We start from the raw sequence: 57,671 nt of genomic DNA, 5'->3' as shown, positions 1-57,671 counted from the left end.
GGCATTTAATTGAACTGCCTTCTTAAAATTTTCAAGACTTTCTTCAAATAGTTTAATATCATTTTTTACTTGTGCAAAGCTATATAAGACTATTCCAAAATTATAATGAATACTTTCATTTTCCGAAAATACTTTCAATGCATTTCTAAATATTGTTATGCTTTGCTCATAAAGGCTTTCATCACCATCTTGGATTGCTAAATCTTTTAATGCTAAACCTAGATTGTTTGAAATCTCTACAGTTTGTTCATTAGACATTAAAGCTTTTTTGTACATTGAAATACTTTCGATTAATACGTTTTTATCATTATTAATTTTTGATAAAATCTCTAAACAATAAGCCCAATTATAATAAATCTCAGTAAAAAAGGGATTTAATTTTAATACTTTATTAAATTTGGATATGCTATCCTTTAAATACATTGTGTTTTTGGTAATATCGCCAATATGTGTTAGTACCATCCCCCAATTACTGTAAATTATATAATCCGTTTTTAAATGAGTTGCTTTTTCAAATAAGCTTAACACCTCCTCAAAAAAGTATGGCTCACCACATAATATAATAGAATCACATAAAATAAGTGCTAGATTGGAATAAATAAAAGGATTTGTAGGATTAAATTTTAAAGCATTTCTTAAATTCTTAATTGCATTCTTTAAATCTTCTTCGCTCTTATTAAGCCTAAACTTTTGTGCATACTGATTACCCCATTCTCCATAATAATTTCCTAAAGTTTTTAATGCATTATTATATTTATTTTTTTCAATTTCAGCTTCAAAAATAATTGCATCCTTTATCGAAAAATCATGTTTAATTGCTTTCTCAATAATTCGTTGTATTAATTGCTCTTCACTTTCTTTATTTTCAATAATATCTATTGCTTCTAATACTTGCTTTTTGCTAATTTCCATCCTCTCTTGAATTCCTTCAAATAAACTTTTATGTTCACTATTTTTATCAATTTGAATATCTCGAACTGTGTCCAGCATCGTTTTCAAAAAAGAAAATGGTTTATTAAAGATTTCTGGCGTTTGCATCCCTAATTCTGAATGTAGTTTTAAAAAGAATGAATCAGAATCATGTCCTTTTATATGATAAGCATTTGTTCGAGGATTAGTAAATAACTTTTCTTGTACCTTATTTGAAACAGCATTATCATTATACCCAATCCAATAAAGTTCATTTTCAAAACTTCCTACATTAGCAATTTCATCTAAAATCTCATCTTCTCCACTGTAACCAATAACAATCCAAGTTCTATTATGACAAATTCTTTCAAAAATCTTTGGTATAGACAGTTTTATCTTGGTCAGTTCACCTACTGCATTCAAAAGCCATTGTCCATGATGCTGACCATGAAGATATGTGATTGATTTTTCCAAAAATGTTGTGGTTGTAAAATCATTTAGTATAGATACGTCATAAACAGGAGGAATAAAATTAAACATTGCGCAAGCTTTCAACATTAAGTCATCGAAATTAACAGTAAGCACATAATCAATTAACCCTTCTTTCAACATTTGAGCTAAATAAATGTGTGTGACATTTAGCTTTACTTTTTCATTATTGATATAATTATAGAAAAGACTTCTTCTTTCTTGTGCAGATAGAGTTGACATGAGTTTATAATAATCTATTCTATGCTCATCCGTTAACCTTTTAATTGAAGGTTTATGTTTGTGTAATTCCAGAATATCTTTAATAATTTCACTTGCCAAGGGGATTCCTGCAGATGCAGATGCTCCCGCTCCTAAAATTATTATCGGTTTACTTTCTGATTTTTTTATTAAGTAAGCGATATCTTCTATTGTTCTGTTATTTTCCATCAAAATGTCTTGCCTAGTTATTCAAAATCGTAAACATATACTTCCACATTATTCTTCAACAATGTACTTTCAATAATTGGCTCAATTTCTTCCCATTTTCCTCCCGCCAAACCGCAGCCAATTCTCGGCATATGTACACTTGCATTTAATTGTAAGGCTTCATCCGTTAATTTCTCTAAACATTTTTCAACAGCTTCATATCTAATTGGAGGAATTCCTTTTGAATTTGAGATTGTTTTATGTTGACCAATCATATTGCAAATCCAAATATCTTCTTCAACTTGAACTATTTGAATTTCACCAAGATTAAAATTTTCTCCGCTTTGAAACCATTTTCTATATTCAGTTTCGGGATTTTTCCAACGTTTAGAAATTGCCATTACAAAACCTTTTCCCCAACCTCCAATATCATTGCAAATATGAATGATGATTTTATTTCCTTTTGTTTGAGGGTTTGTTGCATCTCCTTTTAAATAATTTATAGTTTTCATGGTTAAATAATGTGTTTTTTATTTTCTTCTTTATGTTTTGGCTAAAGCCGTTGAAATTTATTCATCATTAAAATGGGCTAAAGCCCATTCCTATTGATTTAATGATATATAAAATTATTTTCTTTTAAAATTAATCAATATTATTATCAATTAATTCTTCTAAAATCCTTTGAATATGGAGAATAAGATCCATAAACCTCATCAAATTTCATATCAAGATTTTCTATTTTAAATTCTTCATCCAATTGATCTAAACACGTTACGACCAGATTTTTCTTATTGGCAAAAACATAAGCTTCATCCAATTTTAAAGCATAATTTAATAAGTCATAATCCAAATTACCAAAGCGAAGATCCTTTTGATATTCGTTAAAAATACAGGTTTCTTCTTCATTATTTTTTAGTTTTATTTCATTTTCATTACTCATCCATCCGCTTCCGTGACGGGTTGAATAACTTCTTGTCACATAAAACATTTCTATATTTTCAATCTTCAATAATTTACAAACTTCGTAAGCATTTTTTGAAGTTGTATAGGCAAAAGTAACATTCGGAAAAACGCCATGATCCATATCTAATAAAACTCCCTGACTTCCTTCAAAAATAAGATTGTTAAATGAATTCAGATAAGAATAGCCTTCAATTTTCCAATCAATTGTATCGATGGCTTCTAAAAAATCCTGTAATGCATTTTGGATTTCTTCTCCTTCATCAAAACCATAATAATGGGCAATTCCTTTTAATTTTTCAATCAACATTGATCTTGGGCTGATCAAATCAACAGCAAATAATTTAAATGGACTTTCATTTCTCTTCATCGTTGCGCCGACACCTTTTCCGCAAGTTCCGTGTTCTAAATTTTTGACATTTTTTCTATTGCTTAAAACATCAAAAGGTGTTGTTACTTTTGCCAACGGGTGGATATGCAACTCGATATTTCCGTTTTTCTTTTTTAATTCTTCCCTTTCATTGAATAAAAAAGTCGGATGAATTGTACAATGTTCCGTAAAATATGACGGCAAACCACGCAGCGCTCCACTTGCAAAACTAGAATGAATATGCTTTTTATCATCAATCATCACAGTGTGCGCCGCCTGTTGTCCGCCAGAAAACCTAATAACTACAGACTCAGGATTCTTCTGAGCAAGAAAATCTGTAGTGATTCCTTTTCCTTCATCACCAAAACCTAAGCCTATAATTATTTGTGCAGTTTTCATTTTTTAAAACATTTGAATATTATTAAATCCTCCTAAATCTACTGATCCTGAAGTTCCATTTTTAAATTTATCGCAGACAATTTCTTTAATCACATTTGGAACATCTCTGTAATCTTCTATCGATAAACAGTTTTGTCCTAGCAAATCTTTCCAACCTTTATCTGCTCTAACCGCTTGATCTGAATGCAAAACACTGATGTGAAAAACTTCATATTTTTTTTGAGCTTCTTTCAACAATTCAGTATGCGTAAAAGTCTGTTGACCCGTTCCCATAATTTCTCTGATCGCAGAAGCCGGAAGTGTTTTCAAGCATGGTTCATCGCCTACCGTAAACAATAGTCCTTTCTGATTTCTCTTTTCAAAAGCATCAGTTCTTGTGTGAAAAGCGGCAAAATACCAAGCCAATAAATAACTTTCACCTGCATTTCCTCCACCGCCTGATTCAATATAGGTTCTGGTCAACCACATATCTAATTCTTCATCTCCGGATTCAAACTGACCAACTTGCAAAGGATAACCATCACATTCGTGATCGCCTATTCCTAAGAATAAAAGTGCGGGATCAGGAACTCCGCCCTGGATGATTCCCCCCATTAATTTTGGTAGCCCTTCTTTGATTAATTCATGAGGAATATGTCCCATACTTCCCGTAACATCCAATCCTAAAATAATAGGAACCGAATTCGGGTGAACTGCAGAATCTCTTGATTCTCTAAAAGAAATACCGTTAGGATTCATTGATTCATGTGCCATTCTTTTTGCATTCTGAGTGAAAATTTCACTTGCAGATTTTGATGCATACCCTTCTTTTCTTGCTCTGTCATAACGAGCGTCCATGTCGTATCTTGTACTTCCCATAACTAAAATTTTTTACCAAATAAATATTCAAATCTTTTTGTTGAAACTTCCAGTTGAATATTTAAATTTCTGATTGTTAATGATAATTCTATGTCTTTCTGAACGAATGCTTCCGGCTGAAAATCTGCAAATGTCAAACTGTTTTTGTCTAACGGACTGATATCGATAAGACCTTCCTGTTCACGTTCCAGTCTTTTGATTTTCAGTTCAATGTCTTCAACTCGGCGTCTGTATATCAACTCTGAATCTTCCCCGATGGTTTGGGCTCGATCTTCTCTTATCTGATCATTATTTCTTTGTAATGATTCGATAAATCTTGGTTTTAAGTCTTCTTCCATGTTTTTAAATTTTTTATTTGTGTTAATATTACACTAATTAAAAACTGCATAGTTTTGCCTTAATTCTTTGCGAATTATTTCTATTCTTTTAATAAATCTCTTACTTCCATTAAAGCAAATCCCAACAAATTTTCACCATTCCATTGAAGTGGATTTTGTGCTTTCGGATCTGTTTCCAGCATTCCGATTCCCCAAATTGTATCGTATGGACTGGCTTCTACCAAAAATTTATCATTCGTCGATAAAAGAAAGTCTTTGAATTTTTGATTTTGTGAAAACTTTAAAAGATTTCCTCTTTTTACGATCTCATATTTTTGTTCGTTCCAAAGTTTAGGATCAAAGTTTTTTACTTTTCTACCTAAATTTTTTGCCTGATTTGGAGAGTCTGATTTTAAAATTTTTTCTAAAATTTCATTATCATTAAATAATTTAGCTTTCCCGGCCATCATATAATGTTCGGCAGTTTTATACTCAATCCCGTTTTCTTCGAATTGAAAAGGAAACCATTGACTGAAACAAGCTTTTGTAATCTCCTCTTTTACTGTATGTCCCCAGAAAAATAAGAATTCTATCCTTTCTTTTTTCTGAAATTTTTCTATTGTATTTTGTAGTGTGTATTTCATGATTGCGTTATTGTTACACAAATATAAAACAATATGGTTTTATTAGCCAAATTTATTTGTGTTTATTTTACACTAATTAAATTAAGTGATTGATTTTCAACCATAAAAACTTATTTCATTTAAACAGGAATGACGCAAATATTTTTCACAAATGACACAATTGATTATTTTATATTTAAGTTTTGGCTAAAGCCAATGGATCGTTAATTCATAAAAAAACGGGCTAAAGCCCGTTCCTATTGATGTATATAGTTTGTATTTTTTCTAAAATATTTCTATTAGCTTACATTAAAAATATTTGTAAAAATTAGTGCAAAACATTTGTGTTATTTGTGTTTAGACCTTATTTAATTTCAAAATAAAATCCTTGTTTTTCAAGCTCTTTATATTTCTCCTGATTGAAAGTAAACAATTTTCCCGGTCTGCCGCTGCCTTCTTTTTTAACGTTATTAGTTTCATTCAAAAGTCCGTAGCTCATGATTTTTTTGCGGAAATTTCTACGATCGATTTCCTGTCCGACGATTGTTTTGTATAGATTTTCAAGGTCTGAAAAAGGGAATTCTTCATTAAGAAGATTAAAGCCGATCGGCTGAAATTGAATTTTTGTACGAAGTCTTTTTAATGCGATATCTATAATTTTATCGTGATCAAAAGCAAGCTTAGGAAGTTTATTGACACTGAACCATTGTGCATCATCAGCGTCAGAATCTGCAAACAATTCATGATAGGAAGGGTTCACAAGCCCCAAATAAGCAATAGAAACCACTCTATTTCTAGGATCACGACCAACATTGCCAAAACTATAAAGTTGTTCCAGAAAATCGGGTTTTATACCCGCTTCTTCGTGCAACTCTCTTTTTACTGCGTCATCCAAATTTTCATCATCCAAAACGAGGCCTCCGGGAAGTGCCCAACCACCTTTGAAAGGCTCAATATTTCTTTTGATTAAAAGAAGTTGAAGATCTTTTTTGTCGAAATATCCGAAAATGACGGCATCAACGGCAACTTTTATATCCTGTAGTTTTTTTGGAGATTCCATAAATTAATTTGCGTTACGAATACACAAAGTTACAATTTAGAATCATCAATTTCAACATAAAAATAATAATTCTTTACACAAAAATTTTTATTAAATCTATAAACCATTTAAAATTAAACGATTATGAAAACTTATTATTTGCAGTTTTTGATAAAATAAAAGTGGATGTAAAAGATTCCGGCAATACCAATTTTAGAGAAAAAAAAGGAAATAAATTTGTCCGTAAATAACAAATAACCGCTTCAAATAAGGCGGTTTTTATTGAAATATGGTAAAATCACTGTAAACAAATAGTGATTTTACTTATTGATTTCCTGATAGTTATAATCAACTTTGGTTTATAAAAAGGAAGAAGCCGAAAACCTTACAAGAGTAGGCAAAAATCTAATACACCTAAACCATGAGTCACACTATTAAAGGAAATCTTTCTGCTTATTTATGCGGCAGAGATTGTTCAGAATACCTTAGTCAGGTAAAAGTACGCATTTACCTTCCCTTAGCGGATGTCAATATCGCAGCTGTTTCGTCTGCTGAGATTAAAGACACTTTTAGAGAAGTTACAGAAGAAGAAATTAAGTCTAAACAGGACAGACTTCTTGCAGAAGCAGAAGCAGATATGGAAGGGAATTTCACCATTAAAATTGATGAAAGATATTCCCGTTCTGCATTAGAAATAGACTTTTATTGCGGATCAGTTCCACGTCCTCCGTTGCCACCTAAAAAAGGAAAAGAGAGACAATTTCATATCACAACATTCGTTCCTCAATGGAAAACATCAGAAAATCAGGAAAACTGGATCGCTAATTTCGCTTACATCATTCCGGATAAATGGTGGTGTCTGATTAAAGGACGTTATTTCGATGTTTGGACAATTTGTGGAGTATTAACCGACTGCAAAACAGGAAAGCCCCTTGAAGGAGTCTCTGTAATTGCAATGGACGCCGATTTTATTACCGATGATGAATTGGGAAGAAATACCACAGACAGCAACGGACATTTTAAAATTTATTATACTTCTGTTGAATTTAAGAAAACTTTTCTTTCTCCAATAATTAATATAGAAACAGATGTTACGCTTCCGTTTGCGAGCGGTCCTGACGTCTATTTTCAACTGGAATACGGCGGACAACGGTTTGCATTAGAAACAAAAGCCGACCGACGCAATAATGTAGGCTATTGCTTATGTGTAAAACTTTGCTCAAAAGAACTTATTCCTGTAGATTCTTCTGTTCCACCTTCATTTACGCATTTTGGTCTTACTCAGCATATTCCGATTCAGGCTGGTATTAATTCTGCAACAGGAAAAACGTTGGGAAATTACGCTTTTTTCTCTTCAGTCAATCTGGTTGGTACAATAAGTAAGAAAATCAATGCTCAACCGATGGAATATCTTTTTGAATATCAGGAAGTTGCAAATCCAGCAGATGCTTTAAACCCATCAGGATGGAGTCCTGTCGTTCCCAATATGATTGATAAAACAGTAATCGGTTATCTATGGACATTTACAGGGGATCCTTCCAATCCGATTGCTTACGAACCCTATTTCATCAATGGAACAGGTACAGAAAAAACAGTTACTTTCAACGGAAACTGGATACAGGTGCCACAAGATTCTAATTTTGCCCCTCATGTAGACGCAGAAATATTAAAATTAAACACTGAAAAACTTACAGGAGTAACTTCAATAGATATGGCAATGCCAACCTCAGGAATAGGAAACGCTACGGTATCTGCGGCAAGACCTCATACCTCAAACAGGTATTTTGCCATCCGTATGAAACAAAGACAAGCTGGCGGTTCTGCCACAGTATCAGGAACTTCTAAACCTATCGCTGTTTATAATGTTTTATATCAAAATGTTAATAAATACGGAAGTTGGGCTCATACAACAGTTGACAATCAATATATCGCGTTGTCTGTAGATCTTGAAGAGATTATTTCCGGCAGCAGCGGATGCAGCAAAATAACAACAGATCTGCACATAAAATACGGTGCAAGAAATGAAAATCTCGGCAGCGTAAGTCTTTCCATTGTAGGACCTCACAAACCCGGACAGAGCTTTGGATTTGATACTGTTGCTCTTATGGCAGCACCAGAAACATTTGGGTCTACTCAACTGGTATTTACACCTCCAACTGATACAGTGGCAGATTTATTAGCCTGTGCTTATACTGTTTCCGTTTCAGCGACAGCATTGCTGACTACAGGAGACAGTAATCTTGGTTCATACTATGATTTTGTATCCTTCTGCAAAGTCTAAAAAATAGTAATGATGGGTATTTTATCCTCTTATATTCTATAAAACTGAACATAGGATTGTGATTTACCCATCTCTTGCTTAATAAAATAGTTTCAAACTAAAACAATAGGTAAAAGCCGAAAACCTTAAAAGTAGGCACAAAAACTAATTTATATCATCATGAAAACATTATTAAAAGCCATTATAGTAATCATCATTATTATTGGCGGAGTTTTGATCATCGTTGTCGGGAAAAAACCAATCCCAGAACCGGAATGTATCGTTTGCGGACCCAATCTCGTAAGAATTTTAGGAATTGCTGAAGTAATCCTCGGGCTCGGAGCATTAGTCATCCAGGGAAATCTGGTTGAGAAGCAAAGAAATCTTTGAAATTGTTGGAAAACGCAAAGGCGCAATATTTTTTCCTTTCGACAATTTGTTAAGACGCAAGGATTTTATCTACGATAAAATTTGTAGTAAATATTTTGCTGAAAATCTTTGATTTTCTTGCGCCTTAAAACATAGTTTAAATTAAACTTTGCGCCTTTGCGTTAATCCAACTTAAAAAAATAAAAGACCGATAAAAATTTATCGGTCTTTTTTATATTTAATCGTTTAGTTTTAAAACTGCCATGAACGCTGATTGCGGTACTTCTACTCTACCAATCTGCTTCATTTTTTTCTTACCTTCTTTCTGTTTCTCAAGAAGTTTTCTCTTTCTGGAAATATCTCCTCCGTAACATTTTGCGGTAACGTCTTTTCTTAATGCTTTAATGGTTTCTCTTGCGATAACTTTAGCTCCCAATGCTGCCTGAACTGCAATATCAAACTGCTGTCTAGGAATCAGTTCACGAAGTTTTTCACACATTTTTTTACCGATGTAATATGCATTAGAATCGTGAATTAATGATGATAAGGCATCAACCATATCTCCATTAATCAAGATGTCCATTTTTACTAATTTAGAAGAACGCATTCCGATTGGTGAATAATCGAATGATGCATATCCTTTAGAAATTGATTTCAACCTGTCATAAAAGTCGAAAACAACCTCAGCCAAAGGCATATTGAATGTTAATTCTACTCTATCTGCCGTTAAATAACTCTGGTTTACAATTTCCCCTCTTTTCTCGATACACAGCGTCATAACTGCACCTACGAAATCAGATTTAGTAATAATAGAAGCTTTTATATAAGGTTCTTCAACTCTATCTAAAAGATTGGGATCAATCATTTCAGATGGGTTATTGATCAAAATTGTAGTTTCAGGGTCTTTCTTTGAATATCCGTGATATGATACGTTGGGTACCGTGGTAATAACGTTCATATTAAACTCTCTTTCAAGACGTTCCTGAACGATTTCCATGTGAAGCATTCCTAAGAATCCGCAACGGAAACCGAAACCAAGTGCCGCTGAACTTTCCGGTTCGAAAACCAAAGAAGCATCATTTAGTCTTAATTTTTCAAGTGAAAATCTTAATTCTTCAAAATCTTCAGATTCAATAGGATAAATACCCGCAAAAACCATTGGTTTCACTTCTTCAAAACCATCAATTGCAGCCGCAGCCGGGTTTACGAAAGAGGTAATCGTATCTCCTACTTTTACTTCTCTTGCATCTTTAATCCCGGAAATAATGTAACCTACATCACCACAACTAATTGTTTTCTTTGGAACCTGCTTTAATTTTAAAGTACCTACTTCATCTGCTCCATACTCTTTTCCTGTTGCGAAAAATTTGATTTTTTCGTTTTTAGAAATACTTCCGTTTACCACTTTGAAATATGCTTCAATTCCTCTGAAAGGATTGTAAACAGAGTCAAAGATTAATGCCTGAAGTGGTGCATTGGGATCTCCAACCGGAGCCGGAATTCTATTCACAATCTGCTCAAGCAAATCGTGAACCCCTTCTCCTGTTTTTCCTGAAACTCTAAGGACGTCTTCATATTTACATCCTAAAAGTCCCATAATCTCGTCGGTAACCTCTTCCGGATTTGCAGATGGAAGATCTATTTTATTAAGAATTGGAATGATTTCAAGATCATTTTCTAACGCTAAATAAAGATTACTAATTGTTTGTGCCTGAATACTTTGTGCAGCATCAACAATAAGAAGCGCACCTTCACAGGCTGCAATAGAACGGGAAACCTCGTAAGAGAAATCTACGTGTCCCGGTGTATCAATTAGATTTAAAATATATTTTTCTCCTTTATATTCATAATCCATTTGGATGGCGTGAGACTTAATCGTGATCCCACGTTCTTTCTCCAAATCCATATCATCCAGTGTCTGAGACTGCAACTCTCTCTGAGTAACAGTATTGGTATATTCCAATAGCCTATCCGCCAAAGTACTTTTACCGTGGTCAATATGAGCGATTATGCAAAAATTTCGTATGTTTTTCATTTAAGAACCTTGTAATTTGCAAAGATAAAAAAAAGAGAGACAATGCGTCTCTCTTTTTTCTCATATTATTTAGCTTTATCAAAGCCTTCTGGTAAAATGTAATTTCCTGTAAGCTTATCAATTCCTACTCTATAATACAGAGCATTCTGTCTTCTGATTTTTGTGGCTGCAACATTTATTACACCTACTACAAGACCTCCAATAGCACCAGCTGCTCCTGCTCCTACGATAATCGGGGTACTGCTATACTGCGGAAAAATTTCTTCCTGAGATGCCATTATAAAAATTCCTTCATTGTCTTTTTCAATTTCAATGATACTTATAGGTGTCTTTTTATAAGCAACTCCGTTATCGATGATTGCAAAAACATCTTTACTTAGATTATCATAGCCATCAACTCTTTTAACCCCTTTAATCATCCCATCTTTATTCTTCTTTACTGTAAGTTCTTTATCCGGATTTTGTTCTGCAAATGACTTATAATCTCTATAAACTCCATCCGTAAAAGACTGGGAGGTGTAAATCGGTAGCTGTTCTGATATTACCTTTTCGTAATTTCCAAGATCAGTCTCAGAAACAGGTATATTCAACCCTACCTCAGTATATGAATCCTTTATAATATTAGCTAATTCTGATGATATTTTGGCTGCTATAGCTCTCGTGATATAAGCATGATCTTTCTGCGGATAATCCTTTGAAATTTTAATTTTTTTTAAAAAATAATATTTATCATTTCTTTTTAAAAAGGTAGAAATCTGCATTTCTAAATGTCCCATAACTGATCTTTCGGTAGGTATATCTTTAACCTTTAGATCTTCTAGCATAAGGAAATATTTAGTATTTCCCTGTACCTTATTATCTTCTAAAAACCAATCTGAAAATAATTTTTCCAGATCATCTTTTTCAAATTTAACCTCGTAAGGTTCTTTTCTGTGCGAAACTATCCCTATGGTTTTATCTTCTCGTCTGTCGATTAAAGTAATAGAGTTTGCAAGTTTATTTTTATCCTTTATACTTTGCCTAAGCTCTATAAACTGAGTTTTTTGAGCAAACAATGACCCTGAAAATAAAAGGAATAATAGAATTTGTTTCATCATTTTATATTTTCCGCAAAAGTAAGCATTAGTTTAAAATAAAAGACTCTCACAAAACGTAAGAGTCATTATTTTATTCATTCGAAAAATCATATTCTCCGGTTAAGGGATCAATATAAATCTCAAACATCTCTCCTTTTCTCTCCTTATTTTGCCTTAAACTTCGCTCAAAAATACCTACAAGTCCAATTGCAACACCACCATACATTCCTCCGCCAGCGCCACCACCAACACTCACAAAAACGGCTGAATTTCGAACAGGTAAAATGTATCCTCTGTTACTGACGATGTAAAATCCTTTTTCATTTTTATTTAATTCTAAAAATCCTGAGTATGTTTTCTTGTAAGCTTTTCCATTTTCTACATAAGCAAACATTTCATTCGCTGAAATCTTATCTTTTTTACCGTTTTCTTCTTTTATTGCTCTTAAAACATTTCCTTTGTCATTTTTCTCAAGAATATAATTTCCAATTTCCGGAGTTTGATTTAAGAATGCGGTGTTGTTTAGATAAACTCCATCCTTTAATTGTTCATTTTTATAAGCTTGAGAATTGTTTCTTACATACAATTCATAATCTGTAAGATCATTCATTGTAACAACATTTTCCGTAGGTTTCATCGTATATGTTTTCTTCATAAACATCGCAATTATAACCGGAATATTCTTTACAACAACATCTGATATATTTTTATTCTTAAAGCTGTAAACCGTATCTTTTTTATATAAAAATCTGTAGTTATCACCTTCTTTAAGGAAAGTTTGCGCCGAAAAATCAACATCAGCTTCTGTTTCTTTGCCTACCGTTTCTCCAAGTGTTGTTTTTAATCTTTTTAAAATTAAAACCATCTCGTGCTTTCCACCTTTATGATTACTATCTGTATACCATTGACTTAAATAACTATTAATCGTTGTCGGGAAAACAATTTCTTTCATTTCCTTATTATCACCAAAAGGCATCTCTCCTATCTTTTTATCTTCTCTCTGATCGATTACTTCAAGAGATTTGTAAATATTTCCTTTTGGATTTGATAAATTTCCTCTCTCTTTAATAATTTCCTGAGCCTGTGAAAAGCTGAGAATAGAAACGAAAATAAATGTGAACTGTAAGATTTTTTTCATGTGATAAAAGATTTACTCAAAAATATGAATTTGGTTTAAAAATTAAACGACTCTCACAAAAAAAGATTTGTAAGAGTCGTCCAACATTAAAAAAATAAACTATTATGGTGATTGCCTTTGGCCTCCAGCATTATTGTTTCCGTGAGGTTTTCTTTCATTCATTTTATCTCTCATCATACCCTCAGATTGAAACAGCTTCAAGACTTTCTGGCAAGGAATAACTTCCTGCATTTTATCTGCGTATTTTTTTCTATTATCTAATAATTTTTGCCCCACTTCAAAACTCTGCTGCAATTTCGCTTTTGCTTCATCATCAGATAAAGTTTCCGGGTTAAAATTGGAATTAAACTGGCTTTTTATCTGTTTCTGGTTGTCAAGATATTCATTGTAAAGCTGTGTAAATTCTGCTTTATCACTTGCTTCAATATTAAGATTATCCATCACCATATTATTCCTGAACTTAGCAAGAAGAGCTTTTCTTTCTTCTGGAGAAAGATTATTTATTACCTCTTTTCTTTGTTTAGGGTCCATTTTTTTCCAGTCATAATCCGTTTTTTGGGCATTTAAGCCAAAACCATAAATAATAAAAAGTGTAAATAATATCTTTTTCATCTTTCTTTAATTATATAAATCCAAATAAACATCCTGAGTCGAATTGCTTGCTAATTCTGAAATTTCAGAGTTAGAAAACGAATCTAAATATTCATTCATTTGAGTTTCAGTTTTCTTAGAAACCGGCTTTACTGCTGTTGGTGTAGGAACTTCTTTTGTTTCTATATCCTGTGAAACCAAGCTTCTACTATTTTGATTTACAACTGTTTGATTATTTTTTTCAACAGAAGTTAAATCTGATTTTAAAGTTTCATAAGCGATCTCGCTTTCTGACTTTGGTGCCTGAGTATCCGCAACATACTTTGCTCCGGAATTTCCAGCATCTTTTGCTGAATCATTACTTTGATTAAAAACAAAAGTAGCTCCAAAGATCAATGCTAACGATGCAGCTGCCGCATAAGCCCAATTCAGTTTAAAGATAGGTGCTTTTTTGGTAGCTTTTACATCATTCATTACTTTTTCCTGAATATTTTCAAACAAATTATCAGGAACCTTGTAAATGTTTTTACGTTCTAATTTTTCTATATCGAACTCTTTCATGTTTTGCGTCTCAAAAATTATTTCTCGTAATTTTCTTTTATATATTCTTCAATTTTCTGCTTGGCATAATGATAATTTGTTTTTAATGTCCCTACTGACATATCTACAATTTTAGATATTTCTTCATAAGGCAAATCATCATAATACCGCATCATAAATACCAGTTTCTGCTTTTCGGGCAGGCTTTGTATAGCGTTCTGTAACAATGTCTGTATCTCTTCTGCATCACTTGATACGTTGTCTGCAACAAGATTCTGCATATAATATTCCGGATCTTCATCAGTCTTCTGCATCTTCTTTAATTTGTTTATCTGCTGTAATGCTTCGTTGGTCGCGATTCTGTACAGCCAGGTGTACAACTGACTATCATTTTTGAACTGATGAAAATTCTGATAAGCTTTAATGAATGTTTCCTGCAAGGTATCCTGCGCAAGGTCACCATCCACAATGATCCTTCTTATATGCCAATACAATCTACTTTGATAAGCATCCATCAACGCGCGAACTCCTTTCTCTCGAGTTCGTGGGTTTTGCATCAGCGTAATAATTTCCGCGTCCTTAATCTTCATAAGATGCTTTCATTGTTTTGGATTACAAAAATAATGGAAAGTTAAATTACTTATTCAATTTTTGATCCAAATATTGAAATAATATCAGATCGTTATGCAATAAGTCTCATGCAGTAAGCAATAAGCGCATGTAAAAACTTCCATCTTCCCACATCCAACTTCCTTTCCAAAACTCACTACAAAATCTTATCTTTGTTTTATGCAAATTGTAATTATCGGTTCCGGAAATGTAGCCTATCATCTGGCAAAAGCTTTTGTTCTGAATAACATTCCATTAGCTCAGATTTTTGGAAGGAACGAAAAAGATTTAAATGAAATTTCTGAAGAATTAAATATTCCCTACTCTACAGAAAAACTGGAAGATGCAGATCTGTATATTATTTGTGTAAGTGACAGTTCTGTAGAAAATGTTTCTAAATTAATCACTAAAAAAGATTGTTTAGTTGTACATACTTCTGGTTCGTTACCCAAAGAAATTTTAGTCGGAGAGTACAGAAAATCAAGCTTTTATCCTTTACAGACTTTTTCCAAATCTAAAGAATTGGATTATGAAAAAATTCCTTTTTTCATAGAGACTGAAAATGAAGAGGACAAGAAAATACTTTTTGAAATCGCTTCAAAAATTTCCAAAAATGTGATGGAAAGTACTCATGAGAAAAGAAAATATATTCATCTAACGGCTGTTTTTGCTTGTAATTTTGTGAATCATCTTTTTTCAAGAGCCAAGGAAATTTCAGATTCTCAGGAGATTCCGTTTGATTATTTTTTACCAATAATTGAAGAAACAGTTCAGAAAATCCATGAAATTGAACCTAAATCAGCACAAACCGGACCAGCTGTAAGAAATGATGCACGTATTTTGCAATTGCATGAACAATTATTGAAAGACGAAAGTCTGGAGATCTATAAAACAATGAATCATTCTATTAAAAAAATGTATGAGTTATAAAGAGAAATTAAAAGATATAAAAGCATTTGTATTTGATGTAGACGGAGTTTTTACAGACGGAAGCGTTTATTTGATGCCGGGAGGAAATATGTCGAGAGTTATGAATGTTTTGGATGGTTATGCAGTCGTTAAAGCCTTAAAAAACAATTATTTAATAGGAGTAATTACGGGTGGAAATGATGAAATGGTAAAGCACAGAATCAATTATCTCGGAATTCAGAATTATTACCCAAAATCTCATGATAAAATGATTGATTTTGAAGATTTTAAATCAAAATACAATCTTAAAAACGAAGAAATTCTGACGATGGGAGACGATCTCCCGGATATTCATATGATGGAAACATCTGCTATTGCAACCTGTCCGGAAAATGCCGTTCCTGAAGTGAAAGGAATTTCCGATTATATTTCACCAAAACAGGGTGGAAGTGGAGCAGTACGCGATGTCATTGAGCAGGTAATGAAAGTTCAGGGAAATTGGCATGATGACAATACTCAATCTATTTAATTAATTGAAAATGAAATTATTATTAGCATCACAATCTCCTAGAAGAAAAGAACTTTTGTCAAGTTTAGGATTTGATTTCGAGGTTGTAAAAATAGATTGTGAAGAGATTTTGCCCGAAAATATTGAAATAGGAGAGGCTGCAGCCTATTTGTCTGAATTAAAGGCAAATGCATTCAGAAATCTTGTTGATGATGAAGTTTTATTGACATCTGATACGGTTGTAGCAATTGATAATCAAATCCTTGGAAAGCCGAAAGATGAAGCTGATGCGAAAAAAATGCTGCAGCAGTTATCAAGAACAACGCATCAGGTTTATACAGGAATTACCATTAAAACAATCGATAAAACAATTACAGAAACAGATGTTGCCGATGTAGAGCTTGATGAAATTTCGGATGAAGAAATAGATTTTTATATTAAAAATTACAAACCTTTCGATAAAGCAGGAAGCTACGGCATCCAAGAATGGCTTGGAATGGCGAAAATTAAAAAACTATCAGGCAGTTATTATACCATCATGGGACTTCCTACCCATTTGGTTTACAAAATTTTGAAAGAAATATAAATATTTTCAATATAAAATTTTATTATTTTTACAAAATCATCAATCTTTTGATAATAAAAAGTAAATTGGCTAGTTATATTGAATAATGAAAAAGAACATTTTATTCCTTTTAGTGGCTTGCATCGTTCTCTCTTGCGGATCAAAACCCAAGAGACCCGATCAGCGATCGAAGTTCATGAAAGGGTTTTCCACATATTACAATACACTATTTAATGCTAAAGACGCGTTAAACAGTGAATTTACGAGTAGAGATAAGGCTCATAAAGATAATTTTTATGCTCCGTACATTCCCATTCTTACCTACGAAGATCAACCTTTAGGAAGCGATCTTGGGCAATCTTCTGCCTTCGCTGAAAATACAATGAAAATTGCGGAAGTGAACAATTCTCCCAGTAGAAATGGAGCAGGAAGAGCGCCCGGAGCTCCTCCAGGTGCACCTCCGGGTATGCCAGGCGGACTTAATGGTGGGAATCCAAATAGTCAACTAGAACAAAGCGGTCAACCCGAAAATAAAGGAGCAACTGTTTTGGAAATTGCCGAAGCAAAAGCTTTAAAAGCGATCAACAAATATTCTGTGATCAAAAACGGAGAAGAAAAAAATAAGAAAATCTTTGATGCTTATATCATTCTTGCACAATCAAGAATTTATCAGAATAAATCTGTGGAAGCTTTAGATGCCTTGAACTACGTTTTCACTCATATGAAGGATGACAAAAGGATTCCTTTAGCTAAAACTTATCAGGCTGCAGCTTATGCTCAGTTAAAAGATTATCATAAAGCTCAGGAGATTTTCGCTCAATTGAAAACTGAAGACATTAGTAAAGATTATAAAAAAATATCAAGTATTTACTATGCTGAAGCTCTTTTAGATGCAGGAAAAAAAGAAGAAGCTGCCAAAGAACTTGATAATGCTTTTGAAGTGAATACCAACCGAAAACTGAAAAGTAGAATTGCTTTCCTGAGAGGTCAGGTCTTGGAAGGTTTAAATCAAAACGAAAAAGCGAGAGAAAGCTTCATGGCTGCCTACAAATATGCCAATGATTTTGAATTTGAAGTTAAATCTCAGATAGAAATCGCCAAAACTTTTAACGGAAAAGGTGATTATGAAGGTGCCAGAAAATATTTAGAAAATATCAGTGAAAAAGGAACTTATGGTTCCAGAAAGAATGAATTTTATTACGCTTTAGGTTTAATGGCTAACAAAGCAGGTAAAAAGAAAGAAGCTCAGGATCTTTTCAAGAAATCTTTAAAGGAAAAGGTTTCAGATCAGCAGGTTCGAGGCTTGGCTTACTATGAAATAGGGAAGGATTATCTTGATAAGAACGATTACATTGGAGCCGGAAGTTATTATGATTCTGCGCTTGTTGCAATGACTTATGAGCCTTCAAAAGTGCTTTTAAAGGAACAGTCTATCAACATCAAGAAAATATCGAAAAACTATTATTTAATTAAGAAAAATGACAGTATTCTTACTTTAGCTAAGATGTCTGATGCTCAGAAAACAGATTTTTTCTCTAAACATATCGCCAAATTAAAATTAAAAGAAGAGAAAGAAGAGCTGGAAAGAAGACGCGCAGAAAGAGCCAAAGGCTTTGATACAGGAGATTACAGTGCTAATTCTATATTCGCCAACAGTTCCAATTCTTTTGAAGATTTCGGTACGAGTTCAAAAGGTTTTTATTTCAGTAATACCGGAACTGTTTCGAAAGGTTCTTCAACATTTAAACAAGTTTGGGGAGACAGAGCTTTGGTAGATAACTGGCGTTATTCCAAGAAAATGTCAACGATTGATGATATGAAAAACGAGGCGTTGGGCGTTACATCAGCACCTAATCCAAGACGTTTTGAGCCATCTTTCTACATTGAACAGATTCCGACGGATGTTGCTAAATTAGACCAACTCAAAAAGGACAGAGACACCGCTTCTTTAGGCTTGGGGATCATGTACCAGAATTACTTTACCAATACACCTTTGGCCACAAAAACATTGTACGATCTTGTAGATGTAAAACCTGAAGAAAAAGTAATGTTACAGGCTTTATACGAGATCTTTAACATGAATTATGAGAAAAATCCTCAGATTGCAGAAAGAGCGAAATCAATTTTGTTAAAAGATTATCCTTACACTTCATATGCAGAATTTGCCAGAAATCCTAAAAACAGTTCATTCGTAAAATCTTCCGAAGATGTTCAGAATGAATACAAAAAAGCCTATGCTTTATTTGAAGCCGAGAAGTTTGCGGAAAGTAAGGCCGTCATAGATGCTGCAATTTTACAATATCCTAAAGATGCTTTAGTTCCTAAATTCTCTTTATTGAATGCATTTAATACCGGAAAATCCAGCGGAAAAGAGGTAATGATTCTACAATTGGAGCAAATTGCATTAAATTATGGTAAAACTCCAGAGGGAATCAAGGCTAAAGAAATGCTTAATTATTTGAAAAGTGATCTTTCTTTTCAGGAAACTGATAACAAAGGAAATACCCTTCAAAAACCGGGATCTACGCCTGTACAGCCAAACTCTCAGACATTTAATAATGATCCGGGATCAGTAAATAATCAGAATAATGGGCAAGCTCAAAAAGCTACACCAACGCAACCTTCTCCGGTTGCCAATTCTGCCGCGGTGCTTTTAGATGAAAGCACTCCGCCACCAACTCAACCAGGCAATACACCGGGCCAGAAACCAAAAACTCAAGCTCCTGCAAAACCAAAATAAAATAGAAAAGCGAAGATTACTCTTCGCTTTTTTTTATGTCGTTATTTATTACTTAATTAAATAGAATCAGGTGATTTCTTTTTCTTTACTCCATGAAAATCCTTCAAATAAAACGGCTCAAAATAAGCAATATCTTCAAACTCTTTATTCTCGATTTTCTCTAAAGTTTTCTTTACTAAATACTTTGCAGAAGGGTAGATGGTCTCGTTAAAATCAGCATTCGGAAGCTGTATAATTTCCTGTGCTTTTTTTGCTCCATCTCCTACAAAAAGTACTTTTTTATCTCTAAATTCTTCAAAAGAAGTTTCATCCAGAACTTTTGCTTCGGTTGGGGAGAGTTCTTTTCCGGTATTTCCGTCATAAACGGCCGTATAAACCTCCATTCTCCTCGCATCGATCAATGGAATGATATAATCGTAGTTTTGGTTTAAAAAAGGCTCTATCATTGTCTCAAGAGAATTGATGGCGACCAATGGAATCTTTAACCCATAACAAAACCCTTTTGCCGAGGAAGCTCCAATTCTTAATCCCGTGTAAGAACCCGGGCCTTTTCCTAAAGAAATCGCTTGGATCTCTTTCATTGAAATTCCAGCTCCTTCTAAAGCCCATTCTACAAAAGTGTGCAGACTTTCAGACTGCTTATAATTATCTGAAACTTCTTCGCAAACGCACAATAGTTTTTCGTTGTCTGAAATGGCTACAGAACAGTTTTTGGACGAGGTTTCTAGGTATAGAATTTTCATTTTTAATAATTAAATCTATCCATTATTTTATCTAAACTGACAAGGAAAAGTTGATTCTTATCAAGTGATAAAGTTTGGAATTATTTTTATTCAGCAAATTTATGGCTTTATTTCGATACTCTGACGGCTCCAGAGTTTCCAGACAGAATTCTTTTTCATCCAGATTTCCAGTAAAGCCAGTTTCATTTCAAAGCTTTGGTCTTTATATAAACCCGATACTTTTATTTTTCTTCTGATGCTCGCGAAATTCTTACGCTTCTTTACCTCAGAAATTTCAATCTGTTTGATCTCTTTATAAATTACTTTTTTGCTTGAAAAGTCTTTTTTAAAATCATCAAAATTCTGAGTCCAGCCGTTTGAATGACCGAAAGAAACATCAGAACACAAAATATCAATTATTTTATCATCATTATTCTGCATGTATTGATCCAAAAGCGAAATGCTTTCAAATAATTTTGCGTCTTTCTGGATTGATTTTAAACTTTGACAATTCCAAAAAGTAAAGCAAAAGAGTAATAATAAAAGTGATAATTTCTTCAAATTACTTTCTGTAAATAGTTCTCGGTTCAGCCTGAGCAGTAGGGTAGATCGTCATATCAGAAACACTAACATGTTTCGGAGCATTCACGCAATAAGCAATCGCATCGGCAATATCTTCAGCTTTTAAAGCCTCATATCCTGAATAAACTGTAGAAGCTTTTTCGCTGTCTCCTTTGAATCTAACTAAAGAAAAGTCAGTTTCTACAGCTCCTGGTTGAATATTGGTAACCTTAACTCCAAATTCAGTTAATTCTAAACGCATTCCTTCGGAAATTACATCAACTGCTTTTTTGGTGGCGCAATAAACAACTCCGTTGACATAGGTTTGTCTTGCAGCAACAGAACTTATGTTCACGATATGTCCGGAATTTCTTTCTTTCATTGCCGGAATAATCATTTTAGAAACATATAAAAGACCTTTTACATTTCCGTCGATCATAGAATCCCAATCGTTTGTATTGCCTGCCGAAAGAGGTTCTAAACCGTGAGCGTTTCCTGCATTATTAATGAGAACATCAATATTCTTCCATTCTTCCGGAAGAGAGTTGATAGCGTTCTCAACTTCTTCAAGATTTCTTACATCAAATTTTAAACTAAATATTTCGGTATATTGAGAAAGTTCAGTTTTTAGAGATTCTAAGACCTCAGTTCTTCTTCCGCAAATAATAATTCTGTTTCCTTGTTTAGCAAAAAGTTCTGCTGTGGATTTTCCTATTCCGGAGGTTGCTCCTGTGATGAGTATTGTTTTCATTTTAAATAATATAAAATTTTATGACTGAAACTATTTAGTTAGCATCAAATGCTTCAAAAGCATCTGTTATATGCTCTATAACCAGCTTTCCCTTTTCATCCGGAAGAACTGAAATGATATCAAATCTTACTTCCAGATTCTTATTAAATTCTTCCAGATAATGATTCGTAGCCGAAACTATTAATGATATTTTTCTTTTATTGACAGCTTCTTGTGGGAGATTAAAAGCGTCTGTTGAACGAGCTTTTACTTCGACAATAATTATTAAACTATCTTTTTCGGTGATAATATCAATCTCTGCTTTTTGGTAACGAAAGTTTCTTATCAGAATTTTGTAGCCATTCTTTTGTAGAAATTCTACAGCTAAATCTTCTGCTTTTTTCCCGAGGTCATTGTGGTTTGCCATTATTTTCTAAATTGATAAGCCCACCAAATTAATACAATCTGTAAAGGAAGTCTCAAAACTGTAAGCCAAAAATATTTATGATGAATCTGATAAAAGTTTTTTGCCATTTCTACATTGGCAGGAAATACCAAAAAGAACAACAAAATACTAAGATTTGCACCTAAATTTTGAGTCTGAGGAAAGATTAAAAGTAATCCGCACAAGATCTCAAAAAGCCCACTTATGTAAACCACCTGCAAATGAAATGGAATATATGAAGGCATTATTTTAATGAAAATCTGAGGCTTTACAAAATGCATAATTCCCGCAAATATCAATAAAAAAGAAAGTACAAACTTTGAGTATATCATTTTATCTATTGTGACTAATTGAAACCGTTTTCTCAATTTTCAGAGATACTTCGCTACCAATAATCAAAGGTCGATTATCTTTTATATGTCCATTCGGGAAACCGAAAGCAACAGGAAATTTATATTTTAAAAGTCTTTCCGAGATCAATTTATAAGCAAATTCATCGAAGCTATTGTTATATTGTGTATTCTCTTTTTCATCTCCCATATTGGTCATTCCTCCAACAATTAGTCCTGAAATTTTAGTAAAAACTCCGGCTAATTCCAAGCTCATGATCATTCGGTCTAGAGCATAAAAATTTTCACCGATATCTTCGATAAATAAAATTTTATCTTTAAAATCAAATGAACACTTGGTTCCTAGAAGGGCATAAATCAGAGCCAAATTCCCTCCAACCAATTCTCCTTTAGTATTTCCTTTTTTATTAAATTGATTCGGTTTTATGATGTATTTTGGAGCTTTTCCTTTTAAAACATCAAAGATCAAATCATAACTTTCGTCTGTAACCCCGAAACTTGAAGTTTTAATCGTCTGTCCATGAATGGAAGCAAAACCTTTCTTCAACAAATAACTTTGGATCACAGTATTATCAGAATACCCAATGTACCATTTCGGATTTTCTATAAATTTGTTAAGCTTCAAATGCTGAATAAGATGTTGACATCCATATCCACCTCTGGAAGCCCAGACTGCGGAAGTCTCTTTGTCATTTAAAGCCCAATTGATATCTTTTATTCTTTCCTTTTCTGTTCCGGCATAGTTGTAACCGTTTGAGAATTTACTATAAAGATGCTCGCCTAAAACAGGTACAAAACCTTTATTTTTAATCATTTTTATGCCTGCTTCTAGTTGAGATGCATCTACAGCTCCAGCAGGGGAAATAACAGCTATCTTATCGCCTTTTTTAAGAGATTTTGGAAAGATTATTTTTTTCATTTGTTTTTTTGATATTTTACTTCAGTTTTTTCTGCTTCTTCTAATCGCTTATCAAATTGATTGAATTTTTTAAAGCTCTGTAAAAAGATAAAGAAACTGAAAAGTATAAGAATTCCGCCAACGATTCGTCTGATCTGATTGGCTAATTTTTGTGTTAATTTATCGTGGAATTGCTTTGCCAAAAAGATTTTAGCAAGATCAATACATAAATATGTTCCAATCACTAGGCCGATGTAAAGAATAAAATTACCCGTATCCGGATATTCTTTTCTCACCGAAATTACGGTAACAAGCCAGAAAAGGATAACTCCAACATTTAAAAGATTGAAGAAAAACCCGTTCATAAAGGTTTTAAAATAATTCTGACTGATGATTTTTTCTTCACCCGGCATATGCATTTTGGTTTTCGTGACCATCATCACAATTCCGTATACGAAGATTAAAATAGAGGTGACCCTGTAAAATCCGGGATGCTTGTCTATTAAACTCACCAGGTCTGCACTCGCATAATATGCCGCAATAATGCACAACAAATCTGCTGTAATTACTCCTACATCTAAAGCCAAGGCATGTTTAGGACCTCTCGAGAAGCTGGTTTCTATTAATAAGAAAAATATTGGTCCGATAAAAACAAGACTCAACATGAATCCTAAAATAACAGCAGAAAGTACTAATTCAAACATTTAAAAATTGTTTCTCATCCAAATTTAAAAATTATATTTCTATTTGTCGATAAAATCCGATTCTTTTAGGTTTTGAAACTCAATTTAGAAGCTTTTTCGAAACAAAAAAGACCGCAAAATTTGCAGCCTTTTATAATATATTATGATATTTAATTAATCAACAATCTTAAAGTCCAATTGTTTTTGAATCAAATTAGCTTTAATCACTTTTATCTGAACCTGATCTCCCAACTGATATCTTTTTCCTGTTCTGGATCCATAAACAGCGTGAGTTGATTTATCATACGTATAAGAATCATCCATAAGATCTCTTAATTTAATCAATCCTTCTGCACCGTTTTCAGGAATTTCTACCCAGAAACCAAATTCAGCAACACCTGAAATAACACCACTGAAGGTCTCTCCCAAATGTTTCTCCATGAATTTCACCTGCATGAATTTGATAGAATCTCTCTCAGCATCAGCTGCCAATCTTTCTCTTGAGCTGCAATATTTTGCTTTTTCTTCAACTTCTTCTCTGCTAGGAGATTTTCCTCCATCCAAGTAATGTTGAAGAAGACGGTGAGCGATCAAATCCGGGTAACGACGGATAGGAGAGGTGAAGTGAGAATAATAGTCAAAGCCCAAACCATAGTGACCGATAGGATCTGTAGAATAAACTGCTTTACTCATACTTCGCATCGCTAATGTTTCAACCATATTTTCTTCGCCTTTTCCTTTTACATCACTTAGTAATTGGTTTAAAGATTCCGCTACTTTTTTGGTATTCGCCAAATCCATTTTATATCCGAAAGTAGAAACAAAATCTCTTAAAGCTTCTAATTTTGCTGGATCCGGATCATCGTGAATTCTGTAAATGAATGTATTGTTTGTAGGCGATCCTTTTTTAGATAATGAAACGAATTCCGAAACTTTTTTATTTGCTAAAAGCATGAATTCCTCAATCAAATGATTCGAATCTTTACTTACTTTAAAGTAAACTCCGATCGGCTGATTATTTTCATCAAGATTAAATCTTACTTCGCTTCTGTCAAACGTGATCGCACCTTGTCTGATACGTTCTGCACGCATGATTTTTGCTAAATTATCAAGAACTAAAATCTCTTCCGTATAATCTCCTTCTTTATTTTCAATTCTTTCCTGAGCTTCCTCGTAAGTAAATCTTCTGTCAGAATGAATTACCGTCCTTCCAAACCATTGTTTCTGGATTTCTGCGCTGTCATTTAATTCAAAAACTGCAGAAAAAGTAAACTTATCTTCGTTTGGTCTAAGTGAACAAACATCGTTACTTAAAACTTCCGGTAACATTGGAACAACTCGGTCAACTAAATATACCGATGTAGCTCTTTGATAGGCTTCATCATCCAAAATAGTCCCCGGAATTACGTAATGAGAAACGTCTGCAATATGCACTCCAATTTCCCAATTTCCATTATCCAATTTTCTTATAGATAAGGCATCATCAAAATCTTTTGCATCTTTTGGATCAATTGTAAAGGTTGTAATACCTCTCATATCCCAACGCTTAGCAACTTCCTCTTCTGTAATGCTTCTGTCGATTTTATCGGCATCTGCTTCAACTTCCTCAGGGAATTGATAAGGCAGACCATATTCCGCAAGAATAGAGTGGATCTCTGTCTCATGTTCTCCAGGAGCACCTAAAACCTTGATAATTTCACCTTCAGGATTTTTATCGCCGGGTCTCCATTCTGTCATTTTTACAACAACTTTATCGCCATCCTGAGCACCTCCGAATTTACCTTTTGGAATAAAAATATCGGTGTTGATCGACTTTTTATCACAAACAACAAATCCGAAATCTTTGTGTGTAACAACCTGTAAAGTTCCTACAAATTCTGTTCTGGTTCTTTCCAAAACCTCTAAAACAGAACCTTCCATTTTCTTTCCTTTATAATTATAAGTGACGATTAAAACTTTATCACCTTGTAGCGCATCTTTTACATTTTTAGAATGAATGAAGACGTCATCTTCAAGACCTTCAACCCTTACATAGGCATTTCCTGACTGGTTAAAATCAATGGTTCCGGTTAAAGTTCCTTCAATATTCAGGTTTAATATGTATTTTCCTTTTTCAGTCTCCTTAATTCTTTCAGAACCCTGAAGTTTATGTAAAGCCTGAATCACAAGCTCTCTCTGTCTTGGATTTTTATAATCAATTCCGTCTGAGATCTGCTTATAATTATAGATCTTTGTAGAATTTTCAGTCATGAAACGAAGGATCAACCTGCCGATTTCCATCAGCTTATGATCATTTTTCTGACTTATATATTTTTTCTTTTTTGGCATTTTTTAATTTTCTTTATTAATTACTTTTGGTTTTAAAAATCATTATTAAAACCACTTTTTACTTTAAAATCATCTAAAAATTTATTATATAAGATGATTTTATTTTTTGTTTAGTTTAAACAACTACATCAATTTTCCTTCCTTTTTTATAGTTGGATTTTTGTTTTGTATAAATTTAATACAAATATGGAGAAGAGGGGAGAAAAACCTTCTATTAAATATCTGTTAAATATTATATAGGTTTTGAGAAGTAAGTATGGAATATGTTCTCTATTCAACACGCAAATATACAAAATAAAAAATAAATAAGGCTTGCAATTTGATTTACAAGCCTTTATATATTTAGCAAAATGCTATTTTGTCAACTCTGCCTTGGTGTCTGCCACCTTCAAAATCTGTAGAAAGAAATTTATTTACTATTTCAATAGCTACTTCTTTTGAGATGAACCTTGCTGGAATTGAAATCATGTTCGCATCATTATGCTGTCTTGCCAAACTTGCAATCTCGGGCATCCAACAAAGAGCGCAACGAATTTTCTGATGTTTGTTCGCCGTGATCTGAACACCGTTTCCGCTTCCGCATAGAAGAATACCCAGCTCATTTTCTCCATTTTCAACGGAAGTCGCTGCGGGGTGTACAAAGTCAGGATAATCCACACTGTCTGTGGAAAACGTTCCAAAATCCTGAACATCAAAGTTTTCTGATAAATAGTTCTTAACAATCTCCTTATACTCGAAGCCAGCGTGGTCTGCAGCGATAGCAATTTTTCTTTTCATAATTCTTGAATTAAACTTTTTTAGACATATTTCCACACAAATGTAAGTATAATGTGGATAACTCTTGAATTTTTGGGGATTAATTGTGAAAAGCCTTGTGGGTAAGTGTTGAAAAAACATCTGAAGTAAATGTTTCGTAACATTAAAAAAAGTTGTAATGAAAATTGCCTCCAAAAATTTTAACACTTTTTTTCAAAAAGTTTACTCAGAGATTTCTTCAACTTTTCCATAAATCAGTTATTAATAATCGGAATTGGGGAAAAGTTATCCATATTTGTTAGTAACCAACCGAAAAATCAGATTAACAATGGATTATAATGTAAATAAGATGTTAGTAGCGTAAAAATTAAGTGTTATAAAGTATTTCAAAAAAACTTATCCCCCAAACTAACAACACTCAACAACAACTATCATTCTTTTTTTTATAAAGAAGAAAATATTGTTGAAAGGTGAGTGATGGTTCTGCGAATAACTTTTCTGAAAACTTTTATCCGGTTGAAGCTTTTCAAAAATTTTAAAATCTTACATTTGTGAAACGAAAATTCAACAGAAATTTATGAAAACAATCAACGATTTCAATTTTAAAGATAAAAAAGCTCTGGTAAGGGTGGATTTCAATGTTCCGCAGGATGATCAGCTTAAAGTTACAGACAACACAAGAATCGTAGCCGTAAAACCAACGGTTGAGAAAATTCTCAACGATGGAGGTTCCGTAATTTTGATGACACACCTTGGAAGACCCAAAGGAGAAGTGAAAGATGAGTTTTCTCTAAAATATATTCTTAACGAAGTCTCTTCTGTGCTTGGCAGAGAAGTAAAATTTGTAGAAGAATCTATCGGAGAGAAAGCTGAACAGGCAGCTGCAGATCTTAAACCGGGAGAAATTTTATTATTGGAGAATCTACGTTTTCATAATGAAGAAGAAAAAGGTGATGAAGGCTTTGCAGAGCAACTTTCTAAGTTGGGAGATGCTTTCGTAAATGATGCTTTTGGTACTGCTCACAGAGCTCATGCCTCTACAGCAGTCATTGCAAACTATTTTACTTCAACTAAATTCTTCGGTTTATTAATGGCTAATGAACTAAAAGCTATAGATAAAGTTTTAAAAAGTGGTGAAAAGCCTGTTACAGCTATACTTGGTGGATCTAAGGTTTCAACTAAAATTACCATTATAGAAAATATCCTTCCGGCAGTTGATAATTTGATTATCGGAGGAGGAATGGCATTCACTTTTATTAAAGCTCTTGGAGGAAAAGTCGGAACTTCATTGGTTGAAGAAGATAAATTACCTCTTGCTCTTGAAATTTTAGGAAAAGCTAAAGAACACAATGTAAAAGTTTATCTTCCGTCTGACACGATGATTGCTGAAAGTTTCAGTAACGATGCAGAAAGAAAAGAAGTAGATATTTACGAAATTCCTGAAGGATGGATGGGATTGGATGCTGGTTCAAAATCCAGAGATCAGTTTAATGACGTTCTTTTAAATTCAAGAACAATTTTATGGAATGGCCCGATTGGAGTTTTTGAAATGTCAAACTTCTCAGCGGGAACTGTAGCTCTTGGAGAAAGTATTGCTGAAGCTACAAAACTTGGAGCTTTCTCTTTAGTTGGAGGAGGAGACAGTGTTGCTTTTGTAAAACAATTCGGTTATGCGGACAAAGTGAGTTATGTTTCTACCGGTGGTGGAGCAATGCTTGAAAGTCTTGAAGGTCTAGAACTTCCTGGAGTTGCTGCAATTAATAAATAAAATTTTAAAAAAATATATTTTAAAGTCTGCTGAATTTATCGGCAGACTTTTTTTTGTTTTCTGATTTTTCTAAATTTTAAAAAATTGTAATTTTCTGAAAAATGTCAAAAAAATGGCTTCCAGAATTATATTTAAAATTAAAAAACTAGAATTCTTAAAGTATTTGGACATTATTTTGAATTAGAGCTTAAAAATGTATGTTTTTGAAAGAATTTACTTTTTTGAAACTTACTTTTTCTCTTTTCGAGTGGATTTCTGTCCAAGTTGTTCTTCCTTAGAAATTATAATTTAAATTTTATTTTTCTAGATTTAATTCTCACGGAGGAGTAGAGTGAGTGTGATGGAGAATTATTAAATAAAATATTTTGACTGTACTCTAAATTTGAATGCTCATACTTGGGGTGTAGTCTATATTTTTTTCAGAATCTGATTTTAAGGTGACTTGAAAATTATATTTTAAAAATTTTTAAAAGTCTAATTCTTAAAAATTCAAATCGATTTATAGGCTTACTAATATGTTACCAACAATTTTAATCGAAATAATTGGAATTTTTCAAAATTTTATCTTTTCAAAAAAAATTGACGGAAAAGTTGAGAGTAGGAGAGGAGCTCGAAAAATAAAAACTCAGGAAAATATCCTGAGTTTTGCTTTTTTAATAGAAATTGATGAAAGTTGACCTCTATAAATGCCTTAAAAATCGATTTTCTACTTTTTTTCGATAATGTATATCAAACTTGAAAATTCGTTAGAAAACAATGCTTTTACGTTAGAAATCGTTCCGTAGAGGGTTGCTTTTAGCCAAAAAAGAGGAGATTTCTTGTATTTTTCGCTTAACATGGAGATATAATAGGAATCTAAGACCAATGGTTTTATTTTTCTCATTTTCCAATTTGGTTTCTTAGAAATTAAATTTTCCATTCCGTTTTTAGAAAAATGGTAAATGTGTCTCGGTACATCGTAAGCTGCCCAATATTCTTTGTAATGTTTTGCATCGTAAGAAGTAGGATTGGGAACAGCGATAATTAATAATCCTTTTTCCTTTAATTTTTTATTAAATATTTCAAGCATTTCATCCTGATTTTCCACGTGCTCGAATACATGCCATAAAGTAATTGCATCTAAACTTCCATCTTCAATAAGATTGATATTATCTAAAATTTTAGCTTTTGTAATTTTACTTTGAGCTGCTTTTCTAGCATCTGCATCTGGTTCAAAACCTAAAGTTTCAAAATCATTTTCTATATATTTTACAAATTCTCCTGCGCCGCATCCGTAGTCCAATACTTTAGAACCTTTATTAATTCTATCAATAAGGATCGTTTTTTTATACTGGAGATTGAAAGATTGTAGAAATTTATATAGCTTTTCTTTTAAGCTTCCGGAATCCTGATGGTGAGAAATATAGTCTTCACTTTCATAATATTTTGAAATATTCGATGGAATAGGGGAGGTCTTGAAGACTCCTTTTGTTTCTGTTTCTTTAATTTCAAATACTTCCTGAGAAAGAAAATGATCTTTAATTTTCATTTAAATAACTTCTTTTAAATTAAAAATTAAGATATTTAGAAGATAAAATAACCTCATAAATACCTTAATTTTTGTCTATATTTTATAGATGTTTCACGTGAAACATTTCTTGATTATCGTCCTAAATAGACCATTAAAACATTAACATCAGCAGGTGAAACACCGCTAATTCTTCCTGCCTGAGCAAGAGTTTTTGGTCTTACTTTAGTCATTTTTTGTTTTGCTTCTGCAGAAAGGCTTGATATTTTTATATAATCAAAGTCTTCAGGAATCTTTACATTTTCTAAACGATTAAGCTTGGCAACGTTCTCTTTTTCCTTTTCTATATAACCTTTATACTTAATATTTACCTCCGCCTGCTCTCTTACTTCATCATCAAATTGAGAAGTAAATTCTTTAATAACATCAATATTATCCAATTTGTCTAGTGTAATATTAGGTCTTGTAAGGAACTGAGCAGCTCTATAAGCTTGGTCTACAGGGTTACTTTCTATACTTTCAAGGATAGGATTAATAACGCCTGGCTTTAAAGAAGTTTCTCGTAAAAATGCTTCAAGTTGCTCACTTTTAGCGATTTTCTCATTAACTCTTAGTAATCTGTCTTCTTTTGCTAAACCTAGTTTAAATGCCTTTTCAGTTAGTCTAATATCTGCATTGTCCTGTCTTAAAAGAAGCCTGTATTCTGCTCTGGAAGTGAACATTCTATAAGGTTCTTCAGTTCCTTTTGTGATCAAATCATCTATCAAAACACCGATATAAGCTTCATCTCTATTAAGAATAAAGTCTTCCTTATCGTGTACTTTATTGTGGGCATTTATACCTGCAATTAAGCCTTGTCCTGCTGCTTCTTCATACCCTGTAGTACCGTTGATCTGACCTGCGAAGTATAGATTTTCGACTAATTTTGTTTCTAAAGTATGCTTTAATTGAGTAGGGGGGAAGTAGTCATATTCAATGGCATAGCCTGGACGGAATACTTTTACGTTCTCAAATCCCGGAATATGTTTCATTGCTTTGATCTGAACATCCTCCGGAAGAGAAGAACTAAATCCGTTTACATAGATCTCAACGGTTCTCCAGCCTTCCGGTTCTACGAATAACTGATGTCTTGTTCTCTCTGCAAAACGGTTGATTTTATCTTCAATACTTGGGCAATATCTTGGCCCTAAGCTCTGAATTGTACCATTAAACATTGGGCTCCTATCGAAACCTTCACGTAGAACTTCATGTACCTTTTCGTTGGTATAAACGATGTGGCAACTTAATTGTTTGGTTAATTTAGGCGTATCTAAATAGCTGAATTTTTGAGGATTTTCGTCTCCTTTTTGTTCTTCCATTTTAGAATAATCTAAGCTTCTTCCGTCTACGCGGGGTGGGGTACCGGTCTTCATTCTTCCGGCTTCGAAGCCTAAAGAAACCAACTGTTCTGTGATCCCGAAAGCTCTTGGTTCACCCATTCTTCCGCCGCCTAATTGCTTATCTCCAACATGGATTAATCCGTTAAGGAAAGTACCATTTGTAAGAACAACTGATTTTGATTTTATCTCAATTCCTAATGAAGTTACAACTCCAACGGCTCTTCCGTTTTCAATAATTAAGCTCTTAACCATATCCTGAAAGAAATCAAGATTGGGTGTATTTTCTAATGCCAGACGCCATTCTTCTGCGAAAAGCATTCTGTCATTTTGTGTTCTTGGTGACCACATTGCAGGACCTTTTGATAGGTTAAGCATTTTGAACTGGATAGCAGATTTGTCTGCTATAATTCCTGAATAACCTCCCATTGCATCGATCTCTCTTACGATCTGTCCTTTTGCAATACCTCCCATTGCAGGGTTGCAACTCATTTGTCCGATCGTCTGCATGTTCATTGTAACAAGCAGAGTTTTGGAACCCAAGTTGGCTGCTGCAGCTGCTGCTTCACATCCTGCGTGACCTGCACCAACTACGATTACATCGTATATTTCTGATATCATTTTATATTGCTTGTTTTAAGCCTTAAATTTTAACCTTTTTTATAAATGTTCCACGTGAAACATAGTTTCCAGATAAGGTCTGAATGAGCCTTTATCTTCTATTATCTAGCCCCGATTGTAGCATTTGTTTGAGCTCTTTTTTCTTTGAAAAAGAAAAAAAGCGAGTGCGGAAAGCGGGAATAAGCTTCTAAAAAATTAAGACATTCAGAGATTATGAAATTAAATAATTCCTGGATCTCTGGATTTCTAAATCTGTTAAGAATACTTAGCTAAATAAAAATCTTCTTTACTGCGCATTAACTTTTCTTCTTCCTCTGTTTTATCTTTATATCCTGAAAGATGAAGAATGCCGTGAGCCAAAACTCTTCGAAGCTCTTCTTCATATTCTTTCGATAGAGTAGAAGCGTTGTCTGAAATGCGCTGCAAAGATACGAAAATCTCTCCGCTTATTGTTTTGCCTTTCACGTAATCGAAAGTGATGATATCTGTATAGTAATCATGTTGTAAATAATCCTGATTTACTTTTAATAAATACTCGTCATCACAGAAGATGTAATTGATATCACCAAGCTTTTTTCCTTCTGAAAGAATAATATCTTCCAGCCATTTTGTGTAGTCTGTACTTACAGATTCCTGTAAGTTTTCGTAAAAGAATTGTATCATGTTTTAAAACCAGTGTCCTAAAATAACACTGAATATACCTTTTTGATTATTTTTAAGTGAGTGGCTGAAATTAAGCCTTATTTGTCCGAACGGAGATTTGTATCCTGCGGAAACTCCGAGTGAACTGTAATTAAGTTTTACAGCATCTTCGAAAGTTATATCGTCGGAAAGATTTGCGAAAGAAAAATTCCCGCTGAAAAAATAGTTCTTGTTAAATTTGAATTGAAGATCATTTGAAACCAGTACAACATTGTTAGAATTAAGCTGTGCAAAGTAGAAGCCTCCAAAGCTTTTGAAGTTAACCATATTTTGTTCGAAGATTCCTCCCAACCTGTATTGATAAAATTGAGGAAGATTTTCTCCAAGCGTAACTCCACCGTAAAGATTCAAACGATAGGAGAATTGTTTTGTAAGTGGAATATTAATTCTGATATCAGCTTTTATCTGAACAAGTCTTTTGTCTACTTCAGATTTCATTAAATCAATTACCTTTCCTTCCGCTGCAATATAGATTCCTTTTGTAGGGAAATCTCTGTCGTTCTGAGTATCGCTTTTTAAGAACACATAAGGGTTTAAAAATCGACTTATTCTCTTATTTGCACCATTAGATTCGGCATCGAAGTAATCGTGGCTAATACCGCCTCCAATAGCGAATTTATCTCTCCAAACAGATTGAATGTAGGCTTCATTTCTGAACCATTCCCATTTATCTATATTGTAATTGTCTACGTTTTTCAGATCAAAACTCATTCCTGAGGAATAAAGTCCGAAACCTGGAATATATCCGTTATCTATAAAATAGTTTAAGTAATATCTTGGTTTATCACCAACCACTACGTCCAGAGAAAGATTTGAGTTTTTAAAGAGAAGACGTTTAGCCGAATAATTTACGAGTAAGCCGGTTTTGAAAATTTCATCATAATGAAGACCGAATTTTACAAAGTGTCTGGCATCATCTTCCGTTACATAAAGTTTGAGATAACTTGCGTCATTTTCAGAGATGATATCGTAATTAATAAATTTATAATTATTGGTGGCTACAAGCTTATCAATTTTTTTATTGATGCTTCCATAAGTTTGGAGAGAGGGGAGACGCAGTCCCATTTTCCCTAGGACATAATTTTTTCCGAAAATCTTTCCTCCATCAATGGCAATACTATCAATTTTGTAAACATTAGAATAAATTGGATTCACCCGTTGCCTTAGTCTGTCGAACGATCGCTTGGGAAGCTGATCTAATATTTCTGTATATTTTAAACCTTCAACATAACCACTATCGAGAATTTTTTTCTTTTCGTCGTAGCTTGTGGCCGTCATGCCTTTTAGATTAGGCTTGATATTGATATCTGTGTATTTGTATTGACGTTTGGTATCTTTATGGATATTCATGTCAATCACCTGATTTAGGATCGCTATAATGCTGTTTAAATCCTCTCTTGTCGATAAGTCCTGGTTAAGATCCACACCGATGACGATATCGATTCCTTTGTCCTTTAATGGCTTCGAAGGGTAGTTTACCGTCATGGCTCCGTCGATGTAAATACTGTCGCCAATTTTTACAGGATCCATTAAAGATGGAAACGCAGAACTCGCCATGATTGACTGTACCAAATCTCCTTTTTCGAAGATCTGCATATTTCCGCTTTCAAGGTTTGTGGCAACGCACATGAAAGGAATCGGAAGTTTTGAAAAATCATCAATCGTGGAAACATTTTTGAAAAGCTCTTTCAGCAGATAAACATTTTTCTGTCCTGAGCTGATGGAAGAGGGAAGTGTAATTTTTCCGTTTTTTAAAGGAATTGATAAAAGATATTTATCTACGGATTTATTGAAGAAGGTACTTTCTTGTCGGGATTTCGGATCCATGATGAGAGAGTAGAAATCTGTATCCATTACAATTTTCTCAATCTCCTTTCCCGAATATCCTGAAGCGTACAAACCTCCTACAATTGCACCCATACTTGTTCCGGCAATATAATCGACTTTTACTCCTAAAGAATCTAATACTTTAAGTACCCCGACGTGAGAAAAACCTTTGGCACCGCCACCGGCAAGTGAAAGTCCTATTCTTGGGTTTTTAGGAATCACTAAATTCTTTTTTACCTGAGATTGTATCAAAAGTAATTGGAATACAAATAAGAGAATCAGGAGTTTTCTCATAATTAATCTTTTATATAAATCCGTTTCACCCGGGGCGAAATAGAGGTTAATACTTCGTATGTGATGGTTTTGCAATACGCTGCAAATTCTTTTAAACTTGGTTTTGAATTGAAGACCGTTACGGTGTCGCCTTCCTTTACATTGGGAATATTATCTACATTTAACATCATCATATCCATGCAGATGCTTCCCACGATTGGAGCTAACGTTTTATTGATTCCTACTTTTCCTATTTCATTTCCGATCAATCTCGGAATTCCGTCCGCATAGCCAACAGGAATTGTGGCAATTTTTGTTAAATGGTCTGTTTTATATCTCCTGCTGTAACCAACTGATTCTCCGTTTTCTACCAGAGAAATTTGAGAGATAACAGTTTTAAAACTTACAACAGACTGTAACTGTTTTTGTATTTCACTATTTGGTGATTCTCCTAGCATTCCTATTCCAATTCTCACCATATTGTATTGATGATTGGTATAACTTGTTATTCCTGAGGAATTTAAAATATGTCTAAGAGGCGAATATCCTAATTTTTCAATAAAATAACTTGAATTTTTCTCGAATACTTCCAATTGTTTTAAAGTAAATTCTTTCTCCTCTGGTACATCTGAAGACGATAAATGACTGAAAATACTTTGAACTTTTAAGTTTCTTTCATTTAAAGTTTCGCTTAATTGATCCAATTCAAAATCTTTAAAGCCAAGACGATGCATTCCTGTTTCTAATTTAATATGAATTGGGAATTTTTTATCGTAACCCGATTTTTGAACTGCTTCATAAAACAGATCCAAAACCCTGAAACTATAAATTTCCGGCTCTAAATTATATTCAATAATCGCATCATAACTGTGTTGCTCAGGATTCATCACAACGATAGGAGTGGTAATTCCCTTTTTACGAAGCTCAACACCTTCATCGGCGTAAGCTACACCAAGATAATCAATATGATGGTGTTGTAAAAACTCTGAAATTTCATAACTTCCTAATCCATAAGAATTTGCTTTTACCATTGCCATCATTTTGGTTTCTGGTTTTAGTAAAGATTTATGGTAATTAATGTTGTGAAGAATGGCATTTAAATTTACTTCTAAAACAGTATCATGTTTTCTGAGTTCAAGGAGATCTTTAAGTTTTTCGATCTCAAATTTTCTTGCACCTTTTAATAAAATAATCTGATTCTCAAGTTCTGTAAGATATTTACTGTCAATTAATTCCTGAGTATTAATGAAAGTAGAAGTTTTAGATTTAAATAAATCACTGAACTTTGAAATTTCATCTCCTATCAGGAAAACAGAATCGAATTTTTGTTCATTCACAAGCTCTGAAACTTCTTCATACAACTCCTGAGAATTAGAATTTACACCTACAATATCCGTTAAAACCAAAGATTTTTTAGTTTTGTTGTACTCATTTAAAAATTGCAGGGCAGTTTTCAGAGAATCAAGATCTAGGTTGAATGAGTCATTGATGACAATATTATTTTTAATTCCTTCAATCGCTTCAAGTCGCATTTCTACAGCCTTCAAAGCGTTGATTTTTTCGACGATCTTTTGATTTTCGATGTGTAACTCTTTTAGAACTGTAATCAGCGCCAAAGCATTCGTTAAAGTCGCTTCGTCTCTTTGATTGGCTGGAAAACTTATTTCCTCACCAAAATATTCAACAACAATATTTTCGTCTTTAGAAATGTTATTCTTAATGAAAACCTGATTATGATCTTTGAAACCGTAGGATATTAATTTTTTACTTGAATATAATTCTTTTATTTTTTTGTCTACCAATTCATTATCGCCATTGTAAATAACAGTTTCGGAATCTTTGAAAAGCTTAATTTTTTCATCAATTAATTCTTCCTCAGATTCAAAATTGGCTGCGTGAGCAGTTCCTATATGGGTAAGCAAACCGATTTGCGGATGGAAAATATTTTCCAGTTTCTGCATTTCGTTGGGCTTAGAAATTCCTACTTCAAAAATTCCCAATTTGTGAGAATCATTGATTTGAAGCAAAGAAAGCGGAAGCCCAATCTGAGAATTAAAACTTTTAGGACTTTTCACAGTCGGAAATTCATTCCAAAGACATTGATACAACCATTCTTTTAAAATAGTTTTCCCGTTGCTTCCTGTAATTCCAATAGACTGTAAATTGGAATTTTCGAAATGATATTTAGCTAATTTTTGAAGAAAATCAACAGAATTTTCAACAATGATCCATGTTACATTTCCAAACTGCGGAAATTGATGTTCTGAAATTATGATCGTAATTCCTCTGTCGATAGCAGCTTCAATAAACTTTTCCCCTGAATTTTTTTGAGTATTAATTGCAATAAAGGCGGCATTTTTTGTTGAATAAATGATCCTGCTGTCAAAAGCTATCGTTTTGACAATTAAATTTTCATCTCCAATAATCTGTGAATTGGTGATTTCTGCAATTTGTTGTACTGTATAATTCATTGGTGCCCCTTCTGCTTTATATTTTGTGTTGGTTTTGTGTTGGAAATCGCAAAGGCGCAAAGCTTTTTATTTCTGTTTTAAGGCGTAAGAAAATCTAAGATTTTCAGCAATGTTTGCGTTATCAATTTTATCGAAGATAAAATCCTTGCGCCTTAAAACTGCTTTATTAATTTAATTTGCGCCTTTGCGATTAACCAAAATATTTTATTAAATCTAAAATAAATTCAGACTTAAATTTAATCTTATTTTTTCTTAGAAAGTACTTCTTCAATAAAAACACGACGGCTTACTGCTTCATAACTTTCTGTTTCACCGAGCTCCACAAGATTATTTCCCTGAGAAATTCTCATGGAATAATTGGCAAGATTACCCGTTCTCTTGCAAATAGCATGCACTTTCGTCACGTATTCGGCGGTGGCCATCAAATTAGGCATCGGCCCGAAAGGACGTCCTAAAAAGTCCATATCCAAGCCTGCGATTACCACTCGTATTCCGCTATTTGCCAATTCATTAGCTATTTCTACGATGCTTTCATCGAAAAACTGTGCTTCATCAATTCCTACAACATCGCAATTTGACCCTAATAAGAGAATCTCACTAGGACTTTCCACTGCGGTACTGCGAATTTTATTCTGATTATGAGAAACGACGTCCTCATCAGAATATCTGGTATCCGTTTTTGGTTTAAAAATCTCCACATTTTGCCCCGCCATTTCAGCTCTTCTGAGTCTCCGGATCAACTCTTCGGTTTTTCCGGAAAACATTGAGCCACAAATAACTTCCATCCAACCACTTTGTTTGGAATGATTAATTGTATTTTCTAAAAACATTTGTTAAATTAGCCGTATATTTTTAAGATCAAAAGTAAGCAATTTTAACAAGATTCTCATATGCAGAACATCCAAGATTTAAAGGAAAAGATTTTTTTTGAATCCAAGAATATCATTGATATTTTGGAGAAAATCAACAATGTGGACGAACTACTTTCCAAGCAAGATCTTGTAGACGAGCTTGCGAATAGGATATCGTTCTTACGGTTGTTGGAAAAGAATATCGAGTATTTTATTACCGATAATTCTGTTCAAAATTCAGAAAATCAACAAAATATTTCATTCGTTAACCAAAATTTTGAGTCTCAGGAGTCAAATAATGAGGTTACAGAAGAGGAAGCTATTTTTAATAATGAATTTAATGAAATTGACGAAAATGATCATGAATCTTCCTACAGCGAAAACTCTGTAAGTCCTGTTGATACAGAAAATATTCAAGCTCAAGAGGCTGAGGAAGAAGCAATTTTCAATAATCAGCTGAATGAAATCGCTGAAAATGAATATCACGAAAATATTGTAAATCTTGTTGAAGAAAATACTGAACCGGAAAATGAAGAAAATTGTATTGATCCGGATTTAACGAAAGAGGAAGCAATTTTTAATCATCAGTTAAATGAGATTGATGAAGAACAACCTTCAGATTATCAAGGGAATATTTTAAGTTTCATTGATGAAGAAAGGATCCTTGCTGATGCAGAACCTGAAACTGATGATGATATTACTGAAGAAATATTCAGTCAGACGATCACAGAAGAAGAGGTTATTTTTAATAATCAATTGAATGAAATTGATGAATTTGAAAATGAAATTTCCGACAATCGAGGAAATGAATTGAATAATTTTGATGAAGAAGAGAAAATCCAAGATAGTTTTGAATCTAAAAAAGAAGAAAAAATTGAAATTATCCCAAATATTTTCGGAAGCGAAGACCTAGAAGACGAAGAAATGCTGATTGAAGAAAATGAAGAGCAATTCATTACTTCAAACGCAACCATCGGACAGGGCGAAATGGTAAATGAAACTTCCAATGTTGAAAATATTCTCAGCGAAATAAAAAATGACGCTCAAAATGAAGAAAAACATGAGCAAGACGTAATCGCAGAGGAAATTGACAGAAGAAAGATCACAAATATAGACAAGCCACTTCCTGAATTCGAAAAAGAAAAACTAGCTTCTGACGAAAGTTTTGAAAATCTTGAAGCTTACAATCAGGAGAAAAAAATAAGATTGGCTAATATCAAAGGTTTAAAGGCGGTTCAGTCTTTATTTGATGATGATCATTTGCAGGTAGAAAATCCTCTGGAAAAACCAATTCCGGTTGTAAAAGAAGATACAGGAAGCATCCTGAAGACAAATATTCCGACTAATTTAATGGAAGCACAAAAGGCAAAACCTGAGTTTAAATTAGATCTAAACGACAGAATTGCTTTCACAAAAACATTATTTGGAGGAAGCCAGTCTGAATTGAATGACGTTGTTGGAGTACTCAACAGCTTCAAAACATTAGAAGAAGCAAAAGAATATCTGAGCGATCTTTACTACGACAGAAAATGGAGCAAGGTAGATGAATATGCACAAAGACTGTGGATATTGGTAGAAAATAAATTTTTATAAACTAAATTTTGAGCGGAATCCTTTATTTTGTTCCCACACCCGTCGGGAACTTAGAAGACATGACTTTCAGGGCAGTAAAAGTACTGAAAGAGGTAGATTATATTTTATGTGAAGACACGAGAACTTCCGGAATTCTTTTAAAGCATTACGAGATCTCTAAACCTTTAAAATCGTATCACTTACATAATGAGCATCAGGCAACGGAAAAGGTAATTAATGACCTTAAAAGCGGCCAGAATATCGCCATTATTACCGATGCAGGAACTCCCGGAATTTCAGATCCCGGTTATTTATTAAGCAAAGCTGGATCAGACAATAACATTGAGATGATCTGTCTGCCCGGAGCAACAGCTTTTGTTCCGGCTTTGGTGGTTTCCGGACTTCCTAATAATGAGTTTTTATTCGCAGGTTTTCTTCCTCAGAAAAAGGGAAGACAGACCAAGCTTAAACAACTTGCAGAAGAGAAAAAGACAATCGTTTTATACGAAAGTCCGCACAAAATAAATACAACACTTGAACAGGTAAAAGAGTTCTTTGGAGAAAACACAAAAGCAAGTTTAAGCCGTGAAATCTCAAAGAAATTCGAAGAAACTAAACGTGGGACAATTAATGAGTTAATTGAATTCTCCAAAAGCAAAACTTTAAAAGGAGAGATCGTTCTTATTGTCAATAATTCTATTTAATTGAAAAAGCTAATTTTAATATTGTTTTCATCGGTTTGTGTGGCACAGCAGACCGATCAGTACAAGCAGATCTTATTGTCAAAAGAGCTAGGAAAAGAGGTCCGCTTTTACACGAAAGGCTACGGAATAATTTCCGATCCACAAACCGGAAAATCCGGGATTGTAGATTCGTCGGGCTCTATTTCTTTTGATTATCCTTTTAAAAGTGAAATTTCGCGTTTATCTAAAAACAGATTCATTTTAAAGACTAAAGATGCCATTTCTAAAGGGAAAACGGCTTTAATTGATGCAAAAGGTGATCAATTGATTGCTCTTGATAATTTCAAGTTCAGAACTTGGGAAAATAAGGACAGAATGATCTATTCCAAAGACGGAAAAGACTGTGTGTATGATTACAACGGGAAGCAGATCATCCCTTTTTATGATGAAATACAATTTGCCAGCGAAAACAGATTCTTTGTAAAAAAAGACAATGGCTGGTTTATCTATGATTTTGATGGTCAGCAGGTTTCAGATAGAGAATTTAAAGAAAATCTTCGCTTTTATAAAGGAAAAGTATACCTCACGACAGGCGCAAGAAGTGGTGAAGTTCTGGATAATAACGGAAAAACAGTAACCACGTTTTCAGATCATTATATTGAAGATATCAACGGTTTTCCTTTCTTAATTACAAAAAACGTTATCAAAAATAAATACGGAATTGTAGATGAAAATGAAAATGTCTTGGCTGATGAAATCTACGAACAGGCTTTTGTAGGAAGAGAATATATTTATCTGATTCACGATAATAACGTCAGCATTTTTTCTAAAGCAGAAAAGAAGGTTTATCCTACTGATTTTCATTACGTAAACCATTTATTTAATGGAATGTTTAAGTCCTTAAAAGACGACAGAAATCCTAAAATAGCTGTTCTTAAAACCAATGGAGAAATCATTTTTCCTAAAGAATATGATGTTGTTGAAGCTTTCAAAATTAAAGATGAAAATTATCTTTATGTAAGTAAGGACGGGGAGGAGAAACTTTTAGATAAAAACTTAAACAGTATTTTAGACGATGGTTATCAGATAGAAAAGGTATTTTTTGATAATTTAATTGTAAAAAAAGAAGATACTTTTTATAAATTTTTACCAAAAGATAAATCTTACACCGAGCTTAAAAATATCACTTCTATAAAACCATTCCAGTTTTATCCGGCGATTATCTGTAAAAACAAAGAAAACCTTTACGGAATGCTTGATGAAGCAGGAAATGAGATCATACCATTCGTATATGACGACATTTTCACGTTTTTTTCCGGAGATGAAGTTGTTGTACAAAAAGGAAATAAATTCGGGGTTACGAATCTTAAAAATGAGCCTTTAAAAGATGTTGTTTACGATAAATATTCTGTAGACAGAAAGAAAATTAAGCTTACAAAAGGGAAAGAATCGGAATTCATAGATTTTACGTCTTCAGAAAACAAAGTCTTATTTTAACAATTTTTTCATATGACAAAAAACAGTCATAATTTTTTATTAAAATAATGGTTTAAAATGCATTAAATAACAAATTATAATATCTTTGCGCACCATTTAATTTCGATAAAATTAAATATATTAAATTAGCCAAAACACAATAAGCTAATTCATTAAAGGAAAAATAATTGTCAGAAATATGAAACTATTAGAAGGAAAAGTAGCACTTATTACCGGAGCTACAAGAGGAATCGGAAGAGGAATTGCAGAAATGTTTGCTCAACAGGGAGCAAAAGTAGCATTCACTTACGCTGGTTCTGTAGATAAAGCAAAGGAATTAGAAGCGACTTTAAGTTCTGTAACTCAAATTAAAGGTTACCAATCTGATGCATCAGATTACGATGCGGCTCAAAAATTAGTAGATGAAGTAATGGCTGAGTTTGGTCAAATCGATATTTTGATTAACAACGCAGGGATTACAAGAGATAATCTTTTAATGAGAATGTCTAAAGACGATTGGGACACAATTATCAAGGTAAATTTAGATTCAGTATTCAACCTTACAAAGGCGGTTATCAAGCCAATGATGAAGGCAAAATCAGGATCTATCATCAATATGACTTCTGTTGTGGGAGTAAAAGGAAATGCCGGACAGGCAAATTACGCTGCATCTAAGGCGGGAGTTATTGGATTTACAAAATCTGTTGCGCTTGAATTAGGTTCAAGAAACATCCGTTGTAACGCTGTTGCTCCAGGTTTTATCGAAACTGAAATGACAGGTGCTTTAGACGAAAAAGTAGTTCAGGCTTGGAGAGAAGGAATTCCTTTGAAGAGAGGAGGACAGCCTGAAGATATTGCAAACGCTTGTGTATTCTTCGGAAGCGAGATGTCTGCTTACGTTACAGGTCAGGTTCTGAATGTTGATGGCGGAATGTTGACTTAATAAAATATAAATAAAAGCCGTTCAATTTGAACGGCTTTTATTTTCTGATTAATCTTTAAAAACCTGATTTTCCTGTTCCTGAACTCTGATAAAAGTCGTTCTTTTCGATAACTCCTTCAATTTCGAAGCTCCAACATAAGTACACGTTGAACGTACCCCTCCTAAAATATCTTTCACTGTCTCAGAGACCGGACCTTTATAAGCAACTTTCACCGTTTTTCCTTCCGAAGCTCTGTATTCTGCAACACCACCTGAATGTTTATCCATTGCTGTTTTTGAACTCATTCCGTAAAATGTACGGTATTTTTTTCCATTTTCCTCGATGATTTCGCCACCACTTTCATCATGACCGGCAAACATTCCGCCAAGCATCACAAAATCTGCACCGCCGCCAAAAGCTTTGGCAACATCTCCGGGAACTTTACAACCTCCGTCAGCAATGATATGACCTCCTAAACCGTGAGCAGCATCAGAACATTCAATAATTGCAGAAAGTTGCGGATAACCAACTCCTGTTTTTACACGGGTCGTACAGACAGAACCTGGGCCGATTCCGACTTTAATGATATCTGCACCAACCAAAAGAAGCTCTTCAACCATTTCTCCTGTTACAACATTGCCGGCAATAATGATTTTATTAGGGAAATTGGCTCTTGCTTTCTTTACAAAGCCCACAAAATGCTCAGAATAACCATTGGCAACATCAATACATAGAAACTCAATTTTTGGGTGCTTTTCGAGGATTTGTTGAAGCTTTTCTTCATCGGCTTTTCCGGTTCCTGTACTTAATGCAATATAATGATGAATATTTTCGGGGTGACTATTTAAAAAAGCACTCCATTCCTCAACAGAATAATGCTTGTGAACAGCTGTAATGATTTTATCTTTTGCTAATTCTACCGCCATTTCAAAAGTTCCCACCGTATCCATATTGGCTGCGATGATGGGAGTTCCTGTCCATTTCTTTTTGGTATGTTTGAAAGTAAATTCTCTTTCCAGGCTAACTTCCGAACGGGATTTTAATGTAGAACGTTTCGGGCGGAACATAACATCCTTAAAACCCAGTTTTATATCGTATTCTATTCTCATAATTTGGATAAATTAATAAGAATAAATGTAGGAAAAAGATTTAATGAAACAGTGAATTTAAAGGATTTTATAAATTCTTTAAGAAAGAATATTATTCATTAATGTCCTTTTGTCTTGAAACAAAAGAACGAAAAATTCAAGACTTGGAAACTTCCGCTAAAAATAAATTTTGTTCACTAAAAATTCTAAAACTTGCGCGAATTTTAAATTAGTTCTTCGATTCAATATTTGTCTCGCGCTTCAAACAGTAGAATTTTCTTAACGTTCACAAAATTAATTTTCTTAACGCTCCATTTTCCTATGTCGTTTTAGTTCACGTATAAAAGCATTAGAAAATCTGTGTAAATTTGCGAAATCTGTGGTTAAAAAAAGAATTATTAAATTAAAAAAGGGTGTAAAAACTACTTTTTCACACCCCATAAATTTATTTTGCCTCTCAAATCAAAACCAAGTTTTTCATAAAGCTTTTTGGCTCCGAGATTATTTTCAGCAACATGAAGAAAAGGCGTTTTGCCATCTTCAAATATGGTATTCGAAACAAATGCGACCAATTGTTTTGCAAGACCTTTTCCCAGATAATCTGTATCTGTGATCACAGCGCTTACTTCTGTCATATCGTTCATTTGCATTCGCTGGCCAGTCACTGCAACCAATTTATCATCTTTAAAAATTCCAAAATATCGACCTAATTCCGGCGTTCTATTTTTGAAATAGTGAGGATAAAACTTCTTGATAAATGCCAATAATTCATTATGATTTTCATTTTTAAGCTCAATTATTTCTTCAGTAAAATCAAGCTCAATTTTATTTTCTAAAACATATTGATCGCAGACAAGCTGGGACATTTCTGTTTTAAAATTTCATAAATTCGGTTTTGCTCCAAAAACAAGAAAATCATCACAGATTTTTGCATATTCTGTGATGTCTTTTTCTTTTGCAATCGTTGATGAACCTCCAAAAGCGGCGACTTCAGGATTGTAAAATTTAGAATCTCCGAAGTTTAAGCAAAACTTTTCATGATATTCATTAAGTGAATGATATACAGGATTATCTAATTTCTCGTACATTAATCAAACTTCATTACTTCTTCCAACGTTTTGATGTATTCGTAAGCTGTCATATCAAATTTTACAGGTACAATTGAGATGTATCCGGCAGCTAAAGCCGTTTCGTCAGCATCTTCAGATTCGTCCATATTATTGAAATATCCTGTCAGCCAATAGTATTTTTTTCCGTGTGGATTTACTCTTTCGTCGAAGCTTTCTTCCCATTTTGCATTAGCCTGTTTGCAGACTTTGATGCCTTTAATTTCTTCTTTAGGAAGTTTCGGAATATTTACATTTAATACAATTCCTTTTGGCATTGGGTTCTCCAATGTTCTTTTAACGATATTTTGAATAAATTCTTTTGCCTGAGAAAAATCTGCTTCCCAACTGAAATCCTGTAGTGAAAATCCGATCGCAGGAATTCCTTCAACTCCAGCCTCAACAGCCGCAGACATCGTCCCTGAATAAATTACATTAATTGAAGAATTCGCGCCATGATTAATTCCTGAAACTACGATATCTGGTCTTCTTGTCAATATTTTGTCAAGAGCCATTTTTACACAGTCAACGGGAGTTCCGCTGCAAGAAAAGTCTGTTTGTGGACCGTCAAGCGTAACTTCTTCGAAGCTTAAAGTTGAATTAATGGTAATTGCGTGGCCTTTTCCGCTTTGAGGAGAATTGGGTGCTACAACAACAACTTCTCCGATTTCGTTCATGAAACTGATAAGATTTCTGATACCAGGTGCTGTGATTCCATCATCATTAGTAACCAGAATAAGTGGTCTTTCCATATTAAATTTTAATTTTAACAAATATAGTGTAAAAGACTTTCTTTAAAAACCTTGAATTTAAATATTATTTTAATTTTCAAGCGCTTTTTTTATTCATTTTTGCATAAAACTAATTTCAGATGAATTTTTTTCAATTGACGGTTTTATTGATAGTAATTGTAACTATAATTTACTCCTGGAAGAAGAACAGGCTTGTGGCAAATTTTCTTTTAGGAATATTAATTTTAATTGGTTTAAGCAATCTTGATTTTCTCGACTTTGAAGGAGAAATGGACACGCTTACCGCCTGTTTTATGATGTTCAGTTATCTTGGATTTAGTTTTACCTATGTTATTTATGGTGTTAATAAAAATTCTGATTATCATATTACTTATTCGTGCAGTTTTTTAGTGATTTTTATCTCAGTCTGCTTTTTCTGTATCGATGGAGGAAAATATTATGAATATAAATTCGGAATGGCTTCGAGAATCATCGTTTCGTTCTTTCCTCTGTATATTTTGACATTAATTGAAGATCGAAAAATAAAGCAGCATACTTCTAGTAATAAAAACTCTTAAAACTAATTGATATTTATAAATAAGGTATTAAATTTGATAGTTTGTAACAGTAAATTAAAAATTACTACTAATTAAAATACTTTTTAAAAAATTAATAAAAATACATTACAGATTTATGTGGAAAAATTTCAAGCTAAATAAATTTTTACTCCTAATTCCATTAACAAGTCTAATGTTTTGTTTCAACTCACCTAAAAATGACGATGAAAAGATGCAGACGATAATGGTGAGCGTAAAGAACACTCTTTCTTATCTACATTACAGCCCGAAAGCTATTAATGATGCTTATTCTAAGGATGTTTACAAACAATATTTTGAGATGATAGATCCGGGGAAAAGATATTTCCTGCAATCTGATATGGATGAATTCAGCAAGCATGAAACAAAGCTTGATGATTATCTGAATATCGGAGATCTTACGTTCTATAAATTAACTACAGACAGACTTTTCCAAAGGGTTGATGAGATTGATAAATTAACTCAGGATATTTTCAGTAAGCCGATCAATTTGGATGAAGATGAAACATTGGTTTTAGAAAACAAGCTTAAAAAAGCACCGGTTTCTAAGCAAGATCAATATAATGAGTGGAAAAAATTCATTAAATACAATATTCTTCAGGAAATTGAATCTTTAAACAGCAAAGAACAGGCTCAAAAAGAGAAAAAAGATTCTGTACAGCAATATAAATTACAAGATACCATTAAACTTCAGATTCTTACGCCTGAGCAGAAAAAAGTAAAAGCTACAGATGAGGTGAAAGATCTTGTAAAAGACACGTTCACAAGGTTTAAGAAGAGAAATAAAATGAATTGGTTCACAGTGTACATGAATGCTTATACTGAGGTTTTTGACCCACACACCAATTATTATTCTCCAAAGGATAAGGAAGAATTCGATATGACTTTCACAGGAAAAGTGATTGGTATCGGAGCTATTATTCAGGAGAAAAAAGGATATTTATATCTTGGAGCGCTGACAATCGGAGCGCCTGCTTGGAAGTCTAAACAGCTTACAGAAGGTGATAAGATCTTAAAAGTAAAATCTAAACCGAAAGATGATGCCGTAAATGTTGTCGGAATGCTTTCTGAGGAAGCCGTAAGATACATCAGAGGTGAAAAAGGAACTCCGGTTACTTTGACAGTTCAGAAGAAAGACGGAACGATAAAAGAAGTTACAATGATCCGGGAAGAAGTTGCTATTGAAGATACTTTCGCAAGAAGTATTGTAGTAAATTCTCCAAATGGTAAAAAATATGGTTTCATTAATTTACCAAGTTTCAATGCAGATTTTGAAGATGCTAAAGGAAGAAATGCTTCTGATGACATTAAAAATGAGATCATTAAACTAAAAGCTCAAAATATTGACGGAATTGTTCTTGACCTAAGAAATAACGGTGGTGGATCTTTAACGGAAGTTGGAGATATCATGGGACTTTTCATGAATGCAGGACCTTATGTTCAGGTAAAAGACGGAAACGGAAAAATTCAGACATTGAAAAACAAGCAGGAAACTCCAATCTGGACTGGTCCGCTTGTTATCATGCAAAACGAACTTTCGGCTTCGGCTTCTGAAATTTTGGCTGGTGCAATGCAGGATACTGGAAGAGCGATGATTATCGGTTCTCCGCAGTCTTTTGGAAAAGGAACGGTTCAGACTTTTGTTGATTTAAACAGATTCTTAAATACAGAAGATGATTTCGGTTCTTTAAAATTAACAATCCAGAAATTCTACAAAATTACAGGAGAGTCTACACAGAGAAAAGGAATTGTTTCTGATATTCAGATGAAAGATTTCTTTACGTATGCTGAAATAGGAGAGAGATACGATGATTATGCATTGGCATGGGATAAAATTCCAAGTACGACTTTCCAGAAGCTGAACTATTTCGATGTGAAAGCATTAGAAAAAGCAAGCAACGATAGAATGGCTAAAAACACCAACTATCAGTTATTGTTGGAGTCCGCTCAATGGAGAGAAAAATTAGACAAAGAAGAAACGATTACGCTTAATATCAATAAGTTCAATGAATTGATGAAGCAAAGAAAAGCGCAGATCGAAAAATTCAAAGCATTGACGAAATTTGAAAACGGTCTTCAGTTCACACTTTATCCAAGCGAGCTTGAGAGAGAGAAGAAAGATGAAGCATTCAAGAAAAAATCTGATATGTGGATCAAAAATCTTAAGAAAGATCCTTACCTTCAGGAAGCAATGAATATCATTGGTGATATGAATGTAAAACAATAAAATAAAAACCCCGCTAACTAAAATTAGCGGGGTTTTTTATGCAATCAATTTGATTATTTAATTTCTACACATCCAACTCTTCCGCCTGCATTTCCTGTAGGCTGAGTATGGAAATCATCTGCCGCAGCATGAACGATCATTCCTTTTCCGATGATGTTTTTAGATTCGTCCGCGCAACCAAGGCACCATTTATCAGTTTTAAAAGTCAGCGTTGCCACTCCTTCCTGATTTGCCACTAAGTTCCCGATATCTCCCATGTGGAAATGCTCGGCACCCCATTTTCCGTGATCGTCTTTTCCTGGATTCCAGTGCCCTCCTGTTGAGGTTCCATCTGCTGCTGAACAGTCAGCTTTTTCATGAATATGTACCGCGTGAATTCCCGGAGTAAGATTCGTGACATCAAGCTTCATTACAACTTCATTTCCTTTTTGAGTAAACTTTGCAGTTCCTCCCGTCTGTGTTCCGCTTTTGGCGTTTACTGAATACGTTTTTACCGTTCCGCAAGAAACAGCAAATAATGTACAGCCTGCCAATAATGCTAATGTTTGTACCTTCATTTTAAATGATTTTTATAGTGATTTATAATTATATAAATTTAGGAACATTTTTTAGAAAGCTTTATAATCTTACCCTTTTTTATGTTAAATAGGCTGTTTTTACAATTCAGTCTGTAAATTTTACCGTTCGGAAAGAAAAAATTAGCAGATCTAAATTTTCAGATTAATTTTGGAATCAAATTAAGACCAATGAAAACACAGGGACAAAAATTATTATTTCTCATCACCTTTTTCTCATTTATCTTGAGTTATTCTCAGATAAAGGTTTCAGGAAAAGTGACCTTTCGAAATAAAGGAGTAAGTGATGTAAATGTCACACTTAAAAACACTTACGATGGAGCAACTACAGATGCAAACGGTAATTTTACATTTGAAACTTCTGAAAAAGGGAATCAGATATTAAGCTTTACCCATTCAAAATATAATGATGTTGAAAAACCGATTGTTATTGATAATCAGGATGTTTCAGTAAATGCAGAGTTGAAGGAACAAATCAACGAAATCGATGCTGTGGTGGTTTCTGCAGGCTCAATCGAGGCGAGCGACAAGAAAAGAGCAACCGCTTTATTAACGCCAATTGATATTTATACGACAGCAGGAGCAGACGGGCAGATTTCATCGGCCTTAAATTATCTTCCAGGCGTTCAGAAAGTAGGCGAAACAGAAGGATTGTTCATCCGAGGAGGCACAGGAACAGAATCTAAAATTTTTATGGATGGAAGTTTAATTAATAACTATTTCTCCAGTTCAGTTCCGGGAATTGCAGGAAGAGATCGTTTTAACACCTCTCTTTTTAAAGGAAATGTGTTTTCGAGCGGAGGATATTCTGCGTTGTATGGGCAGGCTCTTTCCGGTGCCTTAATGCTGGAAAGTGTTGATCTTCCGGATCAGAGTTCTTATGATTTTGGGATTTCTCCGATTTTTTTAAGTGCGGGATTCCAAAAATTGGGTGAAGATAAAAATCATTCATACGGAGCAACTTTGGGATATTCAAATTTAAATCTGATGCAGGAAGTTCTGAATTTTAATACAGATTTTATTGATGCACCTCAAGGCGTAAATGCTGATGCCAACTTCAGAATCAAAACAAAATCTGGTGGATTTTTCAAATATTACGGAATGTACGACACCAACAGTATGGGCGTAAAAACAGAAAGCTTAGAAGCTGATAATCAGTTTTCTTTAATTAAATTGAAAGGGAAAAACACTTATCATAATTTATCTTTCAAGCAAAAATTCGGGAGATATCTTTTAAATGCAGGAACTTCTTATTCATTCAACAGAACGGATCTTAATTTTTCAACAGAATATAATGAAATTGAAGCTGATAAGATGAGGTTGCTCACAGACGGAAATTACATCAATCTAAAAGCCGTTTTAGAAAGAAAAATAAACAAGATCAGCGCCTTAAGAGGAGGTTTTGAATTAAACAGCACCGACGAAAAACTCTCTTTTGAAGAAATAAATAAACATTATAAAGACCTTATTTCATCCGTTTTTGTTGAAACAGATTTAGGTTTCAGCAATCAATTGTCAGCGAAAATAGGAGTGAGGGCAGAAAATTCATCTTTCCTCGGCAAAACGAATTTTGCACCGCGTATCGCACTGGCGTATCGTTTGGCTAAATACTGGACAACCTCTTTCGCGTACGGATTGTTCTATCAAAATCCTGAAAGTAAATACATTAACGGTCCCGCAAATCTTGATTTTCAAAAATCTCAACATTATATTTTGCAGGTTCAGAGAACGACGGATGGCAGAAGTTTAAGATTTGAGGCTTTTTACAAGAAATATGATCAACTGATTAAAGTTTCAAACCTTGGATTTAATAATAATCAAAATCAACCCGTTCAAACAGCAGATAACAACAACGGATTCGGTTATGCAAAAGGATTGGAGCTGTTTTGGAGAGATAAAAAAACATTCGACAATATTGATTATTGGATCAGTTATTCGTTCCTCGATTCAAAAAGAGATTTTATGAATTATCCGATAAGCTTAAAGCCAAACTTCGCATCAGAACACACACTTTCTGCGGTTGCGAAGAGATTTATTCCAAAGTGGAAATTAGGAGTTAATCTTTCTTATACATACGCAAAAGGGCGACCTTATTATGATTTTGCAACGAAGGATGTGAACGGCGAGACGATTAATTATACAAGAAATGAAGGAAGATTGAAGGATTATAATGCACTTAATTTAAGTTTTAATTATCTTCCGAACCTTGGAAAAAAAGACGCCAAAGCATTCACTGTTTTTGTATTGAGTGTTTCAAACGTTTTAGGATCAAAAAATGTCTACGGATATAACTTTTCGTCAGACGGATCAAGAAGTTCTGCAGTAGTTCCTCCGGTGAATACTTTTATCTTTATTGGCGCATTTATAAGCTTTGGAGTTGATAAAACTCAGGATGCGATTAATAATAATTTGTAAAAATCTAAACAATCTGTATTTTTAATGATTTAATTATATTGATTAAATACATATCTTTGAATAAAATATAAACTAACCTCAAAAATTAGAAATAATGAAGAAATATCTATTAAGTTTTGCTTTAGCTTTTATGGGCTTAACGGCATTTGGTCAGACAGCTTACGAAAAATCAATGACTGAAAAAGTTGCTAAGCTGGAAACAGTGAAATCGGCGGAAGATTTTCAGACGTTGGCCAATGATTTCGAAAGAATATCTAGAATAGACCAAAACCAATGGTTGCCGGTTTACTACATTGCTTATTCTTATATCCAAAAAGGGAGAGCGCAGATGAACGCAGGTAAAAAAGATGAATTATTAACGTATTCAGGAGCTGCTGAAAAATATTTGATGCAAGCTGAAAGTATTGCTGGGAAAGACAATTCTGAGATCCATTTATTGAAAAAAATGGCATATTCTTTAAGAATGATGGAGAATCCTCAACAAAGATATATGACAGACGGTGTGAAGGCTGCAGAAGAGCTTAAAACTGCTGAACAGCTAGATCCAACCAACCCAAGAATTGCTTTGATCAAAGCTGAGGACATGTATTTTACTCCTGAGCAATATGGAGGAAGCAAAACAAAGGGAATTGAGCTTTTCAAACAGGCTTTGGAGAAATTTAATGCTTTCAAACCGAAATCTGCATTAGATCCAAACTGGGGAAAAGGAGAGGCTCAGTATTTCATCAGCCAAGGTGCTAAGAAATAAAAAAAACTTACAATATTATAAACCTTCCAGATCATGGAAGGTTTTTTTGTGCAGTTCAGTTATTGAAAATGACGGTTCGGTGAGAAATAATTTTTAATACCTTTAATTAAAACTAATTTTGACCTAAGAAATTCAATCATGAAACGCAAAAATCTTATCACCTTACTTTGGATATCATTGGTTACCTCAATGTTCTTCTTTATCTTTTTTACAGATGAAAAAAACGTTGAAAATTTTTTACTGACCGTATTGATATCTTTCATGTATTCGTTCGTTTTAGGTGCAGGAAATGGCTTGATTAATGATTTTCTTAATAAAAAATTTCCTTGGTCTGAGGCTACAACAAAAAGGGCGGCCATAAGCATTGTTTCGATTCTTATTGCGAATATTATTTTAGTCTATTTCTGCAATTATGTGAATTTTGTACTTATTCAAAAAGCGGTAAATACGGCAGAATATTTTTCAGGAAGATATAATTTCATCAATTGGTTTACGATAAATGTTGCCTTGCTGATCTCCGCTTTTCTTCATGCGAGAGGTTTCATGGAAGAACTCAAAAAAACATCTAAAAAAGAGGTTGTGGAGCAGAAGCTGATTGCAAAATCTGCCAATGCACAATTTGAAAGCTTAAAAAACCAACTGGATCCGCATTTCCTTTTTAATTCATTAAATGTTTTAAGTTCATTAATTGATGAAAATCCAAGACAGGCGCAGAAGTTTACTGCTTCAATGTCAAAGATTTACAGATACGTTTTAGAACAGAAAGATAAAGAATTAGTTACGGTTGAAGACGAAATAGAATTTGCAAAAACCTATTGCGATCTCTTAAAAACCAGATTTGAAGACAGCGTAGATTTTGTTTTTGATGTCAATAAAGAAGATTACAGAAGATTTGTTGTTCCGCTTTCGCTGCAATTGCTGTTGGAGAACTGTATCAAACATAATTTTGCGACTTCTTCAAAACCATTAATTATTAAGGTTTTTTCTGAAAATGATACGCTTTGTATTGAAAATAATCTTCAGGTACGCGAGCAGATGAAAGAGAGCGCAGGAATCGGATTGTCGAATATTGTTCAGCGTTATTCTCTGCTGACAAAAAAGAATGTTTATATCGAAAAATCCGAAGATTATTTTAAAGTAAAACTTCCGATATTATTAGCTAAACCTAACGAAACGAGTATAAAAGTTGAAGATAATGACAAGGCTTACGAAAGAGCCAAAAAAAGAGTAAAAGAGATCAAAAGTTTTTACGGAAACCTTACTTCGTATTGTATTATTATCCCGTTTTTGATCATTGTAAATCTTATTACCAATCCAAAACACATCTGGTTTTATTTTCCAATGTTAGGCTGGGGAATCGGAATTATTGCGCATGGAATGAGTGTTTTTGCAATCGGTAAAGGCTGGGAAGAAAAAAAGATCAGAGAGATTTTAGAAAAACAAGATAAAAGATAAAAACTACTAATATGGAAAATATAGATCAAAACGACCTTCGTTACAAGGAAGCGGAAAGAAAAGTGAAAAAAATAAAGAATTTTTACGTTTTCACTTTCATTTATTTTGCGGTGAATATTTTTATTTTATTTCTAAATTACAGAGAATTAGAACCCGGACAAACCATTTGGAGCCTTAAATATTTCTCTCTCCCAATATTCTGGGGAATCGGAGTTGTCGGCTACGGAATGAGTGTTTTTTTACCCGGATTTTTACTCGGAAACAACTGGGAAGAGAAAAAAATAAAAGAACTCATGGACAAGGAGAAACATTAATTTCACTATTTTTATACAGCACAATTTTTATTGTGCTTTTTTTATTTCACGAAACTAATCACCAAAAACAAAATAATTATGAAAACTCTGTACGTTATCTATTTTGCATTAATGCTCTTTTGGTTCGTCAATGAAATTTATTATTCCTTAAAATTAAAAGCAGGAAAAGACGACAAAAAAGTAAAAAATAAAGTGAATCTCACAAAGATCTGGATATTATTTACTTTCTGCTTTTTCTGTCCGATGTTGATTGCAAAGTTTACAGATTTCACCATTTTAAGAACAGAAGGGATTCTATTTTTAGGAATCGGATTACTTATTTTAGGAGTATTTTTAAGACTTTCCGTCATTCGGTTTCTAGGAAAATATTTCACCGTAGAACTCGCCATTAAAAATGATCATAAACTCATAAAACAAGGATTTTACAGATTTGTAAGACATCCTTCTTATACCGGAGTTTTGTTGGGATTAATTGGTTCCGGGTTGTTTTTAAATAATTGGCTCTCATTAATTGTTGCCTTTTTACCCATGTTTTTAATGATTATTGATAGAATAAAAACCGAAGAAAATGCTTTGATTCAACAATTTGGAAACGAGTATCTGGAGTATAAGAAAAGTACTAAGAAACTGATTCCGTTTATTTATTAGTTGAAATTTATTGCGGATGCTTCGACTTCGCTCAGCATGACATTGCTAAAAATGTACTATTAAATTAGAGCAGTTAGTATTAGAAATGTCATGCTGAGCGAAGTCGAAGCATTTTTATATAAACCAATTTAATTAAGCAGAAAATTACACCCAATCATCTGCGTAAATCTGTGAAATCTGCGGGAATTAAAAAATCTCATTTCCATTAATCAAACATTTTTACATTTCAGTATCCATTTTCTACCGCTCGGTAACATAAAGTTGATTGGAAGCTCTTTATTGACCTAAATTTGAATCAACAAAAACAAACAAAACAATTAAAATTAACATCATATGGAAACTTTCGAAAACAAAGAGAACCGAGCTTATAGAAAAGCAGAAAGAAGAGTAAAAGAATTAAAAGGATTCTATGGAAATCTTACTTCTTATTGTCTTGTAATTCCTTTTTTATTGGTTCTTAACCTTTTAACTTCTCCTGATCATTTATGGTTTTACTGGCCGATGCTAGGATGGGGAATGGGTCTTGCAGCACACGGAATCAACGTCTTCGGGATCGGAAAAAACTGGGAAGAAAAAAAGATCAAGGAATTGATGGATGAAGAAAGAAAAAACGTAAAAACACTTTAATAAATAAATAATAATCATTTAAAAATCAATATCATGAATTATAATCAAGCAGAGCAAAGAGTAAAAGAACTTAAAAAATTCTATAAAGGTATATTTTGGTTCGCAATCATTACAGGATTCGTTTTCTTAGACGATATTTTTGAAAAAGGAACATTTGATTTCTCACTTTTCGACGGCTCAATTATTTTAGGAATCTGGGGAATTATTTTAACGGTAAAAGCGGTAAAATTATTTATTTTTGATTCTGAATGGGAAAAAGAAGTGATGGAAAAGGAGATTAGAAAATCAAAAGAACCAATAAACTTTTAATACCTGAGAACTTTTATTTAATTTTAATTCCAAATTAAAAAACTAAAAATCAATGATCAAAACTGTCATTATCGAAGACGAAAAACCTGCAGCAAGAAAGATAGAAAGAATGTTGAGTTTGTTTCCTGAATTACAGGTTGTTGCTAGTATTGAATCTGTGGAAGACGGAGTAAAATGGTTCTCTGAAAATGAGCATCCGCAACTTATCTTTTCAGACATCGTTTTGGGTGACGGTTTATCGTTTGATATTTTTGAAAAAGTTCCTACAAAAGGATTTATCATCTACACGACAGCATTTGATCAGTATACATTGAAAGCCTTTAAACTGAATAGCATCGATTATCTTTTAAAACCAATTTTAGAAGAAGATCTTGCCGGAGCTATTGAAAAATTCAAATCATTTCTTCCATCAGGAAATTCGGTTACTTCTCAGGAAATTAAGCAGTTAATTAAGAAAGATAAGACTACACTTTCCAGAGTTTTGGTTAAGATTGGGTATAATTTGAAGATCGTTCAGACAAGCGAAATAAGTTGTTTTTTCAGTGAAAATAAGATCGTTTATCTGCAAACAGAAGACAGAACTTATCCTTCAGATTTTACTTTGGATGAACTGGAAGATGTGCTGGATGAAAAGAAATTTTTCCGTGCAAACAGGCAATTCATTATTAGCTCAGATTACATTAAAAATATTCACACTTCCCCAAACTATAAAGTAGAATTGGAGTTTCAACCTCAGGAAGAAATTACGGTAAGCCGTGATCGTGTGAAAGATTTTAAAGACTGGTTAGTAGGTTAATTTTTAGCCAAAGACACCGCTTCTTTCTATAAAATATTCGCCAGAGGTTTCGGATTTGTAGATTTCCATTGCAGAGCGCCAGATTCGGTCGTCTTTTGCCTGTAAAATGTTTTCCGGAAGATTTCTGTTGTAAGAATACCAACAGCCTACCAAACGATCCAAAAGAACGGTGTTTTGCTTGGCGTTATTCATATTGATTCTCAGATCATTAAAATTAAATGCTTCTGTATTTGAATTAATAAAATCTATGTAATTTGAATATCCCAACACCTTAACAATAAGGCTTAATTTTGCCAAATTGGGTTTGCTTAAAACTGCATTTTCATTTTGATAATATTTCTTTAGTTTGTTGATTATCAAATGTTCATAAAGGTAGTTTGAACCTAGCAATTCCGGTTCTTTCTTTATGCTTTTTTCTGTGTTGTCATTGACAATTAAATCATTAAGTTCTGCAACAATGTATGACCACTCGGTTTTTGTGACATCTTCCCAATTATTTTTCTTTAAAAAATGGAGACTTAAGAAATTCATTAATTTCTCAAGGTGTAAGATATCTTCTTTTTTCATTTGTTTATTTTAATTTTATAAGACTAATTTAAGATTTTTTTACAACTAAAAAAGATTATTGTAAGACTTTTATATTTTTTAATCCATCCAAATTTGAGTAGAAAATAAAAGTTAAAACAATGGAAACAAAAATGTTATTACAGAACGATTCTCTCTGGAACAGACTTCAGAACTTTTCGTTAGATGCTCCCAATGTTGATTTTCCTTTCTCAAAAAAATTAGCAAAAGAAGAAA

General features: G+C 33.4%; 56 protein-coding genes (2 of these 56 cut by a window edge). 22 read left to right on the top strand and 34 right to left on the bottom strand.

The genetic code is table 11. The features are described from left to right. The 7 genes from SB689_RS09135 to SB689_RS09105 form a co-directional block, all read right to left on the bottom strand. Positions 1-1,827: the 5' portion of a TPR end-of-group domain-containing protein gene (locus SB689_RS09135; protein WP_410691817.1), read on the bottom strand. 684 nt of this gene lie to the left of the window's left edge; only the first 1,827 of its 2,511 coding nucleotides appear in the window; its start codon is at positions 1,825-1,827; its stop codon lies off the left edge, out of view. 17 nt (positions 1,828-1,844) lie between these two features. Continuing rightward, positions 1,845-2,318, bottom strand: coding sequence for a macro domain-containing protein (locus SB689_RS09130; RefSeq protein WP_410691816.1), 474 nt, complete (start codon positions 2,316-2,318; stop codon positions 1,845-1,847). A 146-nt stretch (positions 2,319-2,464) separates the two neighbouring features. Further along, positions 2,465-3,535, bottom strand: coding sequence for an adenylosuccinate synthetase (locus tag SB689_RS09125; RefSeq protein ID WP_410691815.1), 1,071 nt, complete (start codon positions 3,533-3,535; stop codon positions 2,465-2,467). 3 nt (positions 3,536-3,538) lie between these two features. Then, positions 3,539-4,393, bottom strand: a complete 855-nt coding sequence (locus tag SB689_RS09120) for a hypothetical protein (RefSeq protein WP_410691813.1) — start codon at positions 4,391-4,393, stop codon at positions 3,539-3,541. A 2-nt stretch (positions 4,394-4,395) separates the two neighbouring features. Further along, positions 4,396-4,731, bottom strand: a complete 336-nt coding sequence (locus SB689_RS09115) for a hypothetical protein (RefSeq protein WP_410691812.1) — start codon at positions 4,729-4,731, stop codon at positions 4,396-4,398. A gap of 80 nt (positions 4,732-4,811) precedes the next feature. Then, positions 4,812-5,354 carry an NADAR family protein gene (locus SB689_RS09110; RefSeq protein ID WP_410691811.1) on the bottom strand — a complete coding sequence of 181 codons (543 nt, stop codon included), beginning with the start codon at positions 5,352-5,354 and terminating at the stop codon, positions 4,812-4,814. A 343-nt stretch (positions 5,355-5,697) separates the two neighbouring features. Next, positions 5,698-6,393: an NrtR DNA-binding winged helix domain-containing protein gene (locus SB689_RS09105; protein ID WP_410691810.1), complete on the bottom strand. Its 696-nt coding sequence runs from the start codon at positions 6,391-6,393 to the stop codon at positions 5,698-5,700. Positions 6,394-6,793: 400 nt separating this feature from the next. Between SB689_RS09105 and SB689_RS09100 the strand changes: the two genes are divergently transcribed. Together SB689_RS09100 and SB689_RS09095 are read left to right on the top strand one after the other, a co-directional pair. Further along, positions 6,794-8,653, top strand: a complete 1,860-nt coding sequence (locus SB689_RS09100; protein ID WP_410691809.1) for a hypothetical protein — start codon at positions 6,794-6,796, stop codon at positions 8,651-8,653. 159 nt (positions 8,654-8,812) lie between these two features. After that, entirely contained in the window at positions 8,813-9,022 is a 210-nt protein-coding gene (locus SB689_RS09095; RefSeq protein ID WP_410691808.1) for a hypothetical protein, read from the top strand. 217 nt (positions 9,023-9,239) lie between these two features. Here the strand turns inward: SB689_RS09095 and lepA are convergent, their stop codons facing one another. The 6 genes from lepA to SB689_RS09065 form a co-directional block, all read right to left on the bottom strand. Continuing rightward, on the bottom strand, positions 9,240-11,036 hold the full coding sequence (gene lepA, locus SB689_RS09090; RefSeq protein WP_410691807.1) for a translation elongation factor 4: 1,797 nt from the start codon (positions 11,034-11,036) through the stop codon (positions 9,240-9,242). 65 nt (positions 11,037-11,101) lie between these two features. Continuing rightward, the gene (locus SB689_RS09085) at positions 11,102-12,130 is read right to left on the bottom strand and encodes a hypothetical protein (protein WP_410691806.1); all 1,029 of its coding nucleotides are present in this window, start codon (positions 12,128-12,130) and stop codon (positions 11,102-11,104) included. A 73-nt stretch (positions 12,131-12,203) separates the two neighbouring features. Beyond that, complete coding sequence (locus SB689_RS09080) at positions 12,204-13,250, bottom strand: hypothetical protein (protein ID WP_410691805.1); 1,047 nt, start codon at positions 13,248-13,250, stop codon at positions 12,204-12,206. A 102-nt stretch (positions 13,251-13,352) separates the two neighbouring features. Further along, on the bottom strand, positions 13,353-13,862 hold the full coding sequence (locus SB689_RS09075) for a hypothetical protein (protein ID WP_410691804.1): 510 nt from the start codon (positions 13,860-13,862) through the stop codon (positions 13,353-13,355). Positions 13,863-13,868: 6 nt separating this feature from the next. Continuing rightward, positions 13,869-14,402, bottom strand: coding sequence for a hypothetical protein (locus SB689_RS09070; protein ID WP_410691803.1), 534 nt, complete (start codon positions 14,400-14,402; stop codon positions 13,869-13,871). Positions 14,403-14,419: 17 nt separating this feature from the next. After that, positions 14,420-14,971: an RNA polymerase sigma factor gene (locus SB689_RS09065; protein ID WP_410691801.1), complete on the bottom strand. Its 552-nt coding sequence runs from the start codon at positions 14,969-14,971 to the stop codon at positions 14,420-14,422. A 199-nt stretch (positions 14,972-15,170) separates the two neighbouring features. Here SB689_RS09065 and SB689_RS09060 point away from each other — a divergent pair, with 199 nt between their 5' ends. From SB689_RS09060 to SB689_RS09045, 4 genes are all read left to right on the top strand, one after another. Continuing rightward, complete coding sequence (locus SB689_RS09060) at positions 15,171-15,920, top strand: Rossmann-like and DUF2520 domain-containing protein (RefSeq protein WP_410691800.1); 750 nt, start codon at positions 15,171-15,173, stop codon at positions 15,918-15,920. Further along, positions 15,910-16,428, top strand: a complete 519-nt coding sequence (locus SB689_RS09055) for a KdsC family phosphatase (RefSeq protein WP_410691799.1) — start codon at positions 15,910-15,912, stop codon at positions 16,426-16,428. Before SB689_RS09060 ends, SB689_RS09055 begins: the two co-directional genes overlap by 11 nt. A 10-nt stretch (positions 16,429-16,438) precedes the next feature. Next, positions 16,439-16,993 (top strand): Maf family protein, encoded by a 555-nt coding sequence (locus tag SB689_RS09050; protein ID WP_410691798.1) that lies wholly within the window; start codon positions 16,439-16,441, stop codon positions 16,991-16,993. 85 nt (positions 16,994-17,078) lie between these two features. Continuing rightward, entirely contained in the window at positions 17,079-19,712 is a 2,634-nt protein-coding gene (locus SB689_RS09045) for a tetratricopeptide repeat protein (protein WP_410691796.1), read from the top strand. A gap of 56 nt (positions 19,713-19,768) precedes the next feature. On the opposite strand, the gene tsaB is transcribed toward SB689_RS09045, so the two are convergent. From tsaB to rpiB, 9 genes are all read right to left on the bottom strand, one after another. Further along, the gene (tsaB, locus tag SB689_RS09040) at positions 19,769-20,455 is read right to left on the bottom strand and encodes a tRNA (adenosine(37)-N6)-threonylcarbamoyltransferase complex dimerization subunit type 1 TsaB (RefSeq protein WP_410691795.1); all 687 of its coding nucleotides are present in this window, start codon (positions 20,453-20,455) and stop codon (positions 19,769-19,771) included. A gap of 99 nt (positions 20,456-20,554) precedes the next feature. Further along, entirely contained in the window at positions 20,555-20,875 is a 321-nt protein-coding gene (locus SB689_RS09035; RefSeq protein WP_410691794.1) for a nuclear transport factor 2 family protein, read from the bottom strand. A 121-nt stretch (positions 20,876-20,996) separates the two neighbouring features. Further along, positions 20,997-21,746, bottom strand: coding sequence for an SDR family NAD(P)-dependent oxidoreductase (locus SB689_RS09030; protein ID WP_410691793.1), 750 nt, complete (start codon positions 21,744-21,746; stop codon positions 20,997-20,999). A 34-nt stretch (positions 21,747-21,780) separates the two neighbouring features. Beyond that, entirely contained in the window at positions 21,781-22,152 is a 372-nt protein-coding gene (locus tag SB689_RS09025) for a YraN family protein (RefSeq protein ID WP_410691792.1), read from the bottom strand. Next, positions 22,152-22,502 (bottom strand): hypothetical protein, encoded by a 351-nt coding sequence (locus SB689_RS09020; protein ID WP_410691791.1) that lies wholly within the window; start codon positions 22,500-22,502, stop codon positions 22,152-22,154. Before SB689_RS09020 ends, SB689_RS09025 begins: the two co-directional genes overlap by 1 nt. A 1-nt stretch (position 22,503) precedes the next feature. Continuing rightward, positions 22,504-23,439, bottom strand: a complete 936-nt coding sequence (locus SB689_RS09015) for an LD-carboxypeptidase (protein WP_410691790.1) — start codon at positions 23,437-23,439, stop codon at positions 22,504-22,506. Beyond that, complete coding sequence (locus SB689_RS09010) at positions 23,436-24,122, bottom strand: LysE family translocator (protein ID WP_066754022.1); 687 nt, start codon at positions 24,120-24,122, stop codon at positions 23,436-23,438. Before SB689_RS09010 ends, SB689_RS09015 begins: the two co-directional genes overlap by 4 nt. 153 nt (positions 24,123-24,275) lie before the next feature. Next, positions 24,276-26,429 (bottom strand): ribonuclease R, encoded by a 2,154-nt coding sequence (rnr, locus tag SB689_RS09005; protein ID WP_410691789.1) that lies wholly within the window; start codon positions 26,427-26,429, stop codon positions 24,276-24,278. 342 nt (positions 26,430-26,771) lie between these two features. Further along, on the bottom strand, positions 26,772-27,206 hold the full coding sequence (gene rpiB, locus SB689_RS09000; protein WP_066754013.1) for a ribose 5-phosphate isomerase B: 435 nt from the start codon (positions 27,204-27,206) through the stop codon (positions 26,772-26,774). Between the two features lie 556 nt (positions 27,207-27,762). Between rpiB and SB689_RS08995 the strand changes: the two genes are divergently transcribed. Further along, the gene (locus tag SB689_RS08995) at positions 27,763-28,953 is read left to right on the top strand and encodes a phosphoglycerate kinase (protein WP_410691788.1); all 1,191 of its coding nucleotides are present in this window, start codon (positions 27,763-27,765) and stop codon (positions 28,951-28,953) included. Between the two features lie 706 nt (positions 28,954-29,659). On the opposite strand, the gene SB689_RS08990 is transcribed toward SB689_RS08995, so the two are convergent. From SB689_RS08990 to SB689_RS08965, 6 genes are all read right to left on the bottom strand, one after another. After that, entirely contained in the window at positions 29,660-30,481 is an 822-nt protein-coding gene (locus tag SB689_RS08990) for a class I SAM-dependent methyltransferase (protein WP_410691787.1), read from the bottom strand. A gap of 113 nt (positions 30,482-30,594) precedes the next feature. Further along, positions 30,595-32,457: a tRNA uridine-5-carboxymethylaminomethyl(34) synthesis enzyme MnmG gene (mnmG, locus tag SB689_RS08985; RefSeq protein ID WP_410691786.1), complete on the bottom strand. Its 1,863-nt coding sequence runs from the start codon at positions 32,455-32,457 to the stop codon at positions 30,595-30,597. A 255-nt stretch (positions 32,458-32,712) separates the two neighbouring features. Next, complete coding sequence (ybeY, locus tag SB689_RS08980) at positions 32,713-33,120, bottom strand: rRNA maturation RNase YbeY (protein WP_066754001.1); 408 nt, start codon at positions 33,118-33,120, stop codon at positions 32,713-32,715. A 3-nt stretch (positions 33,121-33,123) separates the two neighbouring features. Next, entirely contained in the window at positions 33,124-35,280 is a 2,157-nt protein-coding gene (locus tag SB689_RS08975) for a patatin-like phospholipase family protein (RefSeq protein ID WP_410691785.1), read from the bottom strand. 2 nt (positions 35,281-35,282) lie between these two features. Next, positions 35,283-37,730, bottom strand: coding sequence for a bifunctional UDP-N-acetylmuramoyl-tripeptide:D-alanyl-D-alanine ligase/alanine racemase (locus SB689_RS08970; RefSeq protein ID WP_410691784.1), 2,448 nt, complete (start codon positions 37,728-37,730; stop codon positions 35,283-35,285). Positions 37,731-37,972: 242 nt separating this feature from the next. Continuing rightward, positions 37,973-38,560, bottom strand: a complete 588-nt coding sequence (locus SB689_RS08965) for a thymidine kinase (RefSeq protein ID WP_410691783.1) — start codon at positions 38,558-38,560, stop codon at positions 37,973-37,975. A gap of 60 nt (positions 38,561-38,620) precedes the next feature. On the opposite strand from SB689_RS08965, the gene SB689_RS08960 reads away from it, so the two are divergent. From SB689_RS08960 to fabG, 4 genes are all read left to right on the top strand, one after another. Continuing rightward, the gene (locus SB689_RS08960) at positions 38,621-40,174 is read left to right on the top strand and encodes a hypothetical protein (RefSeq protein ID WP_410691782.1); all 1,554 of its coding nucleotides are present in this window, start codon (positions 38,621-38,623) and stop codon (positions 40,172-40,174) included. Between the two features lie 8 nt (positions 40,175-40,182). Further along, a complete protein-coding gene (gene rsmI, locus SB689_RS08955; RefSeq protein ID WP_123981836.1) occupies positions 40,183-40,857 on the top strand; it encodes a 16S rRNA (cytidine(1402)-2'-O)-methyltransferase in 675 nt (224 codons plus the stop codon). Beyond that, the gene (locus SB689_RS08950) at positions 40,858-42,333 is read left to right on the top strand and encodes a WG repeat-containing protein (RefSeq protein WP_410691781.1); all 1,476 of its coding nucleotides are present in this window, start codon (positions 40,858-40,860) and stop codon (positions 42,331-42,333) included. A 178-nt stretch (positions 42,334-42,511) separates the two neighbouring features. Further along, entirely contained in the window at positions 42,512-43,255 is a 744-nt protein-coding gene (gene fabG, locus SB689_RS08945) for a 3-oxoacyl-[acyl-carrier-protein] reductase (RefSeq protein WP_123981840.1), read from the top strand. Positions 43,256-43,303: 48 nt separating this feature from the next. Here fabG and SB689_RS08940 read toward each other — a convergent pair whose 3' ends face one another. The 4 genes from SB689_RS08940 to surE all read right to left on the bottom strand — a co-directional run bounded on the left by SB689_RS08940 (position 43,304) and on the right by surE (position 46,181). After that, a complete protein-coding gene (locus SB689_RS08940) occupies positions 43,304-44,344 on the bottom strand; it encodes a GMP reductase (RefSeq protein ID WP_410691780.1) in 1,041 nt (346 codons plus the stop codon). Between the two features lie 401 nt (positions 44,345-44,745). After that, positions 44,746-45,189 (bottom strand): GNAT family N-acetyltransferase, encoded by a 444-nt coding sequence (locus SB689_RS08935; protein WP_410691779.1) that lies wholly within the window; start codon positions 45,187-45,189, stop codon positions 44,746-44,748. A gap of 15 nt (positions 45,190-45,204) precedes the next feature. Next, the gene (locus SB689_RS08930) at positions 45,205-45,411 is read right to left on the bottom strand and encodes a hypothetical protein (protein ID WP_410691778.1); all 207 of its coding nucleotides are present in this window, start codon (positions 45,409-45,411) and stop codon (positions 45,205-45,207) included. Next, positions 45,411-46,181 carry a 5'/3'-nucleotidase SurE gene (surE, locus tag SB689_RS08925; protein ID WP_410691776.1) on the bottom strand — a complete coding sequence of 257 codons (771 nt, stop codon included), beginning with the start codon at positions 46,179-46,181 and terminating at the stop codon, positions 45,411-45,413. Before surE ends, SB689_RS08930 begins: the two co-directional genes overlap by 1 nt. Positions 46,182-46,300: 119 nt before the next feature. On the opposite strand from surE, the gene SB689_RS08920 reads away from it, so the two are divergent. Beyond that, a complete protein-coding gene (locus tag SB689_RS08920) occupies positions 46,301-46,738 on the top strand; it encodes a hypothetical protein (RefSeq protein WP_410691775.1) in 438 nt (145 codons plus the stop codon). Positions 46,739-46,853: 115 nt separating this feature from the next. Then, a complete protein-coding gene (locus SB689_RS08915; protein ID WP_410691774.1) occupies positions 46,854-48,983 on the top strand; it encodes a carboxy terminal-processing peptidase in 2,130 nt (709 codons plus the stop codon). Positions 48,984-49,036: 53 nt separating this feature from the next. Here SB689_RS08915 and SB689_RS08910 read toward each other — a convergent pair whose 3' ends face one another. After that, positions 49,037-49,540 carry a superoxide dismutase family protein gene (locus tag SB689_RS08910; protein ID WP_410691773.1) on the bottom strand — a complete coding sequence of 168 codons (504 nt, stop codon included), beginning with the start codon at positions 49,538-49,540 and terminating at the stop codon, positions 49,037-49,039. Positions 49,541-49,729: 189 nt separating this feature from the next. On the opposite strand from SB689_RS08910, the gene SB689_RS08905 reads away from it, so the two are divergent. The 8 genes from SB689_RS08905 to SB689_RS08870 all read left to right on the top strand — a co-directional run bounded on the left by SB689_RS08905 (position 49,730) and on the right by SB689_RS08870 (position 56,870). Continuing rightward, on the top strand, positions 49,730-51,973 hold the full coding sequence (locus SB689_RS08905) for a TonB-dependent receptor (RefSeq protein ID WP_410691772.1): 2,244 nt from the start codon (positions 49,730-49,732) through the stop codon (positions 51,971-51,973). A gap of 94 nt (positions 51,974-52,067) precedes the next feature. Further along, positions 52,068-52,721 (top strand): hypothetical protein, encoded by a 654-nt coding sequence (locus SB689_RS08900; RefSeq protein ID WP_066753981.1) that lies wholly within the window; start codon positions 52,068-52,070, stop codon positions 52,719-52,721. Positions 52,722-52,859: 138 nt separating this feature from the next. Continuing rightward, positions 52,860-54,176 carry a 2TM domain-containing protein gene (locus SB689_RS08895; RefSeq protein WP_410691771.1) on the top strand — a complete coding sequence of 439 codons (1,317 nt, stop codon included), beginning with the start codon at positions 52,860-52,862 and terminating at the stop codon, positions 54,174-54,176. 11 nt (positions 54,177-54,187) lie between these two features. Then, positions 54,188-54,490 carry a 2TM domain-containing protein gene (locus SB689_RS08890; RefSeq protein WP_410691769.1) on the top strand — a complete coding sequence of 101 codons (303 nt, stop codon included), beginning with the start codon at positions 54,188-54,190 and terminating at the stop codon, positions 54,488-54,490. A gap of 78 nt (positions 54,491-54,568) precedes the next feature. Further along, entirely contained in the window at positions 54,569-55,138 is a 570-nt protein-coding gene (locus tag SB689_RS08885) for a methyltransferase family protein (RefSeq protein ID WP_410691768.1), read from the top strand. A 333-nt stretch (positions 55,139-55,471) separates the two neighbouring features. Then, positions 55,472-55,765, top strand: coding sequence for a 2TM domain-containing protein (locus tag SB689_RS08880; RefSeq protein WP_410691767.1), 294 nt, complete (start codon positions 55,472-55,474; stop codon positions 55,763-55,765). Between the two features lie 33 nt (positions 55,766-55,798). Then, positions 55,799-56,074 carry a 2TM domain-containing protein gene (locus tag SB689_RS08875; protein ID WP_410691766.1) on the top strand — a complete coding sequence of 92 codons (276 nt, stop codon included), beginning with the start codon at positions 55,799-55,801 and terminating at the stop codon, positions 56,072-56,074. 52 nt (positions 56,075-56,126) lie between these two features. Next, the gene (locus tag SB689_RS08870; protein WP_410691765.1) at positions 56,127-56,870 is read left to right on the top strand and encodes a LytR/AlgR family response regulator transcription factor; all 744 of its coding nucleotides are present in this window, start codon (positions 56,127-56,129) and stop codon (positions 56,868-56,870) included. A gap of 3 nt (positions 56,871-56,873) precedes the next feature. On the opposite strand, the gene SB689_RS08865 is transcribed toward SB689_RS08870, so the two are convergent. Continuing rightward, positions 56,874-57,437 (bottom strand): hypothetical protein, encoded by a 564-nt coding sequence (locus tag SB689_RS08865; RefSeq protein ID WP_410691764.1) that lies wholly within the window; start codon positions 57,435-57,437, stop codon positions 56,874-56,876. Between the two features lie 119 nt (positions 57,438-57,556). On the opposite strand from SB689_RS08865, the gene SB689_RS08860 reads away from it, so the two are divergent. After that, a protein-coding gene (locus SB689_RS08860) for a glycine-rich domain-containing protein (RefSeq protein ID WP_410691763.1) crosses the window boundary here: on the top strand, positions 57,557-57,671 show its 5' end (the start). 620 nt of this gene lie beyond the right edge of the window; only the first 115 of its 735 coding nucleotides appear in the window; it begins with the start codon at positions 57,557-57,559; its stop codon lies beyond the right edge, outside the window.

This window comes from Chryseobacterium sp. SIMBA_038 (assembly GCF_046535115.1).
Taxonomy (GTDB): domain Bacteria; phylum Bacteroidota; class Bacteroidia; order Flavobacteriales; family Weeksellaceae; genus Chryseobacterium.
The sequence above is the reverse complement of the archived record's forward strand: the minus strand, read 5'-3'. Positions and strand labels throughout refer to the sequence as shown.

Excerpts from the sequence above, each read along its gene's own strand:
- SB689_RS08960 (WP_410691782.1), top strand. The coding sequence starts at position 38,621 with ATGCAGAACATCCAAGATTTAAAGGAAAAGATTTTTTTTGAATCCAAG.
- SB689_RS08900 (WP_066753981.1), top strand. The coding sequence starts at position 52,068 with ATGAAGAAATATCTATTAAGTTTTGCTTTAGCTTTTATGGGCTTAACG.
- SB689_RS09070 (WP_410691803.1), bottom strand. The coding sequence starts at position 14,402 with ATGAAAGAGTTCGATATAGAAAAATTAGAACGTAAAAACATTTACAAG.
- SB689_RS08940 (WP_410691780.1), bottom strand. The coding sequence starts at position 44,344 with ATGAGAATAGAATACGATATAAAACTGGGTTTTAAGGATGTTATGTTC.
- SB689_RS08965 (WP_410691783.1), bottom strand. The coding sequence starts at position 38,560 with ATGTTTTTAGAAAATACAATTAATCATTCCAAACAAAGTGGTTGGATG.
- SB689_RS09055 (WP_410691799.1), top strand. The coding sequence starts at position 15,910 with ATGAGTTATAAAGAGAAATTAAAAGATATAAAAGCATTTGTATTTGAT.
- SB689_RS09085 (WP_410691806.1), bottom strand. The coding sequence starts at position 12,130 with ATGAAACAAATTCTATTATTCCTTTTATTTTCAGGGTCATTGTTTGCT.
- SB689_RS08930 (WP_410691778.1), bottom strand. The coding sequence starts at position 45,411 with ATGTACGAGAAATTAGATAATCCTGTATATCATTCACTTAATGAATAT.
- SB689_RS08915 (WP_410691774.1), top strand. The coding sequence starts at position 46,854 with ATGTGGAAAAATTTCAAGCTAAATAAATTTTTACTCCTAATTCCATTA.
- SB689_RS09080 (WP_410691805.1), bottom strand. The coding sequence starts at position 13,250 with ATGAAAAAAATCTTACAGTTCACATTTATTTTCGTTTCTATTCTCAGC.
- SB689_RS09045 (WP_410691796.1), top strand. The coding sequence starts at position 17,079 with ATGAAAAAGAACATTTTATTCCTTTTAGTGGCTTGCATCGTTCTCTCT.
- SB689_RS08890 (WP_410691769.1), top strand. The coding sequence starts at position 54,188 with ATGGAAAATATAGATCAAAACGACCTTCGTTACAAGGAAGCGGAAAGA.
- SB689_RS08880 (WP_410691767.1), top strand. The coding sequence starts at position 55,472 with ATGGAAACTTTCGAAAACAAAGAGAACCGAGCTTATAGAAAAGCAGAA.
- SB689_RS08935 (WP_410691779.1), bottom strand. The coding sequence starts at position 45,189 with ATGTCCCAGCTTGTCTGCGATCAATATGTTTTAGAAAATAAAATTGAG.
- SB689_RS09120 (WP_410691813.1), bottom strand. The coding sequence starts at position 4,393 with ATGGGAAGTACAAGATACGACATGGACGCTCGTTATGACAGAGCAAGA.
- SB689_RS08865 (WP_410691764.1), bottom strand. The coding sequence starts at position 57,437 with ATGAAAAAAGAAGATATCTTACACCTTGAGAAATTAATGAATTTCTTA.
- SB689_RS09115 (WP_410691812.1), bottom strand. The coding sequence starts at position 4,731 with ATGGAAGAAGACTTAAAACCAAGATTTATCGAATCATTACAAAGAAAT.
- SB689_RS08990 (WP_410691787.1), bottom strand. The coding sequence starts at position 30,481 with ATGAAAATTAAAGATCATTTTCTTTCTCAGGAAGTATTTGAAATTAAA.
- SB689_RS08875 (WP_410691766.1), top strand. The coding sequence starts at position 55,799 with ATGAATTATAATCAAGCAGAGCAAAGAGTAAAAGAACTTAAAAAATTC.
- SB689_RS09130 (WP_410691816.1), bottom strand. The coding sequence starts at position 2,318 with ATGAAAACTATAAATTATTTAAAAGGAGATGCAACAAACCCTCAAACA.
- SB689_RS09095 (WP_410691808.1), top strand. The coding sequence starts at position 8,813 with ATGAAAACATTATTAAAAGCCATTATAGTAATCATCATTATTATTGGC.
- SB689_RS08920 (WP_410691775.1), top strand. The coding sequence starts at position 46,301 with ATGAATTTTTTTCAATTGACGGTTTTATTGATAGTAATTGTAACTATA.
- SB689_RS09100 (WP_410691809.1), top strand. The coding sequence starts at position 6,794 with ATGAGTCACACTATTAAAGGAAATCTTTCTGCTTATTTATGCGGCAGA.
- SB689_RS08910 (WP_410691773.1), bottom strand. The coding sequence starts at position 49,540 with ATGAAGGTACAAACATTAGCATTATTGGCAGGCTGTACATTATTTGCT.
- SB689_RS09030 (WP_410691793.1), bottom strand. The coding sequence starts at position 21,746 with ATGAAAACAATACTCATCACAGGAGCAACCTCCGGAATAGGAAAATCC.
- SB689_RS09035 (WP_410691794.1), bottom strand. The coding sequence starts at position 20,875 with ATGCAGAATAATGATGATAAAATAATTGATATTTTGTGTTCTGATGTT.
- fabG (WP_123981840.1), top strand. The coding sequence starts at position 42,512 with ATGAAACTATTAGAAGGAAAAGTAGCACTTATTACCGGAGCTACAAGA.
- SB689_RS09010 (WP_066754022.1), bottom strand. The coding sequence starts at position 24,122 with ATGTTTGAATTAGTACTTTCTGCTGTTATTTTAGGATTCATGTTGAGT.
- SB689_RS08970 (WP_410691784.1), bottom strand. The coding sequence starts at position 37,730 with ATGAATTATACAGTACAACAAATTGCAGAAATCACCAATTCACAGATT.
- tsaB (WP_410691795.1), bottom strand. The coding sequence starts at position 20,455 with ATGAAAATTCTATACCTAGAAACCTCGTCCAAAAACTGTTCTGTAGCC.
- ybeY (WP_066754001.1), bottom strand. The coding sequence starts at position 33,120 with ATGATACAATTCTTTTACGAAAACTTACAGGAATCTGTAAGTACAGAC.
- surE (WP_410691776.1), bottom strand. The coding sequence starts at position 46,181 with ATGGAAAGACCACTTATTCTGGTTACTAATGATGATGGAATCACAGCA.
- SB689_RS08905 (WP_410691772.1), top strand. The coding sequence starts at position 49,730 with ATGAAAACACAGGGACAAAAATTATTATTTCTCATCACCTTTTTCTCA.
- rnr (WP_410691789.1), bottom strand. The coding sequence starts at position 26,429 with ATGCCAAAAAAGAAAAAATATATAAGTCAGAAAAATGATCATAAGCTG.
- SB689_RS09050 (WP_410691798.1), top strand. The coding sequence starts at position 16,439 with ATGAAATTATTATTAGCATCACAATCTCCTAGAAGAAAAGAACTTTTG.
- SB689_RS09065 (WP_410691801.1), bottom strand. The coding sequence starts at position 14,971 with ATGAAGATTAAGGACGCGGAAATTATTACGCTGATGCAAAACCCACGA.
- SB689_RS08895 (WP_410691771.1), top strand. The coding sequence starts at position 52,860 with ATGAAACGCAAAAATCTTATCACCTTACTTTGGATATCATTGGTTACC.
- SB689_RS08995 (WP_410691788.1), top strand. The coding sequence starts at position 27,763 with ATGAAAACAATCAACGATTTCAATTTTAAAGATAAAAAAGCTCTGGTA.
- SB689_RS09025 (WP_410691792.1), bottom strand. The coding sequence starts at position 22,152 with ATGGCAAACCACAATGACCTCGGGAAAAAAGCAGAAGATTTAGCTGTA.
- SB689_RS09020 (WP_410691791.1), bottom strand. The coding sequence starts at position 22,502 with ATGATATACTCAAAGTTTGTACTTTCTTTTTTATTGATATTTGCGGGA.
- rpiB (WP_066754013.1), bottom strand. The coding sequence starts at position 27,206 with ATGAAAAGAAAAATTGCTATCGCTGCAGACCACGCTGGCTTCGAGTAT.
- SB689_RS08885 (WP_410691768.1), top strand. The coding sequence starts at position 54,569 with ATGAAAACTCTGTACGTTATCTATTTTGCATTAATGCTCTTTTGGTTC.
- SB689_RS08870 (WP_410691765.1), top strand. The coding sequence starts at position 56,127 with ATGATCAAAACTGTCATTATCGAAGACGAAAAACCTGCAGCAAGAAAG.
- mnmG (WP_410691786.1), bottom strand. The coding sequence starts at position 32,457 with ATGATATCAGAAATATACGATGTAATCGTAGTTGGTGCAGGTCACGCA.
- SB689_RS09125 (WP_410691815.1), bottom strand. The coding sequence starts at position 3,535 with ATGAAAACTGCACAAATAATTATAGGCTTAGGTTTTGGTGATGAAGGA.
- SB689_RS09015 (WP_410691790.1), bottom strand. The coding sequence starts at position 23,439 with ATGAAAAAAATAATCTTTCCAAAATCTCTTAAAAAAGGCGATAAGATA.
- SB689_RS09060 (WP_410691800.1), top strand. The coding sequence starts at position 15,171 with ATGCAAATTGTAATTATCGGTTCCGGAAATGTAGCCTATCATCTGGCA.
- SB689_RS09110 (WP_410691811.1), bottom strand. The coding sequence starts at position 5,354 with ATGAAATACACACTACAAAATACAATAGAAAAATTTCAGAAAAAAGAA.
- SB689_RS09075 (WP_410691804.1), bottom strand. The coding sequence starts at position 13,862 with ATGAAAAAGATATTATTTACACTTTTTATTATTTATGGTTTTGGCTTA.
- SB689_RS09105 (WP_410691810.1), bottom strand. The coding sequence starts at position 6,393 with ATGGAATCTCCAAAAAAACTACAGGATATAAAAGTTGCCGTTGATGCC.
- SB689_RS08975 (WP_410691785.1), bottom strand. The coding sequence starts at position 35,280 with ATGAGAAAACTCCTGATTCTCTTATTTGTATTCCAATTACTTTTGATA.
- lepA (WP_410691807.1), bottom strand. The coding sequence starts at position 11,036 with ATGAAAAACATACGAAATTTTTGCATAATCGCTCATATTGACCACGGT.